This window comes from Pseudomonas sp. LA5 (genome assembly GCF_028640825.1).
In the GTDB taxonomy this organism is placed as follows: domain Bacteria; phylum Pseudomonadota; class Gammaproteobacteria; order Pseudomonadales; family Pseudomonadaceae; genus Chryseomonas; species Chryseomonas aestiva.
In genome coordinates, this window is record NZ_JAQYZY010000030.1 from 16,565 (window position 1) to 71,699 (window position 55,135).

52 protein-coding genes (1 of these 52 only partly in view) are annotated in these 55,135 nt (G+C 67.3%); 37 read left to right on the top strand and 15 right to left on the bottom strand.

Annotation, left to right across the window (positions count from 1 at the left end; all coding sequences use genetic code 11):
• Positions 1 to 17: 17 nt before the first annotated feature.
• Both fnr and hemN read right to left on the bottom strand, forming a co-directional pair.
• Positions 18 to 749, bottom strand: a complete 732-nt coding sequence (gene fnr, locus PVZ72_RS08520) for a fumarate/nitrate reduction transcriptional regulator Fnr (RefSeq protein ID WP_007162251.1) — start codon at positions 747 to 749, stop codon at positions 18 to 20.
• Positions 750 to 812: 63 nt separating this feature from the next.
• A complete protein-coding gene (hemN, locus tag PVZ72_RS08525; protein ID WP_273861680.1) occupies positions 813 to 2,195 on the bottom strand; it encodes an oxygen-independent coproporphyrinogen III oxidase in 1,383 nt (460 codons plus the stop codon).
• A 112-nt stretch (positions 2,196 to 2,307) separates the two neighbouring features.
• On the opposite strand from hemN, the gene PVZ72_RS08530 reads away from it, so the two are divergent.
• The gene (locus tag PVZ72_RS08530; RefSeq protein ID WP_187979092.1) at positions 2,308 to 2,955 is read left to right on the top strand and encodes an alpha/beta family hydrolase; all 648 of its coding nucleotides are present in this window, start codon (positions 2,308 to 2,310) and stop codon (positions 2,953 to 2,955) included.
• Here the strand turns inward: PVZ72_RS08530 and PVZ72_RS08535 are convergent.
• Together PVZ72_RS08535 and PVZ72_RS08540 are read right to left on the bottom strand one after the other, a co-directional pair.
• Complete coding sequence (locus tag PVZ72_RS08535) at positions 2,952 to 4,520, bottom strand: rhodanese-related sulfurtransferase (RefSeq protein ID WP_273861681.1); 1,569 nt, start codon at positions 4,518 to 4,520, stop codon at positions 2,952 to 2,954. The genes PVZ72_RS08530 and PVZ72_RS08535 overlap by 4 nt on opposite strands.
• On the bottom strand, positions 4,517 to 5,119 hold the full coding sequence (locus tag PVZ72_RS08540) for a cysteine dioxygenase (protein ID WP_273861682.1): 603 nt from the start codon (positions 5,117 to 5,119) through the stop codon (positions 4,517 to 4,519). The genes PVZ72_RS08535 and PVZ72_RS08540 overlap by 4 nt, the downstream gene beginning before the upstream one ends.
• Before the next feature lie 251 nt (positions 5,120 to 5,370).
• Here PVZ72_RS08540 and PVZ72_RS08545 point away from each other — a divergent pair, with 251 nt between their 5' ends.
• From PVZ72_RS08545 to PVZ72_RS08575, 7 genes are all read left to right on the top strand, one after another.
• Positions 5,371 to 6,150: a class II aldolase/adducin family protein gene (locus PVZ72_RS08545; protein WP_273861683.1), complete on the top strand. Its 780-nt coding sequence runs from the start codon at positions 5,371 to 5,373 to the stop codon at positions 6,148 to 6,150.
• Positions 6,147 to 7,100: an ABC transporter substrate-binding protein gene (locus PVZ72_RS08550; RefSeq protein WP_187979096.1), complete on the top strand. Its 954-nt coding sequence runs from the start codon at positions 6,147 to 6,149 to the stop codon at positions 7,098 to 7,100. The genes PVZ72_RS08545 and PVZ72_RS08550 overlap by 4 nt, the downstream gene beginning before the upstream one ends.
• A 5-nt stretch (positions 7,101 to 7,105) precedes the next feature.
• Positions 7,106 to 8,071, top strand: a complete 966-nt coding sequence (locus PVZ72_RS08555; protein WP_273861753.1) for an ABC transporter substrate-binding protein — start codon at positions 7,106 to 7,108, stop codon at positions 8,069 to 8,071.
• A 203-nt stretch (positions 8,072 to 8,274) separates the two neighbouring features.
• Positions 8,275 to 9,303: an ABC transporter substrate-binding protein gene (locus PVZ72_RS08560; RefSeq protein WP_273861684.1), complete on the top strand. Its 1,029-nt coding sequence runs from the start codon at positions 8,275 to 8,277 to the stop codon at positions 9,301 to 9,303.
• Positions 9,304 to 9,366: 63 nt separating this feature from the next.
• Complete coding sequence (locus tag PVZ72_RS08565) at positions 9,367 to 10,209, top strand: MetQ/NlpA family ABC transporter substrate-binding protein (protein WP_273861685.1); 843 nt, start codon at positions 9,367 to 9,369, stop codon at positions 10,207 to 10,209.
• Positions 10,206 to 11,300, top strand: coding sequence for a methionine ABC transporter ATP-binding protein (locus PVZ72_RS08570; RefSeq protein WP_273861686.1), 1,095 nt, complete (start codon positions 10,206 to 10,208; stop codon positions 11,298 to 11,300). The genes PVZ72_RS08565 and PVZ72_RS08570 overlap by 4 nt, the downstream gene beginning before the upstream one ends.
• Positions 11,293 to 11,946, top strand: a complete 654-nt coding sequence (locus PVZ72_RS08575) for a methionine ABC transporter permease (RefSeq protein ID WP_273861687.1) — start codon at positions 11,293 to 11,295, stop codon at positions 11,944 to 11,946. The genes PVZ72_RS08570 and PVZ72_RS08575 overlap by 8 nt, the downstream gene beginning before the upstream one ends.
• Positions 11,947 to 12,105: 159 nt before the next feature.
• Here the strand turns inward: PVZ72_RS08575 and PVZ72_RS08580 are convergent, their stop codons facing one another.
• Positions 12,106 to 13,119: a GntR family transcriptional regulator gene (locus PVZ72_RS08580; protein ID WP_273861688.1), complete on the bottom strand. Its 1,014-nt coding sequence runs from the start codon at positions 13,117 to 13,119 to the stop codon at positions 12,106 to 12,108.
• 286 nt (positions 13,120 to 13,405) lie between these two features.
• Here PVZ72_RS08580 and PVZ72_RS08585 point away from each other — a divergent pair, with 286 nt between their 5' ends.
• The 10 genes from PVZ72_RS08585 (at position 13,406) to PVZ72_RS08630 (ending at position 23,198) form a co-directional block, all read left to right on the top strand.
• The gene (locus tag PVZ72_RS08585; RefSeq protein WP_273861689.1) at positions 13,406 to 14,761 is read left to right on the top strand and encodes an amidase; all 1,356 of its coding nucleotides are present in this window, start codon (positions 13,406 to 13,408) and stop codon (positions 14,759 to 14,761) included.
• Between the two features lie 73 nt (positions 14,762 to 14,834).
• The gene (locus tag PVZ72_RS08590; protein WP_133859270.1) at positions 14,835 to 15,716 is read left to right on the top strand and encodes a polysaccharide deacetylase family protein; all 882 of its coding nucleotides are present in this window, start codon (positions 14,835 to 14,837) and stop codon (positions 15,714 to 15,716) included.
• Between the two features lie 25 nt (positions 15,717 to 15,741).
• Positions 15,742 to 17,100: an MFS transporter gene (locus PVZ72_RS08595; RefSeq protein WP_133859269.1), complete on the top strand. Its 1,359-nt coding sequence runs from the start codon at positions 15,742 to 15,744 to the stop codon at positions 17,098 to 17,100.
• An 11-nt stretch (positions 17,101 to 17,111) separates the two neighbouring features.
• Positions 17,112 to 17,882 carry an SDR family NAD(P)-dependent oxidoreductase gene (locus PVZ72_RS08600; protein ID WP_133859268.1) on the top strand — a complete coding sequence of 257 codons (771 nt, stop codon included), beginning with the start codon at positions 17,112 to 17,114 and terminating at the stop codon, positions 17,880 to 17,882.
• A gap of 10 nt (positions 17,883 to 17,892) precedes the next feature.
• On the top strand, positions 17,893 to 18,642 hold the full coding sequence (locus PVZ72_RS08605; protein ID WP_273861690.1) for an SDR family NAD(P)-dependent oxidoreductase: 750 nt from the start codon (positions 17,893 to 17,895) through the stop codon (positions 18,640 to 18,642).
• A 9-nt stretch (positions 18,643 to 18,651) separates the two neighbouring features.
• Positions 18,652 to 18,951 carry a hypothetical protein gene (locus PVZ72_RS08610; protein ID WP_158897133.1) on the top strand — a complete coding sequence of 100 codons (300 nt, stop codon included), beginning with the start codon at positions 18,652 to 18,654 and terminating at the stop codon, positions 18,949 to 18,951.
• Positions 18,948 to 19,937 (top strand): CobW family GTP-binding protein, encoded by a 990-nt coding sequence (locus tag PVZ72_RS08615; protein ID WP_273861691.1) that lies wholly within the window; start codon positions 18,948 to 18,950, stop codon positions 19,935 to 19,937. The genes PVZ72_RS08610 and PVZ72_RS08615 overlap by 4 nt, the downstream gene beginning before the upstream one ends.
• Complete coding sequence (locus tag PVZ72_RS08620; RefSeq protein WP_273861692.1) at positions 19,934 to 21,118, top strand: ABC transporter substrate-binding protein; 1,185 nt, start codon at positions 19,934 to 19,936, stop codon at positions 21,116 to 21,118. The genes PVZ72_RS08615 and PVZ72_RS08620 overlap by 4 nt, the downstream gene beginning before the upstream one ends.
• A gap of 226 nt (positions 21,119 to 21,344) precedes the next feature.
• Complete coding sequence (gene sfnG, locus PVZ72_RS08625; protein ID WP_273861693.1) at positions 21,345 to 22,436, top strand: dimethylsulfone monooxygenase SfnG; 1,092 nt, start codon at positions 21,345 to 21,347, stop codon at positions 22,434 to 22,436.
• Positions 22,437 to 22,595: 159 nt separating this feature from the next.
• On the top strand, positions 22,596 to 23,198 hold the full coding sequence (locus tag PVZ72_RS08630) for a class I SAM-dependent methyltransferase (RefSeq protein WP_187979108.1): 603 nt from the start codon (positions 22,596 to 22,598) through the stop codon (positions 23,196 to 23,198).
• Positions 23,199 to 23,240: 42 nt separating this feature from the next.
• Here PVZ72_RS08630 and PVZ72_RS08635 read toward each other — a convergent pair whose 3' ends face one another.
• Positions 23,241 to 24,026 (bottom strand): MetQ/NlpA family ABC transporter substrate-binding protein, encoded by a 786-nt coding sequence (locus PVZ72_RS08635; RefSeq protein WP_273861694.1) that lies wholly within the window; start codon positions 24,024 to 24,026, stop codon positions 23,241 to 23,243.
• A 17-nt stretch (positions 24,027 to 24,043) separates the two neighbouring features.
• A complete protein-coding gene (locus PVZ72_RS08640) occupies positions 24,044 to 25,411 on the bottom strand; it encodes an LLM class flavin-dependent oxidoreductase (protein WP_273861695.1) in 1,368 nt (455 codons plus the stop codon).
• Positions 25,412 to 25,671: 260 nt separating this feature from the next.
• Between PVZ72_RS08640 and PVZ72_RS08645 the strand changes: the two genes are divergently transcribed.
• The 7 genes from PVZ72_RS08645 (at position 25,672) to PVZ72_RS08675 (ending at position 32,351) form a co-directional block, all read left to right on the top strand.
• The gene (locus PVZ72_RS08645; RefSeq protein ID WP_273861696.1) at positions 25,672 to 26,646 is read left to right on the top strand and encodes an aliphatic sulfonate ABC transporter substrate-binding protein; all 975 of its coding nucleotides are present in this window, start codon (positions 25,672 to 25,674) and stop codon (positions 26,644 to 26,646) included.
• Positions 26,647 to 27,018: 372 nt separating this feature from the next.
• The gene (locus PVZ72_RS08650; protein WP_273861697.1) at positions 27,019 to 28,389 is read left to right on the top strand and encodes an NAD-dependent succinate-semialdehyde dehydrogenase; all 1,371 of its coding nucleotides are present in this window, start codon (positions 27,019 to 27,021) and stop codon (positions 28,387 to 28,389) included.
• Positions 28,390 to 28,404: 15 nt separating this feature from the next.
• Positions 28,405 to 28,824, top strand: coding sequence for a cupin domain-containing protein (locus PVZ72_RS08655; protein WP_273861698.1), 420 nt, complete (start codon positions 28,405 to 28,407; stop codon positions 28,822 to 28,824).
• A gap of 9 nt (positions 28,825 to 28,833) precedes the next feature.
• The gene (locus PVZ72_RS08660; RefSeq protein WP_273861699.1) at positions 28,834 to 29,019 is read left to right on the top strand and encodes a tautomerase family protein; all 186 of its coding nucleotides are present in this window, start codon (positions 28,834 to 28,836) and stop codon (positions 29,017 to 29,019) included.
• A gap of 155 nt (positions 29,020 to 29,174) precedes the next feature.
• Positions 29,175 to 30,218, top strand: coding sequence for a lactonase family protein (locus tag PVZ72_RS08665; RefSeq protein ID WP_273861700.1), 1,044 nt, complete (start codon positions 29,175 to 29,177; stop codon positions 30,216 to 30,218).
• A 63-nt stretch (positions 30,219 to 30,281) separates the two neighbouring features.
• A complete protein-coding gene (locus tag PVZ72_RS08670) occupies positions 30,282 to 31,598 on the top strand; it encodes an MFS transporter (protein WP_273861701.1) in 1,317 nt (438 codons plus the stop codon).
• An 18-nt stretch (positions 31,599 to 31,616) separates the two neighbouring features.
• Positions 31,617 to 32,351 (top strand): ABC transporter substrate-binding protein, encoded by a 735-nt coding sequence (locus tag PVZ72_RS08675; protein WP_187979112.1) that lies wholly within the window; start codon positions 31,617 to 31,619, stop codon positions 32,349 to 32,351.
• Positions 32,352 to 32,441: 90 nt separating this feature from the next.
• Here the strand turns inward: PVZ72_RS08675 and PVZ72_RS08680 are convergent, their stop codons facing one another.
• The 8 genes from PVZ72_RS08680 to acnA form a co-directional block, all read right to left on the bottom strand.
• Complete coding sequence (locus tag PVZ72_RS08680; RefSeq protein WP_273861702.1) at positions 32,442 to 33,503, bottom strand: AbrB family transcriptional regulator; 1,062 nt, start codon at positions 33,501 to 33,503, stop codon at positions 32,442 to 32,444.
• Positions 33,504 to 33,532: 29 nt separating this feature from the next.
• Positions 33,533 to 34,429 carry a LysR family transcriptional regulator gene (locus PVZ72_RS08685; protein WP_187979114.1) on the bottom strand — a complete coding sequence of 299 codons (897 nt, stop codon included), beginning with the start codon at positions 34,427 to 34,429 and terminating at the stop codon, positions 33,533 to 33,535.
• An 18-nt stretch (positions 34,430 to 34,447) separates the two neighbouring features.
• A complete protein-coding gene (otnK, locus tag PVZ72_RS08690) occupies positions 34,448 to 35,728 on the bottom strand; it encodes a 3-oxo-tetronate kinase (RefSeq protein ID WP_273861703.1) in 1,281 nt (426 codons plus the stop codon).
• Between the two features lie 67 nt (positions 35,729 to 35,795).
• Entirely contained in the window at positions 35,796 to 36,866 is a 1,071-nt protein-coding gene (locus PVZ72_RS08695; RefSeq protein ID WP_059232449.1) for an isocitrate/isopropylmalate dehydrogenase family protein, read from the bottom strand.
• A gap of 225 nt (positions 36,867 to 37,091) precedes the next feature.
• Positions 37,092 to 38,012: a GntR family transcriptional regulator gene (locus PVZ72_RS08700; RefSeq protein ID WP_183630291.1), complete on the bottom strand. Its 921-nt coding sequence runs from the start codon at positions 38,010 to 38,012 to the stop codon at positions 37,092 to 37,094.
• 141 nt (positions 38,013 to 38,153) lie between these two features.
• Positions 38,154 to 39,491 carry a CitMHS family transporter gene (locus tag PVZ72_RS08705; RefSeq protein ID WP_273861704.1) on the bottom strand — a complete coding sequence of 446 codons (1,338 nt, stop codon included), beginning with the start codon at positions 39,489 to 39,491 and terminating at the stop codon, positions 38,154 to 38,156.
• A 68-nt stretch (positions 39,492 to 39,559) separates the two neighbouring features.
• Positions 39,560 to 40,303, bottom strand: coding sequence for an acetoacetyl-CoA reductase (phbB, locus tag PVZ72_RS08710; protein ID WP_187979117.1), 744 nt, complete (start codon positions 40,301 to 40,303; stop codon positions 39,560 to 39,562).
• Between the two features lie 159 nt (positions 40,304 to 40,462).
• The gene (acnA, locus tag PVZ72_RS08715) at positions 40,463 to 43,150 is read right to left on the bottom strand and encodes an aconitate hydratase AcnA (protein ID WP_273861705.1); all 2,688 of its coding nucleotides are present in this window, start codon (positions 43,148 to 43,150) and stop codon (positions 40,463 to 40,465) included.
• 232 nt (positions 43,151 to 43,382) lie between these two features.
• Here acnA and PVZ72_RS08720 point away from each other — a divergent pair, with 232 nt between their 5' ends.
• The 12 genes from PVZ72_RS08720 to PVZ72_RS08775 all read left to right on the top strand — a co-directional run.
• On the top strand, positions 43,383 to 44,066 hold the full coding sequence (locus tag PVZ72_RS08720) for a TerC family protein (RefSeq protein ID WP_187979119.1): 684 nt from the start codon (positions 43,383 to 43,385) through the stop codon (positions 44,064 to 44,066).
• A gap of 30 nt (positions 44,067 to 44,096) precedes the next feature.
• Positions 44,097 to 44,570 (top strand): ribonuclease E activity regulator RraA, encoded by a 474-nt coding sequence (gene rraA / locus PVZ72_RS08725; protein WP_187979120.1) that lies wholly within the window; start codon positions 44,097 to 44,099, stop codon positions 44,568 to 44,570.
• Positions 44,571 to 44,627: 57 nt separating this feature from the next.
• Complete coding sequence (locus PVZ72_RS08730) at positions 44,628 to 45,293, top strand: aspartate/glutamate racemase family protein (protein WP_273861707.1); 666 nt, start codon at positions 44,628 to 44,630, stop codon at positions 45,291 to 45,293.
• 136 nt (positions 45,294 to 45,429) lie between these two features.
• Positions 45,430 to 46,437 carry an ABC transporter substrate-binding protein gene (locus tag PVZ72_RS08735; RefSeq protein WP_273861708.1) on the top strand — a complete coding sequence of 336 codons (1,008 nt, stop codon included), beginning with the start codon at positions 45,430 to 45,432 and terminating at the stop codon, positions 46,435 to 46,437.
• Positions 46,438 to 46,463: 26 nt separating this feature from the next.
• Positions 46,464 to 47,345: a TauD/TfdA dioxygenase family protein gene (locus PVZ72_RS08740; protein ID WP_273861709.1), complete on the top strand. Its 882-nt coding sequence runs from the start codon at positions 46,464 to 46,466 to the stop codon at positions 47,343 to 47,345.
• A 158-nt stretch (positions 47,346 to 47,503) separates the two neighbouring features.
• Positions 47,504 to 48,385, top strand: coding sequence for an ABC transporter ATP-binding protein (locus tag PVZ72_RS08745; protein ID WP_183630282.1), 882 nt, complete (start codon positions 47,504 to 47,506; stop codon positions 48,383 to 48,385).
• 15 nt (positions 48,386 to 48,400) lie between these two features.
• A complete protein-coding gene (locus PVZ72_RS08750; RefSeq protein ID WP_158896882.1) occupies positions 48,401 to 49,267 on the top strand; it encodes an ABC transporter permease in 867 nt (288 codons plus the stop codon).
• Positions 49,268 to 49,799: 532 nt separating this feature from the next.
• Positions 49,800 to 50,888 (top strand): LLM class flavin-dependent oxidoreductase, encoded by a 1,089-nt coding sequence (locus tag PVZ72_RS08755; protein ID WP_273861710.1) that lies wholly within the window; start codon positions 49,800 to 49,802, stop codon positions 50,886 to 50,888.
• Between the two features lie 70 nt (positions 50,889 to 50,958).
• Positions 50,959 to 51,906, top strand: a complete 948-nt coding sequence (locus PVZ72_RS08760) for an ABC transporter substrate-binding protein (RefSeq protein ID WP_273861711.1) — start codon at positions 50,959 to 50,961, stop codon at positions 51,904 to 51,906.
• Complete coding sequence (locus PVZ72_RS08765; protein WP_273861712.1) at positions 51,903 to 53,228, top strand: LLM class flavin-dependent oxidoreductase; 1,326 nt, start codon at positions 51,903 to 51,905, stop codon at positions 53,226 to 53,228. The genes PVZ72_RS08760 and PVZ72_RS08765 overlap by 4 nt, the downstream gene beginning before the upstream one ends.
• Positions 53,229 to 54,410: an acyl-CoA dehydrogenase family protein gene (locus tag PVZ72_RS08770; protein ID WP_273861713.1), complete on the top strand. Its 1,182-nt coding sequence runs from the start codon at positions 53,229 to 53,231 to the stop codon at positions 54,408 to 54,410.
• A 121-nt stretch (positions 54,411 to 54,531) separates the two neighbouring features.
• A protein-coding gene (locus PVZ72_RS08775) for a LysR family transcriptional regulator (protein ID WP_273861714.1) crosses the window boundary here: on the top strand, positions 54,532 to 55,135 show its 5' portion. It continues 290 nt past the right edge of the window; only the first 604 of its 894 coding nucleotides appear in the window; the start codon lies at positions 54,532 to 54,534; the stop codon falls past the right edge of the window.

A 55,135-nucleotide genomic window follows, 5' to 3' on the forward strand; every position in this document is an offset into this window, starting at 1 on the left:
GCGGCAGGCGCCAGCCGTCAGCCTTCCAGCTGACCGCCCGCAAGGGCGCAGAGGCGGGCGGAGTCGAGGATGCGTACTTCCTTGCCCTCGGCCGCCAGCACACCGCTCTGCTGGAAGCGGGTGAACACCCGCGACACGGTTTCCACCGCCAGGCCGAGGAAGTTGCCGATCTCGTTGCGCGACATGCTCAGGCGGAATTGCTGGGCGGAAAAGCCGCGGGCATGGAAGCGCGCGGAGAGATTGACCAGGAAGGTGGCGATGCGCTCGTCGGCACTCTTCTTCGACAGCAGCACCATCATCTGCTGGTCGTCGCGGATCTCCCGGCTCATCACCCGCAGCAGCTGGCGGCGCAGTTGCGGCAGCTGTTCGGAGAGTTCATCCAGGCGCTCGAAGGGGATCTCGCAGACGGTGGTGGTCTCCAGCGCCCGGGCCGAGACCGGATAGCGCTCGGTGTCCATGCCCGACAGGCCGACCAGTTCGCTGGGCAGGTGGAAGCCGGTGATCTGCTCCTCCCCGGCATCGCTCAGGCTGCTGGTGCGCAGGGCGCCGGAGCGCACCGCATAGACCGAGCCGAAGGTATCGCCCTGGCGGAACAGGTGGTCACCCTTGGCCAGCGGCCGGCCGCGCTTGACGATCTGGTCAAGGGCATCCAGGTCTTTCAGATCGAGCGACAGCGGCAGGCACAGCGAGGCGAGGCTGCAATCCTTGCAATGGGCCTGGGCGTTGCGCAGCTTGAGGGGCTCGGTCATGGGGGAAGATCGCTTCTCGTCTGGTTCCAAAAGTCTAACTTTAGCAGTGGTGGCAGGCATGGGTCATATCACCTGGGAAAAGCGCTGCTTGTCATGGTCCGCCAGGTAGCGGTCGAACAGCATGCACAGGGCACGGATCAGCAGGCGGCCCGGCGCCAGCACCTGCACGCCGCGGGCATCGAGACGGATCAGGCCGTCGGCGGCCATGGCTTCCAGGTGCGGCCAGGCATCGGCGAAGTACTGGCGGAAATCCAGTTCGCAGCTGCGCTCGATGGCGGCGAAATCCAGCTGGAAATGGCAGATCAGCTGGGCGATCACCGCGCCGCGGATGCGATCGTCCCGCGAGCGACGCAGGCCGCGGGCCACCGCCAGTTCGCCCTGGCCCAGGCGTGCCTGGTAGCGGGCGAGGTCCGGGGTGTTCTGGCAGAGCACCTCGCCCACCTGGCTGATGGCGGAGACGCCCAGGCCGAGCAGGTCGCAATGGCCGTGGGTGGTGTAGCCCTGGAAGTTGCGCTGCAGGGTGCCGTCTTCCTGGGCGATGGCCAGGTCGTCGTCGGGCAGGGCGAAGTGATCCATGCCGATGTAGCGATAACCCGCGGCCAGCAGCTGTTCCACGGTGCGCTGCAGCATCTCCAGCTTGGCCGCGGAGTCCGGCAGTTCGCTGGCTTCGATGCGCCGCTGCGGCGGAAAGCGCTGCGGCAGATGGGCGTAGTTGAACACCGACAGCCGATGCGGCTGCAATTCCAGTACCCGCTCCACGGTGTGGGCGAAGCTGGCCGGGGTCTGCCGCGGCAGCCCGTAGATGAGGTCCAGGTTGATGGATCGATAGTCGAGGGCACGGGCGGCTTCCACCAGGGTGCGGGTGTCGTCGAAGGGCTGCAGGCGATTGATCGCCAGCTGCACCTGCAGGTCGAGGTCCTGGACACCGAAGCTGACGCGGTTGAAGCCCAGCTCGCGCAACAGGCCCATGGTGCTCCAGTCGGCCTCGCGCGGATCGATCTCGATGGAGTAGTCGCCGCGGTCGTCGTCGGCCAGGGTGAAGTGGCGGCGCAGGTCGGCCATCAGCTCGCGCAGCTGCATGGGATTGAGAAAGGTCGGGGTGCCGCCGCCGAGGTGCAGTTGTTCCACCCGCTGCCCGCCATCCAGGTGCCGGCTGGTGAGGATCATCTCCTGGCGCAGGGCGTCGAGGTAGGCGGCGCTGCGGCTGCGGTCCTTGGTGATGACCTTGTTGCAGGCGCAGTAGTAGCAGATGTTGGCGCAGAAGGGCACGTGCAGGTAAAGCGACAGCGGGCGTCCGGCCTGGCGGCTCAGGCGCAGGGCGCCGAGCAGGTCGAAGGGGCCGATGCCGTCGTGGAATTGCACGGCGGTGGGGTAGGAGGTGTAGCGGGGGCCGGCGCGATCGTAGCGGGCGATGAGGTCGGCGTCCCAGGCGAGGGCGGCTGTCATGCCGGGCTCCAGTGGTTTCGAGGCGCCCAGTGTGAGGGGCGGGCTCCGGGCTTTATTGATCCAGATCAATAAAGCCCGGGTTAAGCTCTGGCGTTTGGACGAGGAGTGGCCCATGGCAGACGAGTTGTACCTCGACAGCTTTCGCGAATGCCGACCCGCGGGTGAGCCCTTGGCGACCCTGTTGCTGGCCCATGGGGCAGGGGCGGGGATGGACAGCCCCTTCCTGCAGCAACTGGCCGAGGCGCTGGCCCGGCGCGAGATCCGGACCCTGAGATTCGACTTTCCCTACATGGCGCGAGCATGCGCCGAGGGCAAACGGCGCCCGCCGAATCCGGCCCCGGTCCTGCTGGAGCACTGGCGGGCCATAATCGCCACCTGGCGCGCGGCGGAAAGCGGACCGCTGTGGCTGGCGGGCAAGTCCATGGGCGGGCGGATGGCCAGTCTGCTGGCTGATGAACTGGGCGCGGCGGGCCTCATCTGCCTGGGCTATCCCTTCCACCCGGCGGGCAAGCCCGAACGGCTGCGCACCGACCACCTGGCGACCCTGGCAACACCGACGCTGATCGTCCAGGGCGAGCGGGATGCCTTGGGCTCGCGGGAGGAGGTGGCGGGCTATGCCCTGGCGCCAAGCATCGAGGTGCAGTGGCTCGCCACCGCGGACCATGATCTCAAGCCGCTCAAGCGCAGCGGCCTGAGCCATTCCCAGGCGCTGGTGGAGACGGCGGCCTGGGTGGCGGCCTTTGTGGGGACCAGCGGCTAGATGACCCGGAAGCCGCTGGTGCCATCCCGCCGCAACTGCTCGACCAGGCCGAATTCCCAGTCCAGGTAGGCCTGCATGGCCGCGCGCGGGGCGTCGGTGTCCTCGTAGGGGCGTCGGTAGCGATCGCGCCGGGTCGACAGCAGCCGCGTCTCGCCGGCTTCCACCGGCAGGCCGGCGGCCAGCCAGGCCGCGGTGCCGCCCTCCAGCAGCAGGACCGGCCGGTCGGTGGTGGCCTGGACATCGACAGCGGCGAAGGCGGCCAGTTGGCCACTGCCACAGGTGAAGACATAGCGCTCGGCCGGCGGCAGCGCTGCGGGCAGATCGGCGCGCAGCACCCAGGCGGCGCCGGGGATATGCCTCTGCACATAGTTGGCGCTGGCGGTGACATCCACTACCAGGGTGCCCGGCTCGGCCAGCCATTCCTGCAGCCGCGTCACCGAGATGCGCTCCACCGGCCCCGGCGTGGGCGCCGGTGCCTGCCAGGGGCCAGTGGCGCTCAGCGCGCCGGGCGGGATGGCGTCGACCACCGCCACCGTCCAGCCCATCTGTGCCAGCCAGGAGGCGCTCATGTTGGCGCGCACGCCGTCGTCGTCCACCAGCGCCAGGCGGGCGCCACGCACCGGGGCGCTGTGATCGGTCTCCTGGACCAGCTGGCCACCCGGTGTCGAGCGGGCGCCGGGCAGGTGGCCGGCGGCGAATTCCTCGGGGGTGCGCACATCGATCAGGTAGTTCGTGCGCTGGGCGTCGTTGCGCCAGGCTGCCAGTTCGCTGAAGGGCAGGCGGGCGACGCCGGCGCGATCGGCGACCTGGCGGGCGCGGGTCGCGGCGGTCGCCCGGGTCGCCGGACTCACCGCACCGAAGCGGCGTTGCTGGCCATGTTCCAGGGTCTGGCCGGCCAGGGTCCAGCCGATGGTGCCATTGCGCAGGGCGGCCACCGGATTCGGAATGCCGGCGTTGATCAGCGACTGGGCGCCGATCAGGCTGCGGGTACGGCCGGCGCAATTGACGATGACCCGGGTGCGCGGATCAGGTGCCAGTTCGGCCACCCGTAGCACCAGTTCGGCACCCGGCACGCTGATACCGCCAGGAATGCTCATGGTCTGGTATTCCTCGAAACGGCGGGCGTCGAGGATCACCAGATCGGCGTCCTGATCCAGCAGCGCCCTGACCTCCTCGGCGGGCAGCGAAGGGGTATGGCGCCGGGCTTCCACCAGTTCGCCAAAGGCCTTGCTCGGCACGTTGACGTCGATGAAGAGTTCGCCGCCGCTGGCGCGCCAGCCCGCCAGGCCACCTTCGAGCAGGGCCACGTCGGTGTAGCCCAGGGCGCGTAGGCGTTCGGCCGCGCGTTCCGCCAGGCCCTCGCCATTGTCGTAAAGGGTAATGGCCACGTCGCGCCGCGGCAGCCGCGACCAGGCCTCCAGCTCCAGGCGCGACAACGGCAGATTGGCGGCCCACAGCGGATGGCCGGCGGCAAAGGGGTCTTCCTCGCGGACGTCGAGCAGGGCGACTTCGGTGCCGGCGAGCAGGGCCTGGCGGATGTCCTCGGCGGTGCGGATGGCGGTCATGGTGTGGCGGTCTCCTGGGACAGATCCCACAGGTTGGGCAGCTGGCGATTGGTGTAGCCGGAGATGAAGGGCTTTTCCTGGCCATCCGCGGCATAGACGGCGCGGCGCACGGCGCCGATGTTGCCGCCATAGACGTGGATGCTTATGGAGGTGCGGTCGGCATAGGCGTTGCTGACCTGGTGGATGTCACCCACCCGCGGCGAGACCGCTTCCACCTGGCCCGGCTCCAGGCGCACGGGCGCGCCTTCCGGCAGCAGGCGGCCGGCGGGGTCGCGGGCGAAGCCCTGGGCGATCTCGGCGCCGCGCAGCATGCCGATCAGGCCCCAGGTGCGGTGGTCATGCACCGGCGTGGCCTGGCCCGGACCCCAGACGAAACTCACCACCGAGAAGCGCTGGCGGGCATCGGCATGCAGCAGGTACTGGCTGTAGCGCTCGGGGCGGGGCAGGGCGCAGTCCTCGGGCAGCCAGTCGTCATGGCGCACCAGCTCGCCGAGCAGGGCGGCGCCGCGCTGCAGCAGCTGCGCTTCGGCAGGGTGTTCGTCGACCAGGGTGGCGAGGTCATGCAGGAACAGGCGCAGGCGGTCGAGCCTAGGGATCATGGCGAGCTCCACGGAGACGGCGGGTGGACAATGATCGCCATTAAAGCAAGGTCAGGGCCCAGCGCCTTAGATCGATTGGTTCTGTACTGAAAACAAGTTTTCGCATATTTATCTATTTTTGTTATCCAAAATGAGCATATTAGGTTATGCGCAATCGATATTTCCGTCTCGGCGACTCACAACGTTAGGTTCTAAGCAGACCAGGGCAACGCCCGTCGCCCTGGCGCCTCTTCTGCTTTCGGAGCCGCTGCATGACCGCCTTCCAGAACGCCCTCGCCAGCGTCCGCGCCCAGGTATCCGCCGCCGAATGGGAGGCGCGGGTCAAGCTCGCCGCCGCCTATCGCCTGGCTGCCCGCGAACGCTGGACCGACCATATCTACACCCACTTCTCACTACGGGTGCCGGGCCCGGAAGCGCACTTCCTGATCAATCCCTTCGGCCAGACCTTCGACGAGATCACCGCCTCTTCGCTGGTAAAGGTGGACATCGATGGCGAAATCGTCCTCGACCCCACCGGGCTCGGCATCAACCCGGCCGGCTACGTGATCCACAGCGCCATCCACCGTGCCCAGCCGGACCTCCATGCGGTGCTGCACACCCACACGGCCGCGGGCATCGGCGTCTCCGCTCAGCGCGGTGGGCTACTCATGCTTTCCCAGCACGCCATGAGGTTCTTCGGCCGCCTGGCCTATCACGGCTACGAGGGCGTGGCCCTGGATCTGGACGAGCAGAGTCGGCTGGTGGCCGACCTCGGGGCGCACCCGGCGATGATCCTCTGCAACCATGGGTTGCTGACCGTGGGCGCCAGTCTGGAAGAGGCCTTCTGGCACCTCTATTACCTGGAGCGTTCCTGCGCGGCGCAGCTGGAGGCCCAGAGCGGCGGTGCCGAGCTGGTGATCGCCGCGGACGCCGTGGCGCAGAAGGTCAGCGACCTCATCCCCGGCAACCTGGTGCGCGGCGCCCATGTCCGCCACTGGGAGGCGGCGGTACGCCAACTGGAGCGCCACGAGGGCCGGGAGTACGCGCAATGAGGCGCTTGCTTGCCACGCTGGGCCTGGCGCTGCTGCTGGGGCAGGCCCAGGCGGAGCCGGATCTCTCCGGGGTGACCCTGGTGCTGGGCGACCAGGCCCGCGGTCTGCGCGCCATGATGGAAGCCGCCGGTACCCTCGAAGGCGCGCCCTACCGCTACCGCTGGGCCAACTTCCAGGGCGCCGCGCCGCTGTTCGAGGCCCAGCGCGTCGGCGCGGTGGATACCTCCTACGCCGGGGACCTGCCGGTGCTGATGGCCGCGTCCGGCGGCGTGCCGCTCAAGCTGATCGCCACCAATGTCGGCTATCCCCAGGCCAATGGTCTGCTGGTACAGAAGGATTCGCCGATCCGTTCGGTCAAGGACCTCAAGGGGCGTACCGTGGTGGTGTCCTCGGCAAAGGGCAGCATCTCCCAGCATCTGCTGTATGCCGCCCTCGAAGAGGCTGGCGTCAGGCGCGACGAGGTAACGGTCAAGTTCGTGCTGCCCACCGATGCCAGCGCTGCCTTCAATGCCGGGCAGATCGACGCCTGGGCCACCTTCGATCCCTATCTCGGCATCGCCGAACAGCACGGCGCCCGGCTGCTGCGCGATGGCCAGGGGCTGACCACCGCCCTGGGCTTTCTCACCGCCACCCCAGCGTCGCTGGAGGACCCGGCCAAGCGCGCCGCCATCGCCGATTTCGCCGGGCGCCTGGCCCAGGCGCGGGCCTGGGCGGTCGCTCATCCGCAGGACTATGCCCGGGTCTACGCCGAGCTGACGCGCCTGCCGGAAGGTGCCGCGGTGGCCATTTCCACCCGCACCTCCCGTGGCCTGCGTCCGGTGCAGCCGGCGGACGTCGCCGCGGTGCAGCAGGTGGCCGATCTCTTCAGCGAACTCCAGGTGCTGCCCAAACCGGTCGACGTCGCCGCCCTGGCCGATGCCAGTGTCTTTACCCAGGAAGCCAAACCATGACCCTCATCCGCCGTACCCTGCTGGCGCTACCGCTGCTGCTCGCCGCCAGCGCGGCCCTGGCCGCCGAGACCCTGACCCTGCGCATCGCCGACCAGAAGGGCAACATGCGTGCCCAGCTGGAGGCGGCCGACGGCCTGCGCGACCTGCCGGGCTATCGCATCCAGTGGGCGGAATTTCCCGCCGCCGCGCCCCTCGCCGAGGCGCTCAATGCGGGCGCGGTGGATGTCGGCATCATCGGTGATGGCCCGCTGCTGTTCGCCCTGGCCGCCGGCGCGCCGGTCAAGGCCATCGCCGTGGACAAGTCCGATCCCTATGGCACGGCGGTGATCGTGCCGCGCGACTCGCCACTGCGGAGCGCGGCCGATCTCAAGGGCAAGCGCATCGCCACCGGGCGCGGCTCCATCGGCCATTACATCGCGCTCAAGGCGCTGGATTCCGTGGGCCTGACCGCCCGGGACGTGAGCTTTCGCTTCCTTGGTCCGGTGGACGCCAAGATGGCCCTGGCCAATGGCTCGGTGGATGCCTGGGCGACCTGGGAGCCCTATACCGCCCAGGCCGAGCAGGTCGACGGCGCCCAGGTGCTGGTCAGTGGTCGCGGACTCTGGGCGGGCAACAGCTTCCTGGCCGCCACCGATACGGCCCTGGCCGATCCGGCGCGGCGCGCGGCGCTGCAGGACTACCTCGATCGTCTGGCCGCTGCCCAGCGCTGGGGCTACGCCCACCTCGACAGCTATGCCAGAACCCTGGCGCAGATCATCGGCTTTCCCGAGGCGGTGGCCCGGCTGCAATTCGAGCGCCGCCAGCTGCACTGGGAACCCATCGACCAGCAGGTGGTAGCCGATCAGCAGGCGGCGGCGGATTTCTATCATCGTAGCGGCCTGATACCGCAGCGTCTGGATGCGCAGGGGACCTTCGCCGAGGGGTTCCGGGTGGCCAAGCCGGACGCGCCGCGACAGGCGGCGCGGGAGTAGGGCGGGATGCAGGGTGGTGTTGGGCTTCGCTTCGCTCAGCGCCAACCTACGTACGGCGGGGCGCCCCCTCTCCCTCTGGGAGAGGACTCGGGTGAGGGAAAGCCCACACGTCACTCGACCTATCCATATAACCCATCCTTATTTCAAAAACGCTGAACAGCTTGAGTAGGCTATAAGCCAATTCCATGGATGAGCGCACCCCGATGCCCCTACGTCTCCGCTTCACCCGTCGTCCCCTGGCCCTGGGGCTCGCGGCCAGTCTGCTCACCGGACTGGTCACCGCACCGCAGGTGGCCCAGGCCGAGGGCACCCTGCGCATCTCCGAACAATTCGGTGTGTCCTATGTGATCCTGCACGTGCTGCGTGACCAGCAACTGATCGAAAAGCACGGCAAGCAAGAGGGCGTCGACATCAAGGTCGACTGGATCAAGCTGTCCGGTGGCGCGGCCGTCAACGAGGCGGTGCTGTCGGGCGCGGTGGACGTCGGCTCCGCCGGGCTCGGGCCGCTGTTCACGCTCTGGGACCGCACCCATGGTCGGCAGAACGTCAAGGCCGTGGCCAGCCTGGGGGCCTTTCCCAATTACTTGGTCACCAACAATCCGCAGGTAAAGACCCTGGCCGACTTCACCGCCAAGGACCGCATCGCCGTGCCGGCGGTCAACGTCTCGGTGCAGTCGCGCTTCCTGCAGTACGCCGCCGCCCAGGCCTTCGGCGAGAAGAACTGGAATCGCCTGGATCCCCTGACCGTGGCGGTGCCGCATCCGGATGCCACCGCGGCGGTGATCTCCGGCGGTACCGAGATCAACAGCCACTTCGCCAATCCGCCGTTCCAGGAACAGGAACTGGCCAGCGGCAAGGTGCACAGGGTGCTCAGTTCCTATGACGTGCTCGGTGGGGCCGTCTCGCCCAATCTGGTGTTCGTCACCGAGAAATTCCGCCGGGACAATCCCAAGACCTACAAGGCCTTCCGTGAGGCCCTGGTCGAAGCCGGGCAGATCATCGAGAAGGACAAGGCCGCCGCCGCCCGTACCTACGTGAAAGTCGAGCATTCCCGCCTCGATCCGGCCCTGATCCAGCGGATCATCGAAAGCCCCGAGGTCAACTTCGACACGGCGCCGCAGAACACCCTGAAGCTGGCGGAATTCATGTACCGCATCGGCGCCATCCGCAACCAGCCCAGCGGCTGGCAGGACTATTTCTTCGTCGACGCGCCCGATCAGAAGGGCAGCTGATCCCTTTTCCCTTACGGGTTCCACCGGACCACCGGACGAGCCCTCGACATCTCGAGGTCTCCCATGGCTATTCCTCCGTTTTTCCTGCGCCTCGGGCTGCTCCTGGCGAGCACGACCCTGGTGCTGTCCGCCCAGGCCGCCGAGCCGCAGAAGATTCGCCTCGGCATCAACGACAGTCCGCAGAATGCCGCCCTGGAGCGCGCCGCCGAGGTGGCGCGGGAAAGGGGCGTAGCGGTGGAAATCGTCGCCTTCAGCGACTGGAACACGCCGAATCTGGCACTCGCCCACGGTGACATCGACGTCAACTACTTCCAGCATCAACCCTTCCTGGAAAACGCCAACGCCCAGAACGGCTACGGCCTGGTGCCCATCGCCTATGGCGTGGAAAACAAGGTCGGCCTCTATTCCAAACGCGTGAAAAGCTTTGCCGAGGTGCCGGACGGCGCCACCGTGGCGGTGGCCGACGATCCGGTCAACCAGGGCCGCGGGCTGCACCTCTATGCCCGCGCCGGCCTGATCCAGCTCAAGCCGGACACCGGGCCCAAGGCCAGCCTGCAGGACATCGTCGCCAATCCCCGCCAGCTGAAATTCATCGAACTGCCCGGTCCGCAACTGGCGCGGGTACTGGACGACGTGACCCTGGCGCAGAGCTATCCCTCGCATATCCTCGCGGCCGGCACCACGGACCCCAACAGTGCACTGCTGTTCAGCGACGACGAGGCCAGCGGCCACCTCTATGCCCTGAGGTTCGTGACCAGGCCGGACAGGGCCGATGACCCGGCGATTCGCACCTTCATCCAGGTGTTCCAGAACGATCCGCGGGTGCGCGAGGCCATCGCCCAGGCCTATGGCAATCCGCAGCTCTACAGCCTGGCCTGGCTGAACCGGCAGGAGGCCGCCCGATGAGCAACGCGCTGCTCAGCACCGCACCGGCGCAGCCGCCCGTCGAACCCCAGACCGCCCCCGTGCGCGAGCATCTGCGCCTGAGCGGAGTACAAAAGATCTACACCGGCGGTGCGCTGCCAGTGACCGCGCTGGCCGACATCGACCTCAGCATCGCCCGTGGCGAGATCTTCGGCATCATCGGTCGCAGTGGCGCCGGCAAGTCCAGCCTGATTCGCACCCTCAATCGACTGGAAGACGTCAGTGCCGGCCAGGTACTGGTCGATGGCGTCGACCTCGGTACCCTGGAGGGCGACCGGCTGGTGGCGCTGCGACGGCGCATCGGCATGATCTTCCAGCACTTCAATCTGCTGGCCTCGCAGACGGTGCTGGAGAATCTGGCCTTGCCGCTCAAGGCCGCCGGATTTCGTCGCGACGAGATCGAAGCCCGGGCCCGGGAATTGCTCGAGCTGGTCGGGCTGCAGGGCAAGGAGCAGGTCTATCCCTCACGGCTGTCCGGTGGGCAGAAGCAGCGGGTGGGCATCGCTCGCGCGCTGATGCTCAAGCCCGAATTGCTGCTCTGCGACGAGGCCACCTCGGCGCTGGATCCGGAGACCACCCAGTCGATCCTGGCCTTGTTGCAGGACATCAATCGCCGCCTGGGGCTGACTATCGTGCTCATCACTCATGAGATGGCGGTGATTCGCCAGATCTGCGATCGGGTGGTGGTCCTGGAGCATGGCCGCATCGTCGAACAGGGCCCGGTGTGGCAGCTGTTCGGCGCGCCCCAGGCAGAAGCCACCCGGGCGCTGCTGGCCCCCCTGGCGGCCCAGCTGCCGGCGGATCTGGCCAGGCGGCTCGCTGCCACCCGGCAACCGGGTGCCCGGGCCGTGCTGGAGCTCAGCTACGACGGCCAGGGTGCGAAGCCTGACTTCCAGGCGCTGGGCCAGGCCCTCGGCGCACCGGTCGAGCTGCTGCATGGCGGTATCGACCGCATCCAGGGCCATGCGCTGGGTCGCCTGCTGGTGGCGACCGCGGCGCCGGAGCGACGGCTGGCCAGCTTCCTGACCCAGACCGGGCTGTTCGCCCGGGCGGAGGTGCTGGGCTATGTCTGACTTCATGCTCAAGGCGCTGTGGAAGGCCTTTCTCGATACCCTGACCATGGTCAGCGTGTCGGCGGCCATCGTTTGGTTCGCCGGCATCGCCTTGGCGGTGGTGCTGGTCACCACCGGGCGCGGCGCCATCTTCGCCGCCCCCACCCTCAACCGGGTGCTGGGTACCCTGATCAACGCCTTTCGCGCCACGCCCTTCATCATCCTGCTGGTGGCCCTGATCCCGCTGACGCGGCTGATCACCGGGACCACCATCGGCGTCTGGGCGGCGGTGGTGCCCATCACCCTCAGCGCCACGCCGTTCTTCGCCCGCATCGCCGAGGTCAGCCTGCGCGAGGTCGGCGGTGGGGTGATAGAAGCGGCACAGGCGCTGGGCTGCGAACGGCGGCACATCGTCTTCAATGTGCTCCTGCCGGAGGCGCTGCCCGGCATCATCGGCGGCTTCACCGTGACCCTGGTGGCCATGATCGGCGCCTCGGCCATGGCCGGCGCCATAGGCGCAGGGGGGCTCGGCGACCTGGCGATCCGCTATGGCTATCAGCGCTACGACACCCAGGTGATGGCCGTGGTGATCGCCATCCTGGTGGTGCTGGTGTGCGGCATCCAGTTCCTCGGCGACCGCTACGTGCGGCACCTGCGGGCGCGCTAGTGTGGTGTTTCAGACGTTCGCGCAAGAGTTGGCGAGTGATTTTTTGGTCCTGGCTAGGCGCCGCGACGAGTCATAGCAGGGCTATGGCGAGAAGTGGCAACGCCGCCGGGGCCTAAAAAGCGCCGCCAAAATTGTGCAGATAACGTCTGAAACACCACACTAGCTCAGGCGCTCCAGATAGGCCGGCAATTCCGGGTCGGGCAGCACCGAGAGCACCTTGAGGCGCTGCAGGGTGCGGTCGCGACCGCGCAGGAGGTGATTGCGCAACTGGCTGGCGGCCGAGTCGGGACTGCCCACCAGCAGGGATTCCAGCACCAGGCGATGCTCCACCAGCACCGCCTCGTCCAGCGGCGTGCCGAGCGACTGGTGGAAGATGCGCGAGACGTTCAGCGGACTCTGGCTGTGGGCGATCAGCTGGGCCAGCTTGCGATTGCGCAGGCCGGCCAGGCAGCGCCCATGCAGATCCGCCTCGATGCGCTCCACCGCGGTCCAGGAGGTGGGGGCAAGGTGGGCGGCCAGCTGCTCCAGTCGTTCGAGCATCGCCAGCAACTCGCCGCGCGCCAGCCCCGGCGCCGTCTGCAACAGCGCCTCGGGTTCCAGCAGGGCGCGGATCTCGTAGTCGTCGCGGATGGCCTGGGCGGTGAGCGGACCGGCCAGCCACTGGCCATAGGGTTCCTTTTCCACCAGGCCGCGATCGCGCAGGCGCATCAGGGCTTCACGCACCACGGCGCGACTGACGCCCAGGTGGTCGGCCGCCCGCTGCTCGTCCAGGCGGAAATGGCCGAAGAGCAGGGCGTGGCTGACACAGGCGGCGATCTCGTCGCCTACGCGCTCGCCCAGGGAGCGCGTATCGATCAGTTCGTCACCGCTGTCCAGCCCGAGCAACTGGCGGGTCAGCGGCTGGCGCTGCGGCTCGCCCGCAGTGCCGGCCGGATCGATCAGATAACCACGCCCTTCGAAGCGGCGGATCAGGCCTTCCTCCTGCAACAGCGTCAGCGCCTGGCGCACCGGTACCCGACTGGTGCCGAACAGCTGTGCCAGCGGCGCCTCGACCAGGACCAGCCCCGGCACCGCGCGACCGCCCAGGATGGCTTCGCGCAGCGCATTGCGGATCATCGCGTAGCGCGCGGCGGTACGACTGTCATCGAGGGGGGCGGGGACTGCTGCCGACATCGGGGGCCTTCCGGAAACGAGATGAGAATTGTGGCACAGGCCTGCGGCCTTTCGCGCGTTACCGCCGGGGGTCAGGTGTACGCACGGTAACGGGGCAGGCGTTACGGTTCTGCACAAAGATGGATCTATTTAATTTAAGTACATTTTATTGGCCCCTGGTGAAGAAAGGATCGAGCGACCTCTAAGCGCTGGCTTTGCGATTAAGTAGCAGCCTTTTTCTCAAGCTGGCACAAAGCCTGCTCTATCAAACGTACCAAATTATAAAATGTACGTTTAAGGAGCAGCCATGGATTCTGCCCAAGCCCTGTCCCTGGATGCGGTCGGTCTCGGCGAGGCCTATGCCGCCGGTACCCTCGATCCGGTCGCGGTCTTCGAGGCGGCGCTGGCTCGCGCCCAGGCATCCTCGGCCGTATTCATCAGCCTTACCGCCGCGCGTGGACGCGCCGAAGCCCTGGCCGCGCGCGAGCGCTGGAAGACCGGGCAGCCGCGCTCGCCGCTGGATGGCGTGCCGCTGGCCTGGAAGGATCTGTTCGACCTGCAGGGCGAGGTCACCACCTGCGGCGCCGAGCTGCGCCGTCTGGCGCCACCGGCCGCCACCGACGCCGAGCTGGTGCAGCGCCTGAGCCAGGCCGGACTGGTCAGCCTGGGCAAGGTCAATCTCAGCGAATTTGCCTATTCCGGGGTGGGATCGAATCCCCATTTCGGCACGCCTGCCAATCCCCGGATGCAGGGTGAGGTACGCATACCCGGCGGCTCCTCTTCGGGGTCGGCGGTGGCTGTCGCCGCCGGCATCGTGCCCCTGGCCCTCGGTACCGATACCGCCGGTTCGGTGCGCCTGCCGGCCGCGCTCAATGGGCTGGTGGGTTATCGCCCCAGCCTGGGGCGCTATCCGGCGACCGGCATCTTTCCGTTGGCCGCATCCTATGACGTGCCGGGTCCGCTGGCGCGCAGCCTGCGCGATGTGCAGTGCCTGGATCGCCTGCTGACAGGCGCTGCCGCCCGACCGCTGCCGGCGCTGCCGGCGCTGCGCGTGGTGCTGGACCTGAGCGTGCTGGACGACTCCCGGGTGGAGCCGGCGGTGCGGGCCAATCTGCTGGCCGCCGCCGAGCGGCTGACCCGCGCCGGGGTGCGCGTGGAGCGCCGCGCCCGCACGGTCTTTGCCGATGCCCTGGAATTTCTCGCCGCAGAAGGTTGGCCAGGGGCCCTGGAAGCCTTCGCCCTGCACCGCGAGGTGCTCGACGGTCCCGCGGCCGCACGCCTGGACCCACGGGTGCGGCAGCGCCTGGAGCGGGCACGGGCCTTGCCCGATGGCCACCTGGCCGTTCTGCATGAACGCCGCGATCAGCTGCGGCAGCGCTTTGCCGCCGAATTCGCCGAGGCGCTGCTGCTGGTGCCGACGGTGAGCCGCGTGGCACCGCTGCTGGCTCCCCTGGAAGCCGACACAGACCTCTTCGCGGCCACCAATCTGGAGCTGCTGCGCCTGACCATGGCCGGCAGCCTGCTCGGCGCGCCGGGTGTCTCGCTACCCAGCGGCAGCGATGCCCAGGGCCTGCCCACCGGCCTGTTGCTGGTGGCCCCCGCCGCCGCGGACGAGCGCCTGCTCGATGCCGCCACGGCCGTGGAAGCCCTGGTCAGCGCCTGATTTCAAATGGCGGTGGCGGGGGCCCGGCTCCGTCATCGACCTGGGTTTCTTCCGGGTACTGGAGAGTGCAACGATGGCCAAAGAAATCTTCGTTTCCATCGGCGTCGACGTCGACGCGGTGGCGGGCTGGCTCGGTTCCTACGGCGGCGAGGATTCGCCCGATGACATCTCCCGCGGCCTGTTCGCCGGCGAGGTGGGGTCGCCCCGGCTGCTCAAGCTGTTCGAGCGCTACGGCCTCAAGACCACCTGGTTCATTCCGGGCCATTCGGTGGAGACCTTTCCCGAGCAGATGCAGGCGGTGGCCGCGGCAGGCCACGAGATCGGCATCCATGGTTACAGCCACGAGAATCCCATCGCCATGACCCCCGAGCAGGAGGAGGCGGTGCTGGACCGGTCCATCGAGCTGATTACCGCCCTGGCCGGCAAGCGCCCCACCGGTTATGTCGCGCCCTGGTGGGAATTCAGCCGGGTGACCAACGAGCTGCTGCTGAAGAAGGGCATCAAGTACGACCACAGCCTGATGCACAACGACTTCAGTCCCTACTACGTGAGGGTCGGCGACAACTGGACCAAGATTGACTACAGCCAGCAGCCCGAGAGCTGGATGAAGCCGCTGGTGCGCGGCCAGGAAACCGATCTGGTGGAGATCCCGGCCAACTGGTACCTCGACGACCTGCCGCCGATGATGTTCATCAAGAAGGCGCCCAACAGCCATGGCTTCGTCAATCCGCGCCACCTGGAAGAGATGTGGCGCGACCAGTTCGACTGGGTCTATCGCGAGATGGACTACGCCGTCTTCCCCATCACCATCCACCCCGATGTCTCGGGACGGCCGCAGGTGCTGCTGATGCTCGAACGCCTGATCGAGCATATCCAGGGTCACGCCGGGGTGCGCTTCGCCACCATGGACGAGATCGCCGACGACTTCCTGCGGCGCCAGCCGCGCCAGCGCTAAGCGCCCAGCCCACAGGTACAGGATCATGACCCTCCCTGCCGCCCCTTCGCTCCACCCGGAAACCGCCACGGCTGCTTGGAAACCGCAGCCGCTGTCTTCCGGTGATGTCCGCTACGCCACCTGGATCGCCTTCTTCGCCTGGGTGTTCGCCGTCTACGACTTCATCCTCTTCGGCACCCTGCTGCCGGTAATGGGTGGGCACTTCAACTGGAGCGAAGCCGAGCAGGCCGAACTCGCCACCTGGGTGGCGCTGGGCGGAGCCATCATCGCCTTCGCCATCGGCCCGCTGGTGGACCGGATCGGTCGCCGCGGCGGCATCATCGTCACCATCGGCGGCACGGCCGTGTGCTCGGCGCTGACCGCGCTGTGCGCCGGCATGGGCAAGGTGCCGCTGGTGCTGGTGCGTTCGGTGGCCGGCCTGGGCTATGCGGAGGAGGGGGTCAACGCCACCTACCTGACCGAGGTCTATGCAGCCTCCGACGATCCGCGGCTGATCCGCCGCCGGGGCTTCATCTACAGCCTGGTGCAGAGTGGCTGGCCGATCGGCGCGCTAATCGCCGCGGGGCTCACCGCCTTGCTGCTGCCGCACATCGGCTGGCAGGGCTGCTTCGTGTTCGCCGCCGTGCCGGCCTTCGTCATCGCGGTGCTGGCGCGCAAGCTCAAGGAAAGTCCGCAATTCCAGGTGCACGCCCGCATCCAGCGCCTGCGCCGCGAAGGCCAGGAGCAGGACGCCCGCAGCCTGGCCCGTGAATACGGCGTGGACTACGAAGAGCACGCCAAGGCCGGCGTGGCCATGGCCTTCAAGGGCCAGGCCCTGCGCCCGACCCTGGTATTGAGCCTGGCCATCCTGCTCAACTGGTCGGCGATCCAGGTGTTCAGCGTGCTGGGGACCTCGGTGATCGTCAGCGTGCACAAGCTCAGCTTCGAGAATTCGCTGTGGATCCTGGTGCTGTCCAACGCCGTCGGCTTCATCGGCTACCTGTTCCATGGCTGGCTGGGCGATCGCATCGGTAGGCGCAACACCGTGGCCCTCGGCTGGATGTGCGGCGGCGTAGCCTTCTTCGCCATGCTGCAGGCGCCCAGCCAGCTGGTACCGGTGGTGGCGCTCTACAGCCTGGGGCTGTTCTTTCTTACCGGCCCCTATTCGGCCATGTTGTTCTTCATGGGCGAAAGCTTTCCCACCAGCATCCGTGCCACCGGTGGCGCCATCGTCCACGCCATGGGACCGATCGGCGCCATCCTCGCCGGCCTCGGCATCACCAGCGTGCTCGGCAGCGGTGGCCAGTGGCACAGCGCCGCGCTGTGGTTCGGTGCCCTGCCGTGCTTTCTCTCCGGGTTGGTGATGTGGACCGCGCGCCACGTCGAACCCACCAGCCTCAAATGACAGGAGCCCCCATGACAGCTCATACCTCTCCCGTCGCCCTGATCACCGGTGCCGCCAGCGGCATCGGCCAGGCCCTGGCCGTGGCCTATGCCCAGCGGGGCGTGCGGGTGGTCGGCGGCTACTACCCGGGTGATCCCCATGACCCCGAAGACACTCGGCGGCTGGTAGCCGCCGCGGGTGGCGAGTGCCTGCTCGAACCCCTGGACGTCAGCGACAGCGCGTCGGTGGATGCTCTGGCCGATGCCGCCCTGGCGCACTTTGGCCGCCTCGACTATGCCGTGGCCAACGCCGGACTTCTCCGCGCCGCACCGCTGCTGGAGATGAGCGACGCGCGCTGGCACGAGATGCTCGACGTCGACCTCACCGGCGTCATGCGCACCTTTCGCGCCGCCGCGCGGCACCTGGGGGAGGGCGGCGCCCTGGTGGCCATCTCCTCCATCGCCGGTGGCGTCTATGGCTGGCAGGACCATGCCCATTACGCCGCCGCCAAGGCCGGGGTGCCGGGACTGTGTCGCTCGCTGGCCGTCGAACTGGCGCCGCGTGGCATCCGCTGCAACGCCGTGATTCCCGGTCTGATCGAGACGCCGCAATCGCTGGACGCCAAGAACTCCCTGGGTCCGGAGGGCCTGGCCAAGGCCGCCCGCAGCATTCCCCTGGGGCGGGTCGGCCGGCCCGACGAGGTGGCGGCGCTGGTGCGGTTCCTGACCAGTACCGAAGCCAGCTACATCACCGGCCAGAGTCTGATCGTCGATGGCGGTCTCACCGTCCGCTGGCCCGATTGAGGAGAAGAGCATGTTTGAGCTGACAGACCGCCGCGCCCTGGTGACCGGCGCGGCCAGCGGGATCGGCGCTGCCATCGCCCGCAGCTATGCCGCTGCGGGGGCGCACCTGGTACTGGCCGACCGCGACGCCGAGCGACTGGCGCAGGTGGCCACGGAATGCCGGGCCCTGGGCGCGTCGGTGACGGAGACCGTCGCCGACGTTGGCCAGCCGGATGGCGCCCGAGCCGGAGTGGAGGCCTGCGTGGCGGCTTACGGCGGCATCGACATCCTGGTCAACAATGCCGGGATGCTGACCCAGGCACCCTGCGTCGACCTGTCCCTGGAACAGTGGAACGACATGCTGCGCGTCGACCTCACCAGCGTCTTTCTCGCCAGCCAGCGCGCCCTGCCGCACATGCAGGCGCAGCGCTGGGGCCGCATCATCAACGTCGCTTCCCAGCTCGGCATCAAGGGCGGCGCCGAGCTCTGCCACTATGCGGCGGCCAAGGCCGGGGTGATCGGCTTCACCAAGTCGCTGGCGCTGGAGGTGGGCCGCGACAACGTGCTGGTCAACGCCATCGCCCCCGGGCCCATCGAGACCCCGCTGGTGGACGGCATCAGCGCCGACTGGAAGGCGGCCAAGGCCCGCGAATTGCCGCTGGGCCGCTTCGGTCGCGCGGAGGAGGTGGCGCCGGTGGCGCTGCTGCTGGCCAGCGATCCGGGTGGCAATCTCTTCGTCGGCCAGACCCTGGGTCCCAATTCCGGCGACGTCATGCCCTAGGAGGTAGCCATGTGCGGACTGTGCGGCCTGCTGGGCCCGGATCTCCACTGGAGCGATCCGCTGGGCGATGACCTGCCCCGGCGGCGCGAGCGCCTGCGTCGGGTCGCCGCCATCAACCGGGTGGTGGCGCCGTTCCGGCTGACCGTGAGCGACGTCCAGGGCGCCTCCTACCTGATCCAGGGCCCGACCGGGCGCCAGGCCCTGGCCGAGGGCCTGGACGACCTCTGGCGCCAGGCCGAGGCGGTGCTGGGGCGACCGCTCGATCCCCTGGATCCGCGGGTGCTGGCGCCGCTGGAGTTGGCGCCATGAGCCTTGCCGTCAATGTCATCACCGGCTTTCTCGGCAGCGGCAAGACCACCCTGCTGCGGCGCCTGTTGGCCCAGGAAGCCCTGGGCGAGACGGCGCTGCTGATCAACGAATTCGGCGAGGTCGGCATCGACCACCTGCTGGTGGAAGAGGTGGCCCCAGACACCGTGCTGCTGCCCAGCGGTTGCGTCTGCTGCTCGGTGCGCGGCGATCTCAAGGCAGCGCTGCTGACCCTGCACGGTCGGCGCAGCCGCGGCGAGATTCCGGCCTTTCGCCGGGTCCTGCTGGAGACCACCGGCCTGGCCGATCCGGGGCCGATCCTCGCCACCCTCAATCTCGATCCCCAGTTGCGCGGCCGCTTCCACCTGGGCTTGCTGGTGACCGTGGTGGACGCCGAGCACGCCGCGCTACAGGAAGGGCTGCACCCGGAGTGGCTCAACCAGGTCACCGCGGCCGACCGGCTGCTGCTGAGCAAGGCCGACCGGGCCGCGCCTGCCGTGCTGGAGCGGCTGGATTGGCAGCTGGCCCAGCTCAATCCCACCGCCACCCGGGCCCTTGCAGCTTCCGTGGTTAGCGGCGATGACCTGCTGCTGGGCGAGGGCCTGCGCGCCGCCGATCCGGCGGCCGAGGTCGGTCGCTGGCGGCTGTTCGCCGAGGTCGCCGAAGGCCGCCACGGCAGCGCCGAGGTCTGCTGCCTGGAGTTCGACCGGCCGCTGGACTGGATGGCCTTCGGGGTGTGGCTGTCGATGCTGCTAAGATGCCACGGGCAACGCATCCTGCGAGTCAAGGGCATCCTCGACGTGATCGACGCCAGCCAACCCATCGTCATCCATGGCGTGCAGCACAGCCTGCATCCGCCGGTGCACCTGCCGGCCTGGCCGGCGGGCGAACGCCGCTCGCGCCTGGTGTTCATCGTCCGTGACCTGGATACCGCGCTGCTCAGGCGCTCCTTCGCCGCCTTCATGGGTGGCCTGGGCCGGGCCGCATGAGCACGCCGCTGACCCTGAGGGTGCTGGGCACCTCGGTGACCCTGCTCGAACCCATCCGCCAGCGGGCGGAGGCGGAGCTGGGCATCCGCCTGGTCTACCAGATCCATGACGTCCAGACCGCCCAGCGCATCGCGGTGCTGGAGCCGGGCAGCTACGACCTCTATGACCAGTGGTTCCACAACGTCGACTTCGTCTGGCCGGCGCGGGCGATCCAGCCCATCGACATCCGCCGCATCGCGCTCTGGGAGGAGATCAACGACCTGCCCAAGCGCGGCCGGCTGCATGCCACGGATCGCCTGGCGCCCGGCTGCCGGCCGTGCGACCGCCTCTATGTGCAGCACGATGGCAGCCTGGGCGGCCAGCCCAGCGAGCGGATCAGCATGCTGCCGCTGACCCACAACGCCGACAGCTTCGCCTATCGTCCGGAGAGCCTGCCTGCCGCCCTGGCGGGGCAGCAGGAGAGCTGGGCCTGGCTGATCGACGAAGGCTGGTGTGGCCACAGCGCCCTGCAGAGCGACGCCGCCATCGGCGCCCTGGACGCCGCCCTGGCGATCCAGGCGGCCGGTCTCGCCCGTTTCGACGACATCGGCAATCTGCGCCTGGAGGAGATCGACCGCCTGGCCGAGTTGCTGGTGGAGCGCCAGCGCCATCGGCATTTCGCGGCGTTCTGGTCCGACGACCGCAGCGCCGGCGAGCTGACCCTGGCCGCCGGGGTGGATATCCAGAGTCTCTGGTCACCCATGCTCATGGCCCTGCACCGGGCGGGGATGGATTATCGGGTGGCGGTCCCGCGCGAAGGCTACCGCGCCTGGTTCGGTGGCCTGTCGCTGTCGCGCTGCGCGGAGGGGCGGGTGCGTGACGCCGCCTATGCCTACCTCAACTGGTGGCTGGCCGGCTGGCCCGGGGCGGTGATGGCGCGCCAGGGGTTCTATATCGCCAATCCGGTGCGGGCGCGGGATCACCTGAGCGCCGCCGAGTGGGACTTCTGGTACGGCGGCCTGCCGGCCCGTGAAGAACTCGCCGGCAGCGACGGCCTGCCGCTGATCGAGGTGGGCCAACGGCGCGAAGGCGGTTCCTATGCCGAACGCATGAGCCATATCGGGGTGTGGAATTCGGTGATGGACGAGCACAACTATCTGGTGCGGCGCTGGAGCGAATTCTTGCGCACCACTGCCGCCTGAGCCGACCGCTTCCTTGCGAGAAGGGCTTGCCAGACGCCTTGCTGCGCTGTTGCCCAGGCGACAGCAGCTGGACAGCTGCCCTTGGCGCTACACCTGAAATTGTCTTACATTTGTTCGCAAATTATTGATGTAGAACGAATTTTTGACTTGGTTCGGTTCTTGATAGAAGGCTCAGGGTCACTGTTTCGCTCGTCCTCGCGGCGAGCCCAACCCGGAGAGCCTTTGCATGTCGCAGAACCTCGTCAAATTCGCCTATTGGGTCCCCAACGTCAGCGGCGGCCTGGTCGTCAGCACCATCGAGCAGCGCACCCACTGGGGCATCGACTACAACCGCACGCTGGCCCAGCTCGCCGAGCGGGCCGGCTTCGACTACGCCCTGACGCAGATCCGTTTCACCGCCGGCTACGGCGCCGAATACCAGCATGAATCGGTGGCCTTCAGCCATGCGCTGCTGGCCGCCACCGAGCGTCTCAAGGTGATCGCCGCCATCCTGCCCGGCCCCTGGAATCCGGCGCTGGCGGCCAAGCAGCTGGCGACCATCGACCAGCTCACCAACGGCCGGGTCGCCATCAACCTGGTGTCCGGCTGGTTCAAGGGTGAATTCCACGGCATCGGCGAGCCCTGGCTGGAGCACGACGAACGCTATCGGCGTTCCGAGGAATTCATCCGCGCCCTCAAGGGCATCTGGACCCAGGACAACTTCAGCTTCGCCGGCGACTTCTATCGCTTCCGCGACTACACCCTGAAACCCAAGCCGCTGCAGCAGCCCCATCCAGAGATCTTCCAGGGTGGCAGCTCGCGGGCCGCGCGGGACATGGCGGCGCGGGTCTCCGACTGGTACTTCACCAACGGCGGCACCCGCGAGGAGATTCGTGCCCAGGTGCAGGACCTGCGCGCCAAGGCCGCGGCGGAGGGGCGTGAGGTCAAGGTCGGGGTGAATGCCTTCATCATCGCGCGCGACACCGAGGCCGGGGCGCGCGAGGTGTTGCGGGAGATCGTGGCCAAGGCCAACCCGGAGGCGGTCAAGGCCTTTGGTGATGCGGCGCGCCAGGCTGGTGCTGCCAGCCCGGAAGGCAAGGGCAACTGGGCCGACTCCAGCTTCGAGGATCTGGTGCAGTACAACGACGGCTTCAAGCCAAACCTGATCGGCACGCCCGAGCAGGTCGCCGAGCGCATCGTGGCCCTCAAGGCCGAGGGCGTGGACCTGGTGCTGGCCGGTTTCCTGCACTTCCAGGAAGAGGTCGAGTACTTCGGCCAGCGCGTGCTGCCCCTGGTGCGCGACCTCGAAGCCCGGGCCGCGGCCCAGGCGGCGGCCTAGGCTGAGGCTCACCGGAGTCGCGGATGGCATAAGTCAGCGCGACCCGGCTGAGCCAGCCGACTCGAGGCCAGACCAGGGAAGCTGCCAGGAGCGAGAGGCAGGGCCGGAAGCCGGCGGCTGGGTGGGCTAAGCTCCCGGGACAACCGGGGAGCCCACGCCATGAACAAGACCTCCTACAACGCCATCGCCGACACCTTTCGCCAGGCCCGCGTCAGCCTCAGGGACGACGAGCGTCGCTACCTGGACGTGCTCCTGGAAAAGCTTGAACCCGGCGCCACCCTGCTCGATCTGGGCTGTGGCACCGGCACCCCGGTGGCCGCCGCCATCCTCGCCCAGGGACATCGCGTGCTGGGGGTCGACCAGGCGGCCGCCATGCTGGCCCATGCGCGGCGGGAATTTCCCAAGCAGCGCTGGATCGAGGCGCGGCTGGAAACCTACGCCTGCGCCGAACGCTACCAGGGCGCGCTGCTGTGGGATTCGCTGTTCCATCTGGAGCGCCGCTGGCACGCGACGCTCCTGGCGCGAGTGATCGCCGGGCTCCCGCAAGGGGGACGGCTGATGCTGACGGCGGGCGGCTCGGTGGCGGATGCCTTCGTCGATACCATGTTCAACCAGCCGTTCTTCTACGACTCCCATCCGCCCGAGGAGCTGCGCGCCCTGCTGCTGTCGCAGGGCGTGCGCATCCTCATCGAAGAATTCTTGGACCTGCCCGACGGGGGGCGAAACAGGGGGCGCTGCGCCTTCGTCGTGGAAAAACTCTGACGTTGTCCAGGTGCCGTTCTCGTTGAGTAAACGGGATGGAGATCAGTCCTTCCAGCCCGGCTGGTAGAGGCTGCCGTGGGCCTGGTCCAGGGCGGCGCGGACCTTGGGCGAATGCTGGTAGAGGTCGATCAGCTTGGCCAGGCGCGGATCGTCCTTGTTGTCCGGGCGGGCGACGAACTGGATGACGTATTCGGGGTGGTCGAGGCCATCGAAGAGCAGGGCCTGGTTGGGATCTATGGTCTTGGCCAGGCGCAGGTAGTGCGGATAACCCTGAGCCACGTCGACGTCGTCCAGCGAACGGGCCAGCTGCACGGCCTCCAGTTCGACGATCTGGAGGTCGCGCGGATTGCCGGTGATGTCCGCCAGGGTGGCGTGGTAGCCGACGCCGGGCCTCAAGGTGATGAAGCCGGCCTTTTCCAGCAGCAACAGGCCACGGCCGCCATTGATGGCATCGTTGGCGATGGCCACCCGCGCGCCCTTGGGTACTTCCGCCAGGGTGCGGTACTTCTTCGAATAGAGCCCGACGTTGTTGATGATCCCCGGCGCCACCGCCACCAGGTCATAGCCGGCGGTGCGCTTGGCGTTCTCTAGGAAGGGGATGTGCTGGTAGTAGTTGGCGTCGATGTCATGGTTGGCGAGGCTGGTGTTGGGGGCGATCCAGTCGCTGAATTCGACGATCTCGACGTCCACCCCGGCGGCCCTGGCCTCCTGCACCGCCACTTCCAGCGGCGGGGCGAAGGCGGCGGTGGTGCCGATCTTGAGAGGCGCGGCCAGGGCTGCGGTGCTGCAGAGGCCGAGGGCGAAGAGCAGGGGTTTGAGGCGGGTCATGGGGCGTCCTTGAGGGGTCAGTCCTGGCGGAAACGGCTGCCGAAATGGCGGGTGTCGAGGTGGTCGCCACGGCCGAACAGCTTGTGTCTGAAGCTGCCCTCGGCGTAGGCGGTCTTGTAGCGACCCCGGCTCTGCAACTCCGGGATCACCAGGTCGATGAAGTCGCCGTAGCACTCGGGGGTCACGGTGCGCGCCAGGTTGAAGCCGTCCAGCCCGGTTTCGTCGATCCAGCCGAGCAGGGCATCGGCCACCTGCCCGGGATCGCCGACCAGGGCGGTGTAGCGGCCACCGAGGGCGTGCTGCTCCAGCAGCTTGCGGCGGGTCCAGCCGGCGTCCTTGGCGACCAGGCGCTTGAGCGCCGACTCGATGGCCTCGGTCCGTTGCGGGCGGATAGGTTCGTCCAGGCCATAGGCGGCCAGGTCGATGCCCACGGAGGCGGCATGGTGGGCGACGCCGGCCTCGGCGCTGGCATAAGTCAGGTATTCGGCGTGCTTGTCGCGGGCTTCGGCGTCGGTGGGGGCGACGATTACCGTAAGGCCCATGAACAGCTTGACGTCATCCGCGCGGCGGCCGGCGGTCACTGCCGCGCCGCGGACCCGCTCTACCTGGGCGCGGGTGGCGGTCTGGTCCTGCCCGGAGATGAACACGCACTCGGCATGACGCCCGGCAAAGGCCAGGCCGCGATCCGAGGAGCCGGCCTGGAACAGCACCGGGGTGCGTTGCCGCGAGGGCTCGCAGAGGTGATAACCCTCGACATCGAAGAATTCGCCGTGGTGCACGACCTTGCGTACCCGCTCGGGGCGGGCATAGATCCGCTGGACGCGGTCACGGACCACCGCATCGTCGGCCCAGCTGCCTTCGAGCAGCTTGTAGAGCACTTCCAGGTATTCGTCGGCCTGGTCGTAGCGGCGGTCGTGGGCGATCTGCCGGTCCAGACCCATGGCGCGGGCGGCGCTGTCCAGGTAGCCGGTAACGATGTTCCAGCCCACGCGCCCTTCGCTCAGGTGATCCAGGGTGGAAAGGCGGCGGGCGAAGGGGTAGGGCGGCTCGTAAGTGAGGTTGGCGGTGAGGCCGAAACCCAGGTGCCGGGTGCTGGCGGCCATGGCCGAGACCAGCAGGAAGGGATCGTTGACCGGCAACTGGATGGATTCGCGCAGGGTCAGGTCGACATTGCCGCCATAGACGTCGTAGACGCCCAGGATGTCGGCGATGAACAGCCCGTCGAACAGGCCGCGTTCCAGCAACTGCGCCAGCTCGGTCCAGTAGCCGAGGGTGTGGTAGCGGCTGGAGGTGTCACGCGGATGGGTCCAGAGACCGTGGTTGATGTGGCCCACGGTATTCATGTTGAAGGCGTTGAGCAGCACCTGCTTGGCGGGGGCGGTCATGGGTTGGGCGCCCCCGAGGGGAGAAGAGTCCGGAGCACGGCCATGGGATCCTCGGGTTCAAGGCGAAAGGAGAGATCCGGTGGTCCGGTGGTTATACGTTAGCTTCAAGATATACAGGGCTTTAAATAGCCTTTCGGAATAACGTTAAGGCGGTCGCGGGCGTGGGGCTCGCCTCTAACCAAATTCCAAATCGGTATTAAGATGACCTTTGCTTATTCCTTACTGTGGCCGGCATCCATTCGCCACCCGCTGAGGCATTCATGGCTGCTATCCGCTTTTCGTTTCGCGCAGGTCTTCTCCGCCGGGGCCTGCTCGCGCTGGGTCTGCTAGGCCTCGCCAGCGCCGTCCAGGCCGATACCAGCCTGCGTATCGGTTACCAGAAATCCTCCACCCTGCTGGTACTGCTCAAGGAGCAGGGCACCCTGCAACGCGACTTGGCGGCCCAGGGTGTCACCCTCAGCTGGCACGAATTCTCCAGCGGCCTGCCGCTGCTGGAAGCACTCAACGTGGGCAACGTGGATCTCTCCGCCGACGTCGCCGACACCGTGCCGGTGTTCGCCCAGGCCGCGGGTGCCAAACTCACCTATTTCGCCCGGGAAACGCCGTCGCCCCAGGCCCAGGCCATCCTGGTCCCGGAGGGCTCGCCGCTGCAGACCCTCGCCGATCTCAAGGGCAAGCGCATCGCCGTGACCAAGGCCGCCGGTAGCCACTACCTGCTGATCGCTGCCCTGCAGAAGGTCGGTCTGACCTTCGCCGACATCCAGCCGGCCTATCTCACTCCGGCCGACGGCCGCACCGCCCTGGAGAATGGCAAGGTGGACGCCTGGGTCACCTGGGAGCCCTTCGTCGCCAGCGCCCAGCGCCAGCAGCACGTCCGCATCCTCGCCTCGGGCGAAGGCCTGGCCAGCTACCAGCGCTATTACTTGGCCGCCACCCCCTATGCCCAGGCCCATCCCGAGGTGTTGGCCCTGGTCTTCGCCGAATTGCAGCGCACCGGCCAGTGGGTGAAGCAACACCCTGCCGCGGCGGCACGCATCCTTGGTCCGCAGTGGGGTCGCCTGGACGAGGCGACCGCCGAGCTGGCCAACGGCCGCCGCACCTACGATGTCCAGCCGGTCAGCCGCGCCGCCCTCGGCGAGCAGCAGCGCATCGCCGATGCCTTCCACGCGGCCAAGCTGCTACCCACTGCCGTGGACGCCAGCGCCGTGGAGGTCTGGGCCCCGACGTCGCCGTGAACCAACCGGGCTGATCAGACGTTCACGCAGGACCGGGCGAGCAACGCCGGGGCTTGTGACTTGCCCCGCTAAGTCAGGCCGCTCCGGTCGAGGATGCCTGCTTGAACCACGGCTCCTTACGCCGGGTGCCGGGTGCTGAGCGCTCGCACGTCGGACGAGGCTCCATCGACGCTGTGCCCATTACGCCAGGGCCTACAAGGTCGACTACCTCTTGCTCACCTTACTCCTTTGGTATAACGTAATTACAAAGTACCGAGTGATGATTTTGTAGCCGTCTCCTCTGGTTGGATTTCCTGAAGGCAATGGCTGCACTGTTCAAAGTCGTCACAACGATTGTCTTTCGTTATAATAAAAAACATATGGAGTTCGTTCATGATCGAAGTCATCAACCCCGCCACCGGGGCTGCCATCGCGACCTACTACACCCACACGCCGGCCCAGGTCGAAGCGCGCCTGGCCCAGGCCGCTGCTGCGCAGCGGTGCTGGGCTGAGCGTCCCCTGGCGGAGCGCTGCGCGGCCCTGGTGCGCCTGGCCGCCGTCCTGCGCGCCGGGCGCGACACCTATGCGCGACTCATCGTCAGCGAGATGGGCAAGCCGCTGGTGGAATCCGAGGCGGAGATCGAGAAATCCGCGCTCACCTGCGAGTTCTACGCCGAGCAGGCACCTGGCTTTCTCGCCGATACTCCTGTGGCCAGCGCTGCCGCCGATAGCCGGGTGGTCTACGATCCGCTGGGCGTGGTGCTCGCGGTGATGCCCTGGAACTATCCGTTCTGGCAGTTCGTCCGCTTCGCCGCACCGGCGCTGGCCGCCGGCAATGGCGCCATCCTCAAGCACGCCAGCAACGTGCCGGGCTGCGCCCTGGCGTTGGAGCAGGCGTTCGCCGAGGCCGACCTGCCCACTGGCTTGGTGGCAACGCTGCTGATCGAAGCGCGGGAAGTGGCCGGAGTGCTGGCCGATCCGCGCATCGCCGCCGTCACCTTGACCGGCTCCACCGCGGTCGGCCAGCAGGTGGCTAGCCAGGCCGGCGCACTGATGAAGAAGCAGGTGCTGGAACTGGGCGGCTCGGACCCCTTCATCGTACTGGCCGATGCCGACGTGGCCCTGGCCGCGCAGACCGCGGTCAAGGCGCGCTTTGGCAACGCCGGTCAGAGCTGCATTTCCGCCAAGCGCTTCATCGTCGCCGAGGCAGTGGCCGATGCCTTCACCGAGGCCTTCGCCACCGCTGCCGCCAGCCTGCGGCTGGGCGATCCGCTTGAGCGTGCCACCCAGATCGGTCCGCTGGCCCGCGCCGGTCTGCGCGAGGATCTGCAGCGCCAGGTGACGCTCAGTCTTGCCGAAGGTGCACGCCTGGTACTGGGCGGTACGCCCCTTCCAGGGCCGGGCTTCTTCTATCCACCCACCGTGCTCGACCAGGTGACCCCGGAGATGACCGTGGCCCGCGAGGAGACCTTCGGGCCAGTGGCCGCGATCATCCGGGTCGCCGACGAGGACGAGGCGATCCGCGTCGCCAACGCCAGCGAATTCGGCCTGGGCGCTGCCCTCTGGACCCGTGATCTGGCGAAAGCCCAGCGGCTCGCCCGGCGCCTCGAAGCGGGCGCGGTGTTCATCAATGCGCTAGTGGCTTCCGATCCACGGGTGCCCTTCGGCGGTATCAAGCAGTCCGGGTATGGCCGCGAACTGGGCGAGTGGGGCATTCGTGAATTCACCAACGTCAAGACCGTCTGGCAGGGCGCTCAGGCCTGACCCAAGGAGACTTTCATGATCAAGACCAATTCCGCTGCCTGGCTACTCAAACCCGAGGCCATCGCCAAGCACGACCGCGGCGGTGGCGCCGCCACCACGCCGCTGGTGACCGCGGGCCTGGGCGCGCGCACCTTCATCAACGGCTACACCGAATTCCAGGGTGGAGCGCAGATTCCCTTCCATTTCCACAACTGTGAAGAGAGCGTGATGCTGGTGGAGGGCCGGGCGATCTTCGATATCGATGGCCAGGAATTCACCATCGCACCCCAGGACGTCACCTATATCCCCGCTGGAGTACCCCATCGCTTTCGCAATGCCTCGGCGACCGAGCCCATGAAGATTCTCTGGATCTATGGCTCGGCCGACGCCACCCGCACCCTGGTAGAGACGGGTGAGACGCGCCCGATCGCCGCGGAACACCGTACCCAGTCCTAGGAGACATCCATGCCGGAAATCATCGTTCACGCCGTCAAGGGCCGTAGTGCCGAACAGAAGAAGTTGCTGATGAAGCGCATCACCGAGGCGGTGGTGGATAGCTTCGGGGTGGCTGCCGACCGCGTCATCGTGCAGATCGTCGAGGCCGAGCCGGAAGACAAGGCGCGCGGCGGCGTGCCCTACAGCGAACACTGAAACAGCCACCTGGCGAGCGTTCGCCAAGCGCGAACGCTGCGTTGGCCAAAGGTCAATTTTCGCTGGGCAGCGGGTTGCCTAAGGTGGCGCAAGCAGGTCGGACGTTCGCCTTGGCGCGGACGTCGGACCCTTCCAGCCGGTGCCAGGAGAGCCCTATGTACGCCTATGTCGGCAGCCGAACCACCCGTGCCCGCCAGGCCCGCGGGGAGGGGATCAGCGTTTACCGGGTCACGCCCGCAGGCGCGCTGGAACTCGTCCAGGTGGTCGGCGACCTGATCAATCCGTCCTACCTGACCCTCAATCGGGCGGGTGACCGTCTCTATACGGTGCATGGCGACGAACAGGCGGTCAGCGCCTTCGCCGTCGACCGCCAGAGCGGTTGCCTGACCCTGCTCAATCAGCAAGCCAGCGGCGGTCGCAATCCCGTGCACCTGGCGCTGGCGCCGGACGATCGCCATCTGGTGGTGAGCAATCACCTCGGTCGCAGTCTCGCTGTCCTGCCGGTGGCGGCAGATGGGCAGCTGGAGCCACTGGTCCAGCTGCTGGAGCTGCAGGGCGAACCCGGGCCGCACCGCCAGGAACAGCCCCATGCCAAGCCCCACTGCAATCCCTTCGACCCCAGTGGCCGCTTCGTGCTGGTGCCGGACAAGGGACTGGACCGGATCTTCAGCTTCGCCTTTCACGACGGACGCCTGGTGCCGATGGCCGAGGTGGCGACCCGCGAAGGCGCGGGGCCGCGGCATCTGGTCTGCCATCCGCACCTGCCGCGGGCCTATGTGGTCAACGAGCTGGATTCGACCCTCACCACCTATGCCTTCGCTGCCCGTTCCGGTGTCCTCGAACCTCTGGCCATCCACTCGACGCTGCCGGCCAGCTTCACCGGCAACAGCCGGGCGGCGGCCATCGAACTGGATCGCAGCGGGCGTCTGCTCTACACCTCCAATCGCGGTCACGACAGCCTGATGGTCTTCACGCTGGATCCCCAGAGCGGGCTGCCCACGCCGCTCGGCAGCCTGGCGAGCGGTGGCCGCACGCCACGCGCCTTCGCCCTGGCGCCGGATGGCCGCCAGCTGTTCGCCCTCAACGAAGACAGCGACAGCATCGTCACCTTCCTGGTCGACGAGACCCGGGGAATCCTCGAGCCCACCGGCACGGTGGTGCGCTGCGGCAGCCCGGTGTGCCTGATCTTCAGCCGCTGAAGATCGTCGCCGCATCCCATAACAACAAGATCGGCCGCCCCGTTGCGGCCCTGTGAGGCCATCATGAACACCACCCCCGTGAGCCGGGAGCAGGCCGTCATCCGCAAGGTGACCTGGCGCATCATCCCCTTCGTCTTCCTGCTCTACATCGTCTCCTATCTGGACCGGGCCAACATCGGCTACGCAGCGTTGCAGATGAACGCCGAGCTGGCGCTGTCCAGCGAAGTGTTCGGCTTCGTCTCGGGCATCTTCTTCATCGGCTACTTCCTGTTCGAGGTGCCGAGCAACCTCCTGCTCGAACGCTTTGGCGCGCGGGTGTGGATCGCGCGCATCCTGCTCACCTGGGGGGTGATCGCCGCGGCCACGGCCTTCGCCCAGACCGCCATGCACCTCTATATCCTGCGCTTTCTGCTGGGGGTGGCCGAGGCGGGTTTCTTTCCCGGAATCATCGTCTACCTGACCTACTGGTTCCGCTCACGCGAACTGGCCACCACGGTGGCACTCTTCACCGCGGCGATCCCGGTGTCCTACGTCATCGGCGCGCCGCTCTCGACCTGGATCATGGACAACGTCCACTGGTTGGGCTGGAGCGGTTGGCGCTGGATGCTGTTTCTCGAAGGCATCCCGGCGGTGTTCCTCGGAGTGCTGTGCTATCTCTACCTCACCGATCGGCCCGAACAGGCACGCTGGCTGGCAGATGAAGAAAAGGTCTGGCTGCTCGCCGAGCTGGAGCGAGATCGCCAGGCGCGCAAGGACGTCAGGCATTTCGGCGCGCTCAAGGCCATGAGCAATCCCAAGGTGCTCTACCTGGCCTTCATCTACTTCGTCTACCAGTGCGGCAGCCTGGGTGTGGGTTACTGGATGCCGCAGATCATCAAGGGCTTCTCCTCCGCGCTGAGCCATACCCAGATCGGTCTGATCGCCACCATTCCCTACATCGTCGCCACCCTGGTGATGATCGCCTGGTCGCGACGTTCGGATCGCCACGGCGAACGGCGTCTGCACTCGGCCTTACCGCTGGCGGTCGCGGCGGTGGCGCTGGTGGGGGCCGGACTGGTGCGCGATCCCTACCTGGCGATCGGCTTGATCAGCCTGGCGCTGGCCGGTCTGTACAGCTTCAAGTCGCCGTTCTGGGCGCTACCGACGCTGTTTCTCAGCCGCTCCACGGCCGCGGTATCCATCGCCGTGATCAATTCCATTGGCAACCTGGGCGGCTTTGTCGGACCCTTCATGATCGGCATGGTGAAGGGCAATACCCAGAGCGCCTCGGCGGGCCTGCTGTTTCTCAGTGCGCTGCTGGCGATCGCCTTCATCATGACCCTGCTGATCCGTCTCGACCGTGGCGACGACGATACCCGCGCCGCTGCGGCCACCACCTGACCTCCAAGGAGTTCTCCCATGACCCCCAGCTCAGCGGTACTCGCGGACCTCGCCCCCCAGGGCGCGCTACGGACGGCGATCAACTACGGTAATCCGGTGCTGGCGCAGCGTGGCGCCGATGGCCAGCCGGCCGGGGTCTCCGCGGCCCTGGCCCACGCCCTGGCCGAGCGTCTGGGCGTGCCCGTGCAGTTCAGCACCTACGACGCCGCCGGCAAGGTCTTCGCCGCCCTCGAAGACGACGCCTGGGACCTGGCCTTCCTGGCCATCGAACCGGTACGGGCGGCGCAGATCGACTTCAGCCATCCCTACGTCATCATCGAGGGCACCTATCTGCTGCGGGACGCCGATCCCGCTCAGGGCGTCGCCGAGCTGGACCGGGCTGGCCGCCGTATCGCCGTGGGGCAGGGCGCCGCCTACGACCTCTACCTGAGCCGTACCCTGACCCAGGCCGAGCTGGTGCGGGCGCCGACCTCGGCAGCCGCCGTGGACTGGTTCGTCGACCAGGGCCTGGACGCCGCCGCCGGCGTGCGCCAACCGCTGGAGGCCTATGCCCGGGCTCACGCCGGCTACCGGGTGCTGGCCGACAGCTTCACCGAGATCCGTCAGGCCATGGCCGTGCCCAAGGGGCGTAGCGCTGGTGCGGCCTTCGTCCGGGATTTTCTCGACGAGCAGATCCGCAACGGCTTCGTCGCCCGCGAGCTGGCCGCCAGCGGTCAGTCCGAGGCACGAGTGGGACCGGCACTGGGCAGCTGACAGCATCCGGGCCGGGCTGCGGGCAAGGCCGCAGCCCCTCTCCTTGCCGCTCGCCACGCGTCCGACCGCGCTACGACGTTGCAGCGGGCGCTAGGGCGATTCCCTGGTCACCGGCTCAACCGAGCGTGCGCACCAGCGCCGATACAGCGGCTCGGCCACTGCCATCACCACCACCAGACGCAGAATCTGCATGGCGGTAACGGTGCCCACACCCAGCCCCAGGGCCTCCGCCGTCAGGTACATCTCGGTGGTGCTGCCCGGTGTCATGCCCAGGCCCAGGGTGGTGAAGGGCAGGGCGAATACCTGGGCCAGCAGCCAGGCGATCAGGAAGGTGGCGGCCAGGCAGAGCACGGTGTAGAGGGTTGCCAGCAGCAGAAAGCGCGGCGAGCGGCGAAAGAAGGCGCGGTCGAAGTGGCACCCCAGGGTGACGCCGATGAGCATCTGGGCCAGGTGGCTCAGCGTCGGCGGCAGGCTGGTGACCAGGCCGCTGGAGGCGGTGACCAGGCAGCACAGGGCCAGGGGGCCGAACATCCAGGGATTGGGCCAGCCGCGGCGCTTCCAGGCCAGGGCCGCCACCAGCCCAGCCGCCAGCAGCGGTGCCAGCCAGCGCCAGTCCGGCGGCGGTGGGACATGGGCGGCCTGGGCGATACCCGGCACGCCCCAGAGCATGGCGGGCGGCACCACCAGCACGATGATCACCAGCCGCAGGGTATGGGCGGCGGCGACCTTGGGCCCATCGGCGCCATGGCGTTCGGCCAGATTGATCATCTCGGCGAAGTTGGCTGGCATGAAGGCGAAGAAGGCGGTCTTGCGTTCCGTGCCCAGGCGCTGCACGGCGGTGATACCCACCAGCGCCAGCAGTAGCGTGGCAACCGCTGCCAAGGCCATCAGCGGCAGGTGCCTGACGACCTCGGTCAGTACCGCCGGGGTGAAGTGCAGCCCAATGGCCGTGGCGATCAGCCATTGCCCCGCGGGGCGGCCGTGGGGAATGGCAGTGATGCGCCAGCCCAGGCAGCGGCAGAGGGTTACGGCGATCAGGGCGCCGGTGATCCACGGCAACGGCCAGTGCACCAGGCTGGCGAGCCAGCCGCCGAGCAGGCCGACGAAGGGGGTGGGCCACCAGGGGCGAGGGGCGAAGCGGGAAGTCGACATGGCGTTGTACAGGGATCCGGTTGCAGGGTTCAGGGGCGCAGATGACCGACGAAGGCCTTGGCTACCGGTGACAGCGCGCTATAGCGCCGCACCACTACGACGATGGCGCGACTGGCCCAGGCTTCGTCCAGTTCCAGGGCCACCAGTTTCATCGGCTTGAGATAGGGCCGCACGATGGACTCGGGCAGTACGCACAGGCCCAGGCGAATCGCCGCCAGCCGGCACATGGCCTCGAAGCTGCTGATGCGCACGCGTTGACGGATGCCGCGCTGGAGCAGCGCCGCCTGGCGCGAGAGCAGGGCGTTCATCGAGCTTTCCACGTGGGGGCCGATGAATTCGTGGTCCAGGGTCTCGGCGAAGCTTACCCGGTCACGCCCGGCCAGGGGGTGATCCGCAGCGGCGATCACCACCAGTCGCTCGCGGCGATAGGCGAAGGTCTCCAGGTCCAGGGCGGCGGTATCGGCCGCGACGATGCCCACGTCCGCCCGGCCTTCCGCGACCGCCTGGACGATGCTGCCACCCACCCGCTCCTCGATGTCGAAATCGACCCGCGGATAGAGGCCCATGAAGCTGGCGAGATCGGGAGTCAGGTGGTTGGTCAGCGCCGAGGTGATGGCTTGCAGGCGGATATGGCCGGTGGCGCCGCTGCCGTGCTCGTTGAGCTCCAGCTGCATGAGTCGCAGATCGCCATGCACCCGCTCCACATAGTGCAGCATGGTCTCGCCGGCCGGGGTGAGTCCCATGCCACGGGCGTGCCGGATGAACAGTGGCACCCCGACCTGGTCTTCCAGTTCGCTGATTCTCTTGCTCACGGCGGAGACGGCCAGATGGCAGAGCCGCGCGGCGCGGGTGACGTTGCGCTCCTGGGCCACCGCCCGGAAGACGTTCAGGCTGACCAGATCGTAGCGTGGCGCAGAGCCGCTCATGGGCGATCCTTGCAAGGGTCAGGGGGCGACGGCCAGGGCCCGTTCGAAGAAGTCCGGCGTGCCGAAATTGCCGGATTTGAGCGCCAGGGCGATGGCCCCCCGGGCGCCGCTGCCCAGCGTCCAGGGTACGCCCGGGGCGATGGGCGCACCGATGCGCAGACTGTCAATGGCAAGCGCCTTGACCACTGCGCCCGAGGTTTCGCCGCCAGCCACTACCAGCCGGGTCACACCGACTTCGTGCAGGCCCTGGGCGATGCGGGCCAGGGCGTCTTCCACCAGTTGGCCGGCGCGCTCCACGCCCAGCTGGGCCTGGGCCTTGCGCACCTCCGCGGGATCGGCGCTGCCATAGATGAGTACTGGCTCGGAAGGCAGTCGCGCTGCGGCCCACTCCAGGGCAGCGCCGACCTGATCCTCGCCTGCGGCCAGGGCCAGCGGATCGAGGCGAAAGCCAGGCCGGTGCTCTAGCCAGAGGGCCACCTGGCCACGGGTCGCGGTGGAACAGCTGCCCGACAGCACGGCAGCCAGACCGGGCGCAGCCGGTAGGGCTGACGCTTCGGCATGGGCGGCCAGCAGACCCCGGCGACGGAAGTTGGCCGGCAGCCCCAGAGCCACGCCGGAACCGCCGGTGACGAGAGGATGATCCGCCACGGCTGCGCCTATGGCATGCAGATCGGCGTTGTCGATGGCGTCGACGATGACATGGCGGACGCCCTGCGCCTGGAGGTCGGCCAGGGCGGTGGCAATGGCTGCGCTGCCCTGGCGCACCTGGGGCAGGCGCAGCAGGCCCACGGAATGGGACGTCTGCGCCTGCAGCACCCGCACCAGATTGCTGTCGGTCATGGGTGTCAGCGGATGGTGGCGCATGCCCGACTCGGCCAGGGGCTGGTCGCCGACGAACAGCTGGCCGAGGTAGAGGGTTCGACCGTTTTCGGGGAAGGCGGGGCAGGCGGGGCAGGCGATGCTCAGGCGCGCACCGAGGGCCTCGGCCAGGGCATCGGCGACCGGTCCGATGTTGCCGGCCGCGGTGGAATCGAAGGTGGAACAATACTTGAAGAAGAATTGCCGACATCCCAGCTCGCGCAGATAGGCCAGGGCCGCCAGGGACTGGGCGACCGCTTCGGCAGCGGGCAGGGTACGGGTCTTGAGGGCGACCACCACGGCATCGGCGTCGCTGGGCAGCGGACGGTCCGGTACGCCCAGTACCTGAACGGTGCGCATGCCCTGGGCCACCAGGGTGCTGGCGAGGTCGGTACCGCCGGTGAAGTCGTCGGCGATGCAGCCCAGGAGCGGCGTGGCCATGGTGGTTCTCCTTGTTGTTATCCGGGATGACCGGGGCGCGCACGCCCCGGGAGACGCGGGTATGGCCTTAGCCGCGCAGGACCTGGGCCACCGCCTGGCCGAAGGCGGCGCAGCCCAGGCTGCCGCCCAGGTCGGCCGTCCGCTTGGCCGGATCTTCCAGCACCTTGTCCACCGCCTGGTCGATCGCCGCGGCCGCTTCCTGCAGCTTGGCGTTGCCGCGGTGCTCGCCCATCCAGTGCAGCATCATGCCGATGGACAGGATCATCGACACCGGATTGGCCTTGTCCTGGCCGGCGATGTCCGGTGCCGAGCCGTGCTGGGCCTGGGCGCAGCAGTGGATGTTGCTGGCCATGATCGAGCCGGCCAGGCCCAGGCTGCCGGAGAGTTCGCTGGCCAGGTCGCTGATGATGTCGCCATAGAAATTGGTGGCCACCAGCACGTCGAAGCGCTCGGGGTTGCGCACCAGGTGCGCGGTGGAGGCGTCCACCAGCAGGTCGTCCAGCTGCACCTCGGGGAATTCCTTGGCCACGTTGCGCACGCATTCCAGGAAAAGGCCATCGGTCATGTGGAAGCTGTTGGCCTTGTGGATGGCGGTGACCTTGCGGCGCCGTTTCATGGCCAGTTCAAAGGCCTGGCGGGCGATGCGCTCGCTGCAGTGGCGAGTGATCTTGCGGGTCGACAGCGCCATGTCCGGCGAGGGCATCACCTCGCCCCAGCCGCGGCTCATGTTGCGATCCGGATAGAAGCCCTCGGTGGCCTCGCGCATGATCACCAGGTCCATGCTCTTGCCTTCCTTCATGTTGGAGGCGAGGAAGGGTCTGGTGCGCGCCGGGCGCACGTTGGCATAGAGATCGAGACCGATACGAAAGCCAGCGGAGACGTTGCGACCGCCTTTTTCGGGCGCCGGGTAGTCGGCATGGGACTGGGTGCCGAGGATCACGCCATCGTAGGTCTTGGCCTTTTCCAGGGTCTCGTCGCGCAGCGTGATGCCGTGCTTCTCCAGGCTGGTGAAGCCGACGTCGTCGTAATCGAAGGTCAGTCCCAGGCCGAATTTCTCGTTGGCGACATCCAGCACGGACATGGACGCCTGGATGATTTCGGGACCGATACCATCGCAGGGCAGGACCAGAATACGCATTGTTTTCTCCTTGTAGATTCTGTGGGGAAGTCGGTCTGGTGGCTAAGTCGGCAAGGGTCAACGCCTGGCCAGAACGATTTGTACTTTATGTCACCTAAAAACAATTCGTGCAATGGCGCAGGACAAAAAATGCGGTGCGATTCGTCGCGTGCGAACGCGGGCGCTCAGCGCCCGTGCGGAGGACGGGCGGGCAGGGGAAGTGAAGGGTTCAGGCAGGTGGGTAGATCAGGCGGGCTGCTTTGCCGCGTCTTCTTCGGCGGCTTCGAGCTGGCGATCCTGAGCAGCCTTGAGCCGGCTGACCACGTCGAGATGCTGGTGCAGGAACAGCGCCGCCTCTTCACGACTGCCGCCTTCGAGCAGGTCGAGGATGTGCAGGTGTTCCTGGCTCTGGCCGATCTGCCGCGAGCGTTCGACGTTGGAGCGATAGGCCATGAAGCGGCGCAACTGATTCTGCCGGCGGATGGCTTCGAGCAGGAAGACGTTGCCCGAGCAGCGCACCAGCAATTCGTGGAAGCTGGAGCCGATCTCGAACAGCTGCGCGCGGGACAGGGTGAAGAGCTCGCCGTCCAGCAATCGTTGCTGCCACTGGCGCGCCTGGGCGAAGGCGCGCTTGTCGATGCGGTAGCCCGGCTCGCGCAGGGCGAAGGGCTCGATGGCCATGCGGAAGCGATAGCTCTGGATATGGGCTTCGCTGTCATGCAGGAAGGTATTGATCTCCCACCCCTGGCCAGGGCGGCGCTCGATCATGGCCTCGCTGGCCAGGCGATTGAGCACCTTGAGCAACTGGCCGCGGGGAATCTGGTAGCGGCGCAGCAACTCGGCCTCGAAGAAGCTGCTGCGGATATCGCCCCGCAGCATGTCGTCCACCACCCGCAGATAGAGCTCCTCGTAGGGATCGTCCTCGCTGGGCAGGGCCGCCTGCTCGATGGTGCTGGCATTACGGGTCAGGAAGAAGCCGCGATTGGGCTCCTTGCGCGCCAGGCCCAGTTCTTCGAGAAGGGCAAAACCGCGGCGCACCGGTGAGCGGGAAACGCCCAGTTCCTTGGCGAAGGCCTCTTCGCGCAACGGATCACCGGCTTTCATCGAGCGGGCACGGGCAAGATCGATGATGCGCGGGGCGAGTTGTTCGGCGAGGTCTTTTTTCATCGGGAGTCTTCTGGACGACGGGTACCGGAGCGCAGGTACGGAAGAGGCTGGCCAGCCGGGTCTGGCGGATCGCCCTGACGTTACCATAACCACGGCCATCCGGAGCGGACGACGGCGCCGGACACACCGTCGCCGGGGCCGTCAGCGGGCCGAGTAGAGCGGGAACAGGCCGAGGGCCATGGAGACCGCCATGAGCAGAAAGCTCAGGGCGAACGCCCATTTCATGGTGTATTTCTGGTGGTCGCTGAACTCCACCCCGGCCAGGCCCACCAGCAGATAGGTAGAGGCCACCAGCGGACTGAGCAGGTGCACGGGCTGCCCGATCAGCGAAGCCCTGCCGATCTCTGCCGCACCGATGCCATAGGCCTCGGCCGCGTGGGCCAGCACCGGCAGTACGCCATAGTAGAAGGCGTCGTTGGACATGAAGAAGGTACCGGGGATGCTCAGCAGCGCGGTGATGGGCGCCAGGTAGTTGCCCCAGCTTTCCGGCAGGGCCCAGAGCAGCGAGCCGGACATCGCCTTGACCATGCCGGTCCCGGAGAGGATGCCGGCGAAGATGCCGGCGGCGATGAAGATCGAGATCTGCGTCAGGGCTGCGGGTGCGTGGGCCGAAATTCGCCGCCGCTGTTCGTCCATGTGCCGGTAGTTGATGGTCAGGGCGATGCAGAACGCGACCATGAACAGGATCGGCAGCGGCAGCAGTTCGATCACCAGGCAGGTCATCAGCGCCAGGGTCAGGAGGGCGTTGAACCAGAACAGCTTGGGCCGCCGCAGCTCGGCGTTTTCATCGCTCAGGGTGAGCAGATCACCCATGTCTTCATCCATACCCGTGGCGCGCAGGGGATTACCGCCCGGCGCCGCCAGCAGGCCCAGGCGGCGGCGCTCCTGCAGCCCCAGCCAGAACGCCAACGCCAGTACCCCGATGAAGCTCACGATCATCGGCGGGATCAGCGGGATGAACAGCTGGCTGGTTTCCACCTGCAGTGCGGCGGCGACCCGCGCCATGGGGCCGCTCCAGGGCAGCAGGTTGGTGACGCTGGCAGCGAGGATGACCACGCAGGGCAGGATCAGCGGATTCAGCCGCAAGCGGCGGAACAGCGGCAGCATGGCGGTCAGGGTGATCATGTAGGTGGTGGAACCGTCGCCATCCAGGGACACCATGCCGGCCAGCAGGGTGGCGAAGAGCACCGCGTTGGCCGGATCGCCCTTGATCAGCTTGATGAAGGTGCGAATGATGGGATCGAACAGCCCGGTATCGAACATCAGGCCGAAATAGAGGATGGCGAACATCACCATGATGGCAGTGGGCGCAACCTTGCGCAGGCCATCGATCATCATCGGCCCCATTTCCGGCGCGAAGCCGCCGATGATGGCGAAGATGATGGGGATGATGGTCAAGGCCACCAAGGGCGGCAGCCGCTTGGTCATGATCAGCGCCATGAAGGTCACGATCATTCCATAGCCGAGCAGAGAGAGCATCTGTATCTCCTGATTCCAAAATACAACTTTTGTTGTGGTTGTCGTTGTGTTCGGTGGCGGAGTAGCGATCAGCTCATGTGAAGGCCGCCATTGAGGGAGAAGTCCGCGCCGGTGGCGAAGGCCGATTCGTCCGACGCCAGCCAGGAGCACATGGAGGCGATCTCTTCCGGCGTACCCAGGCGGCGCATCGGAATTTCATGAACGATGCGATCCATCTGCTCGGTCCGGGTGAGCGCCTTGAGCCGTGGCGTGGCGATGTAACCCGGCGAGACGGTATTGACCGTGACGCCGCGGGCTGCCAGCTCACGGGCCAGGGCCCGGGTGAAGCCGCGGATCGCCGACTTGGCGGTGGAATAGTTGACCTGGCCGACCTGACCGAGCTGGGCGTTGACCGACGAGATGTTGATGATCCGGCCCCAGCCGCGGGAGGTCATGCCGTCGATCACCTGCCGGGTGACGTTGAACAGCGAGTTGAGATTGGTATCGATGACGGTCTGCCAGTCACCCGGTTGCATGTCGCGGAACACCACGTTGCAGGCGGTACCGGCGTTGTTGACCAGCACATCGACGGAGCCGACCTCGTCGCGAATCTTGGCGAAGGCCGCCCGGGTGGATTCCCAGTCGGCCACGTTGCCTTCGGCGGCGATGAAGTCGAAGCCCAGCTTGCGTTGCTGTGCGAGCCAGTCGGTCTTGAGCGACGAGTCCGGGCCACAGCCGGCGATGACGGTGAAGCCATCCCGAGCCAGGCGTTGGCAGACGGCGGTTCCCAATCCGCCCATGCCGGCGGTAACGAAGGCGATGCGCTTGCTCATGTATTGCTCTCCTGTTGTCGTTCTTGTCGGGCGTGAGCCATGTAAGGCACGGTAAGACGAATCCAATTGTCTTGTAAATACACAAAATACAATTTAGGGATAAATGACCGGTCCAAGGTGGCTGTAGGGTTAGGGCCTCGGTGTACCGAGACCCCTGGTTCAACTCCCTTGTTCGCCGAGGCTCTTGCGGATCACATAGGGCAGGATGCCGCCCTGACACAGGTAGAGCAGCTCCTGGCTGGAATCCAGCGGCAGTTCGAGGGCCACGCTGTCACTCCGGCCGTCCGGACGGATGATCTGCAGCGTGATGGAATTGATCCCTACCCGCAGTTCATCCAGGCCAGCGAAGTCCAGGCGCTCGTCGCCGGTCAGACACAGGCTCTCGGCGGTTTGCCCGGCCGGGAAGCGCACTGGAAAGATGCCCATGCCGATCAGGTTGCTGCGGTGGATCCGCTCGAAGCTCTGCGCCACCACCAGCCTGACGCCCAGGGTGGCCTGGGCCTTGGCCGCCCAGTCGCGACTGGAGCCGGCGCCATAGTTGATGCCGGCGAACACCACCAGCGGCGTGCCTTGGCGGACCCAGCTGAGGGCGGCGTCGTACACCGGCAATACCTCGCCGTCGGCTGCTCGCGCCCAGCCGCCCTGGCCCGGATGCGCCGGCAGCAGGCGATTCTTCACCGCGCGGTTGACGAAGGCACCGCGCATCATCACCTCGTGATTGCTGCGCCGGGTCGAGTATTGATTGAGGTCTTCCGGCGCCTCGCCATGGTCCACCAGCCAGCGACCGGCCGGGCTCTCCAGGGGAATGGCACTGGCGGGCGAGATGTGGTCGGTGGTGATGTTGTCGCCCAGCACCATCAGCGCCCGGGCGTCGCGCACGGCCAGCGACGCCGGCGGCTCCGGGGTTATGCCCTGCAGATAGATCGGACGGCGCAGATAGGTGGAGCTTGGCGACCAGGGAAAGCGCACGCTGCCCTCGGCCGACAACGCCTGCCAATGGTGGGTGCCGTCCCAGAGGGTGGCGTTGCGCTGGCGGAACAGTTCGGGCCGCACCGTTGCGCGAACCAAGGCCTGGACTTCGTCATCGTCCGGCATCAGGTCGCGCAGGTAGACCGGCTGCCCGGTTTGGTCCAGGCCCAGCGCGGCCTGTTCGAGATCGACGTCGATGCTGCCGGCGAGGGCATAGGCGACCACCAGAGCCGGCGAGGCCAGGTAGCCGAACTGCGCCTTGGGATTGACCCGGCCTTCGAAATTGCGATTGCCCGAAAGTACCACCACCGTCTTCAGGCCCTGGTCGGCGAAGGCCTCTACATGGGCTTCGAAGGTGCCCGAGTTGCCGATGCAGGTCATGCAGCCGAAGCCGGCCAGCTCGAAGCCGAGCGCGGCGAAGTCGCTCAGCAGATCGGCTTCACCCAGATAATCGGCCACCACCCGGGAGCCGGGTGAGAGCGAGGTCTTCACCCAGGGCTTGCGGGTCAGGCCGCGCATCCGTGCTCGTCGCGCCAGCAGCCCGGCCTGGATCATCTGGCTCGGATTGGCAGTGTTGGTGCAACTGGTGATGGCGGCGATGGAGATGGCGCCGTGGGTCAATGGCTGGCCAAAACTCGGCTCGAAGTAATCCGCTGCGGCTTGGCTGGAGCGGGCGATCAGTGCCGCAGCCGGTTCGGCGCGGAGCTCGGCGCGAAAGGAGTTGGCGGCTTCAGCCAGTGGCTGCCACTGGTGCGGCTGGTGCGGGCCAGCCACGCTGGGCTCTATGCTGGCGAGGTCCAGATGAATGACCTCGGTGAAAACCGGTTCGGGATCTCCGTCGTGGCGCCATAACGTTTGGGCCTCCAGGTAGGCGGCTACCCGCTCGCGCAGCTCGGGGCTGCGGCCGGTGAGCGCCAGATATTCCATGGTGACGGCATCGAACGGAAAGAACACCACGGTCGCGCCGTATTCCGGCGCCATGTTGGACAGGGTGCCGCGGGCGGCCCAGCTCAGGCCCGACAGCCCCGGCCCGCAGAATTCGACGAACTTGCCCACCACGCCGCGCTGACGCAGCAACTGGGTGACTTTCAAGGAAAGGTCGGTGGCAGTCACTCCCGGACGCAGCGCGTTGGTCACGCGGATACCGATGACCTCGGGAAAGCTGATCGGTACCGGTTCGCCCAGCATGGCCGCCTGGCCTTCCAGACCGCCGACGCCCCAACCCAGGATGCCGATGGCATTGATCATCGGTGTATGGCTGTCGGTGGCGACCATGCCATCCGGGTGCAGCAGCGGCTGGCCGTCACTGGTCTCGCTCTCCCAGACCACGGTGCCCAAGGACTCCATGTTGACCTGGTGGATGATGCCGGTGCCTGGTGGCACCACCTTGAAGTTGTCCAGGCTCTTCTGTGCCCACTTGATGAACTGGTAGCGCTCGGTGTTGCGGCGATAGTCGATGTCCAGATTGGCTTCCACCGCACCTGGCTCGGCGAAGCGCTCGACGATCACCGAGTGATCGATGGTCAGCACCGCCGGGATGCGCGGATTCATCCGGCTCGGATCGCCGCCCAGTTCGGCCACCATGTCGCGCATGCCGGCGAAGTCGGCCAGGGCGGGCAGGCAGGTGGTGTCATGGAACATCAGGCGGTTGGGCAGGAAGGGCGCCTCGCATGGCGGGCCTTCACCGCGGGCCCGGGCCAGCACCGGCGGTAGCGCCTCGGGAAAGCAGCGGGCGACGTTTTCCACCAGCAGGCGCAGGGAATAGGGCAGGCGGGCCAGGGGGTCGGCGTCGAACAGGCGCTTGAGATCGGCATAGGCGTACTGCCGGTCACCGAGGGTGAGCTGGCCGGTATAGGCGGAATCCAGGGCAAACTTCATGGGCTATCCGGTCCGATTGCGAGAAGGTAGAGAGGTAGGGGAATGCTAGGAGAGCCGGCATCACCCGGAAATTGGTATCTGGCCAACGCAGCGTTCTCGGTCCGCGAACGCTGGATTTCAGGCTTGGCAAATATTGTTCTGTATTGATATAAACGACAATATTAATGACCTGAAATCATTGCGGGCCGCTGCTGCCCAAGGGACGTCAGCCCCCAAATAGACGAGGTCCACCTTGCTTACCGCCCTGTCCGATCCGGTCTTCCTGACCAGTCTGCTCCAGATCGTCATCATCGATATCCTGCTTGGCGGCGATAACGCCGTGGTCATCGCCCTGGCCTGTCGGCGCCTGCCGGACGCGCAACGTCGCAAGGCCATCCTGGGTGGCGTGGCCGGGGCCGTCATCCTGCGCATCCTGCTGCTGTTCGTCGCCAGCTACGTGCTGGGCTGGCCGCTGCTCAAGGTGGTGGGCGGCGTGCTGCTGCTGTGGATCGGCATCAAGCTGCTGGTGCCCGAAGACGACGAGGCCGACGTCAAGGCCGGTACCACCCTGGGCCAGGCGATCTGGATCATCATGGTGGCCGATGTGGTGATGAGTCTGGATAACGTCATCGCCGTGGCCGGCGCGGCTCAAGGCCATCTGGGCCTGGCCGTCACCGGGGTGCTCATCAGCATCCCCATCATCATCTTCGGCAGCCAGCTCATCCTGAAGCTCATGGAAAGGTTTCGCTGGCTGGTGGTGGCCGGCGCGGCACTGCTCGGCTGGATCGCCGGCAAGCTGATTGCCAGCGATGAACTCCTGCAGGGGTGGCTCGGTACCGGTGACATGCACTGGGTCCCCTATGCCGCCGGCGTCCTCGGCGTCTTCATCGTGGTCGTGACCGGCCAGTTGCTGGCACGGCGAACGGTAACGGCCTGACCGATCTTTCGACCATCAAGGAGCACCACCATGACCTTCAAGACCACCGACCTCTGCGACGCGCATGGTGACCAGGCGCGGGTCCTGCAGCCGATCTTCCAGGACCTGGGCGGCCGCACCGATTTCGCCGGACCGGCGCTGACGGTCAGGTGCTTCGAGGACAACTCGCGTATCAAGGAACTCAGCCAGCAGCCGGGCGAGGGGCGCGTGCTGGTGGTCGATGGCGGTGGCAGCGACCGCTGCGCGCTGCTCGGCGACATCATTGCCGAGGACCTGGTGAAGAACGGCTGGGCCGGTGCGCTCATCTATGGTCAGGTTCGCGACAAGGCGGTGCTGACCGGGTTGCCGTTGGCCATCAAGGCGCTGGGCGTCTCGCCGCGCAAGTCGGTCAAGCGTAACGAAGGCCAGGTCGGCGAGCCGGTGACCTTCGCCGGGCAGACGATCCGCAGCGGCGATCAGCTCTACGCCGACGCCGACGGCGTGATCATCCTCGACGTCCGCTAGGCGCTTCCGCCAGCTACCCGTCGCCGTTCAGGCGGCCCTTCCTGGAGCGCTATCACCATGACCGCCGCCAAACGCATCTTTCTGATTCACGCCACCCGCATCGCCATCGCGCCCATCAACGCGGCCTTCGCCCAGGATTGGCCCCAGGCGCTGCGCTTCGATCTCTGGGACGATTCGCTGTCGAAAGACGCCAGCGCCGCTGTCGGCAGTACGCCAGCGCTGGACCAGCGCATTCAGGACCTGGCCGAGCATGCCTTTCGCGCCCAGGCCGACGCCGTGCTCTTTACCTGCTCGGCCTTTTCCAGCGCCATCGAAGCCTGCCAGCGCCGCTATCAGCGACCGATCCTCAAGCCCAACGAGGCCATGGTGCAGGAGGCCCTGGCCAGGGGCGGTCGCATCGCCGCCCTGACCACCTTCGGCCCGGCGGGCGCGGCCATCGTCAGCGACTTCGAGGTCGAAGCAAGCCGCCGCGGCCAGACGGTAGATATCTCACCAATCCTTTGCGAAGGCGCGCTGGAAGCCCTGCATGCGGGAGACCAGGCCCGCCACGACGCCCTTATCGCCGCGGCTGCAGAGCGGCTACGCGGCGACTATGACGTGCTCTGTTTCGCACAGTTTTCCATGACCGCCGCGCAATCGGCCAGCGAAGCCGCCTGGGGCGGCTCGGTGCTTACTACGCCGGCCAGCGCCGTGCGGCGCCTGCGACAGCTGCTTGAAGGCTAGGACCTTTCCAGCGGTCGAATTCACCCGGTCCCGCATCTCCGTGCATATGGTTAGTCAAATTCCGTCTTTACTAAAAGTTATAACAGCTCATTAGCCTATAACGCTTTCGGGTAGCCAGTCGGCACGGAGCGGGATGATGAGCAGGGTAGGGAAGGGATTGGCGGTTATCGCCGCGGTGGTGGGTGCCCTGGGTTTCGCGGGCAATGCCGCCGCCGAGGGCAGGATCAGCATCGCCCAGCAATTCGGCATCGGCTATCTGATCCTCGACGTGGTACGCGATCAGCAGCTGATCGAAAAGCACGGCAAGGCCGCCGGGCTGGACATCCAGGTGGACTGGAACAGCATCTCCGGCGCCACCGCCATGAACGAGGCGCTGCTGGCCGGCGCGCTGGACGTGGTCTCCGCCGGGGTACCGCCGATGCTGACCGTCTGGGATCGCACCCGCGGCCGGCAGAACGTCAAGGCCATCGCCGCCCTGGGCGCCATGCCCAACTACCTGCTGAGCAATCGCGCCGAGGTCAGGTCGATCAGCGACCTGACCGACCAGGATCGCATCGCCGTGCCGGCGGCGGGCGTGGGCTTCCAGTCGCGCACCCTGCAGATCGAGACGGCCAAGGTCTTCGGCGACGCCCACTTCAAGAAATTCGACGCCATCAGCGTGAGTCTGCCGCACCCCGATGCCAGCGCCGCCCTGATGGCGGGCGGCGCGGAGATCACCACCCATTTCTCCAGCCCGCCGTTCCAGTACCAGGCGCTGGAGAATCCCCGAGTCCATCGCATCCTCAGCAGCTACGACGTCCTCGGCGGACCGGGCACCTTCAACGTGCTCTACACCACCGAGAAATTCCACGACGAGAATCCCAAGACTTATCGTGCCTTCTATGACGCCCTAGTGGAGGCCGCCGCCTTCATCCGCGCCAACAAGGCCGCGGCCGCCGAGGCCTATATCCGCGTCGAGCATTCCAAGCTGCCGCTGGCCCTGGTGCAGCGCATCGTCGAGGACCCGGAGATCGATTTCACCGTCGAGCCCCAGCGCACCTTCGTCTACGCCCAGAAGCTGCATGAGCTGGGCGTGCTGAAACACCAGGCTGCCGCCTGGCAGGACTACTTCTTCCCCGAAGCCCACGAGCGTCCCGGCAGCTGAGCTGGACCACCAAGGAGAACACTCCCATGACCCTCGCATCCCCCCGTCCGGCCGCCGGCGAGACTTTCGAGATCCGTCCCTTCGGCAACCTGGGGGCCGAGATCCTCGGCATCGATCTGGCCCAGCCGCTCAATGCCGAAGACTTCGCCCGTGTCCATCGCGCCCACCTGGACCACCATGTGGTGGTGTTCCGCGACCAGCGCATCACCCCCGCGGAGCAGATTGCCTTCAGCCGCCGCTTCGGCGAATTGCAGATCCATGTCCTCAAGCAATTCCACCTGGCCGGCCACCCGGAGATCCTCATCGTCTCCAACATCGTCGAGGACGGCCAGCCGATCGGCCTGGGCGATGCCGGCAAGTTCTGGCACTCGGACCTCTCCTACAAGGAGCTGCCGAGCCTGGGGTCCATGCTGCATGCCCAGGAGTTGCCGGAGGAGGGCGGCGATACCCTCTTCGCCAACATGCACCTGGCCTACGACACCCTGCCGGCGGCGCTCAAGCGCCAGGTCGAGGGTCTGCAGGCCGAGCATTCCTATACCGCCACCTACGCCAAACCCAAGTTCGAGGGTAACTGGCGGCCGACCCTGACTGCCGCGCAACTGGCCGAGGTCAAGGCGGTGGTGCATCCGGTGGTGCGCACCCATCCGGAAAACGGCCGCAAGGCGCTGTTCGTCAGCGAGGGCTTCACCACCCATATCGTCGGCCTGCCGGAAGACGAGAGTCGCGAGTTGCTGGCCGAGCTGCATGCCCACAGCGTCAAGCCCGAGCACCTCTATCGCCACCAGTGGCAGCCCCACGACCTGGTGTTCTGGGACAACCGCTCGCTGCTGCACCTGGCGGCCGGCTGCCCCAATCATCTGCGGCGCAAGCTGTATCGCACGACCATCCAGGGCGATGCACCTTTTTGAAAGCTTGCTCAAAGTCTGCTGCGCGTCGGCCAAACCGCGTTGAAAAGCCCGTCGGAATGCTCATTTACCACCCGTAAATTCCGCTTCCTCCGGTCTTTTCGCCTCGTTTGGCTTTAGCTCGCAAAACTTTGAGCAACCTTTAAATACCGGAGACGACCATGAATGCCCCTCTCGCTTCCCGTCCGCACCTGACCCTGGCGCAGACCCAGCCGCTGCTGCAGGTGCAAGATCTCGACCTCGAATACCGCACTCGCGAGCGCCGGGTGCGGGCTACCCACCAGGTGTCCTTCGAGGTGCATGGCGCCGACCGTTTCGTGCTGCTCGGGCCGTCCGGCTGCGGCAAGTCGAGTCTGCTCAAGTCGGTGGCGGGTTTTCTGCCGCCGCTGCACGGCGAGATCCGCCTGGATGGCCAGCCGATCAGGGGCCCTGGACCGGATCGCATCGTGGTGTTCCAGGAATTCGACCAGCTGCCGCCGTGGAAGACGGTGCTGGAGAACACCATGTTCCCGCTGCTCGCCAGTCGCCAGGCCAGTCGTGGTGAGGCGCGCGAGCGGGCGCTGCATTACCTCGACAAGGTCGGCCTGGCGCGCTTCGTCGATGCCTATCCGCATCATCTCTCCGGCGGCATGAAGCAGCGGGTGGCCATCGCCCGCGCCCTGGCCATGCAGCCCAAGATCCTGCTGATGGACGAACCCTTCGCTGCGCTGGATGCCCTGACCCGGCGCAAGATGCAGGAAGAATTGCTGGCGCTCTGGGACGAGGTGCGCTTCACCCTGCTGTTCGTCACCCACTCCATCGAAGAGGCGCTGGTGGTGGGCAATCGCATCCTGCTGCTGTCGCCCCATCCGGGCCGGGTCCGCGCGGAACTCAACTGCCACCAGTTCGGCCTCGAAGACTTCGGCGGCGCCGAATTCCAGAGTACCGCGCTGCGCATCCACAACCTGCTGTTCCCCGACGACGTTCAGACCCTGCCACCGGAGGTCGCCGACGAGCGCCTGCGCCTGCAGCAGGCCATCGTCCAGGGGCGCATTTCCTACTAGTTTCGAGGTAGACCCATGACTCGACAGCCCCCGGTGCGGGCCGAATACCAACGCGACCTCGCGCCCCTCGACGACTTGCCGCTGGCGGTCGAACTGCCCCTGGTGACGCGCCTGTGGAGCCAGGCCTGGCTACGCAAGCTGGTGATTCTGGCGATCCTGATGCTGGCCTGGGAAGTGGCCGCCCGCTGGCAGGGCAACGATTTGCTGCTACCCAGCTTCCTGCAGACCGCCGCGGCCTTCTGGGATGGCCTGGTGACCGGCGAATTACCGGCCAAGGTCGCCATTTCCCTCGGCACCCTGCTCAAGGGCTATCTGCTGGGCGTGGTCCTGGCCCTGGCGTTGAGCGCCCTGGCCGTGTCCACCCAGTTCGGTCGCGACCTGCTCGGCACCCTGACCTCTATGTTCAACCCGCTGCCGGCCATCGCCCTGCTGCCCCTGGCGTTGCTCTGGTTCGGCCTCGGCGAGAACAGCCTGGTGTTCGTGCTGGTGCATTCGGTGCTCTGGCCCATGGCGCTCAACACCTACTCGGGCTTTCTCGGCGTTTCCGACACCCTGCGCATGGCGGGGCGCAACTACGGCCTCAAGGGGCTGAGGTACGTCGGGCTGATCCTCATCCCGGCGGCGCTGCCGGCCATCGTCTCGGGCCTGAAGATCGGCTGGGCTTTCGCCTGGCGCACCCTGATCGCCGCCGAGTTGGTATTCGGTGCCTCCAGCGGCAAGGGCGGCCTGGGCTGGTACATCTTCCAGAATCGCAACGAGCTCTACACCGACCGCGTCTTCGCCGGCCTCGCCGCGGTGATCATCATCGGCCTGCTGGTGGAAGGCCTGGTGTTCGCCACCCTGGAACGGCTGACGGTGAAGAAGTGGGGCATGCAGCGGTAGGGTCTTCCCCGGCCTGTTGGGCTTCGCTGCGCTCAACCCAACCTACGGGATAGCACCGTAGGTTGGGTTGAGACGGCTCCACCGTTGAAGGGCAACAGACCACCGGATCTGCCGCGGTAGGAACGCCTCTCAACGCTCGCTCGGACCGCCCCCTCTCCCCCTGGGAGAGGGCTGGGGTGAGGGTGCCCTTCGCAGCGAAGTCCTCCAGTGGAAAAGGCTGCGCCGTTTTCCACACTACGGCGGCTGATCGCGGCCGTGGGCCGCTCCTACAGTAGCCGGATATCCCGTAGGAGCGGCCCATGGCCGCGATCAGCACAATGCTGAAGTCTCGTAGGAACGGCCACGTGCCGGACCGCCAAGACCGCGATAGAAAATCTAGTACTCCATGTCTTTAAATGCGCCTTATAAATAAATCTCGCATTAGGATATGCGCATAAGGAATTTCCTTCTTATGCCTTGCCTGCCTAAGGTGAACCCCAGCCAACGCCTTCCCGGAAGGCGTCCCCTTTACCTCGGCACGGGATTCACCACCATGAGCGTTCAGTTCCTCGGCATGATCGGCCATCGCCTCACCTCGGAGATCATCGCCCCCTCCGGTCCCATCTTCGACAAGGGCTATGTCACCCGCTTCGCCCAGGCCCACGAGCAGGCCGGCTTCGATCGCATCCTGGTGGGCTACTGGTCCGATCAACCCGATGGCTTCCTGGTCACTGCCCTGGCCGGGCAGGCGACGCAGACGCTCAAGTTCCTGCTGGCCCATCGGCCCGGGTTCGTCGCCCCGACCCTGGCGGCGCGCAAGCTGGCGACCCTCGACCATCTGCTCGACGGCCGCCTGGCGATACACATCATCAGCGGCGGCAGCGACGGCGAGCAGCGCAAGGACGGTGACTGGCTCGATCATGACCAGCGCTACGCCCGCACCGAGGAATTCCTCGACGTGGTGCGCCAGGAGTGGACCAGCACCCAGCCCTTCGACCACGAGGGCGAGCACTACCGGGTGGCGAAGGGCTTCTCCGCCATCAAGCCGCTGCAGCAGCCGAGTCTGCCGGTCTATTTCGGCGGCTCCTCGCCAGCCGCCCTGCGGGTGGCCGGCAAGCACGCCGATGTCTTTGCGCTCTGGGGCGAGTCCCTGGCCCAGACCCGCGAGACGATCGCTGCGGTCCGCGCCGAGGCGGCGCGCCATGGCCGCACCCCCAGCTTCAACGTCTCCTTCCGGGTGATCCTCGGCGACACCGAGGACGCTGCCTGGGCCAAGGCCGAGGCCATTCGCCAACAGGCCAAGGCGCGCCTGGCCGCGGAAGGCGCCGTGCATCCGGCCAAGCCGGAAGCGGTCGGGGCCCAGCGCCTGCGCGATACCGTGGCCCTGGGCGATCGCGTGGATCGCCGACTCTGGACCGGTATCGCCGCCCTGGTCGGTGGCGGGCACAACTCCACCGCCCTGGTGGGCACCGCCGAGCAGGTGGCGGATGCCTTGCTGGACTACTACGACCTGGGTGTGGACAGCTTCCTGATCCGCGGCTTCGATCCGCTCAACGACGCCGTCGAATACGGTCGCGAGCTGATCCCCCTGACGCGTGAGAAGGTCGCCGCGCGCCTGGCCGCCGCCCGTCGCACCGGCTGAAGCCTGCTGACCCAACCACCGCGCGACCGAACCCACGGAGCGCTCCCGATACCTTCGAGGAGACGCCTTCGTGATCAAGGGATTGCTATTCGCCGCCGGCCTGCTGGCCGGCACCTCCGCCAGCCTGGCCCAGGCGGTCACCCTCACCATCGGTGACCAGTTCTACTACAGCAGTACCCTGCTGGAGCAGGCCGGTGAGCTGAAGGATCTGCCGTACCAGATCCAGTGGAAGAGATTCAACGCCGGGGGGCCGGTGGTGGAAGCGCTCAATGTCGGCTCCATCGACCTGAGCATCGTCGGCGACACCCCGGTGATCGCCCTGGCCGCCCGCGGGGGACCGGTCAAGGTGGTGGCGGTGACCCGCAACCGCCCGGACGGCACCGCCATCGTCGTCGGCAAGGATTCGCCGATCAAGACGGTGGCGGACCTGCCCGGCAAGCGCGTGGCCATCTGGAAGGGCTCCTGGAGCCAGCAGCTGGTCTATTCGGCGCTGGAACAGGCCGGACTGCCCAGCGACGCCCCGCGCTACAGCTACCTGATGCCGACCGAGGCCGTGGCCGCCCTGAGCCAGGGCACCCTGGACGCCACCGCCACCTGGGAGCCCTATGTCAGCATGGTGGAACGCCAGGGCGGACGGGTGCTGGTCACCGCCAAGGACCTGATGCCGGCCCCGGTCTATGTGGTGGCCAATACCGGGCACCTGGAGGAGAACCGCGCCGCCATCGGCGATTTTGTCGCCCGCCTGCAACGCGCCCGCAGATGGGCGCGGGACCACGTCGACGTCTATGCCCAGGCCTGGGCCAGGCGCAACAACTCCGATCAGGCCATCGCCGAACGCTGGTTCCGGCGCGACGCCACCTGGGTCGAACCAATCAGCGCCCAGACCCTGAGCGATGGCCAGGAGACCGCCGACTTCCTGGTCAAGGCCGGGGTGTTGCCACAGCCCTATGACGTCGAGTCGCTCTATGACCAGAGTTTCAATCGCTACCTGCAAGCGCCCCGGGAGGCTAGCCGATGAGTCGCCACCTGCACCTCGCCGGCTTCCTGCTGGCCGGCCCGGTGGTCCATAGCCATGCCGTCTGGCGCCACCCCGAGACCCAGGGCGACTTCCTCGACCCGGACTACTACGTCCGCGCGGCCAAGGCGCTGGAGGAGGGGCTGTTCGACTTCCTGTTCTTCGCCGACCGCCTGGCCGTGGGCGACCAGCTCGGCGGCTCGCGGGAAACCGCTCTGCGCCTCGGCGCCCAGGACGCCACCCGACTCGACCCCTTGCCGCTGCTCTCCTACCTGGTGGCCCACACCCGCCATCTCGGGCTGGGTTGCACCCGCTCCACCACCTACTATGAACCGGCCCATGTCGCCCGGGCCTTCGCCACCCTGGATCACCTGTCCCGCGGGCGCGCCGCCTGGAACATCGTCACCTCGATGAACGACAGCGAGGGCCGGCTGTTCGGCAAGGCGCACCACCTGGAACACGACCTGCGCTACGACCGCGCCGACGAATTCGTCGAGGTGGCCGTCAAGCTGTGGCGCAGTTGGGGACCCGCGGCGCTGCGCCTGGATCGGGACGCCGGCGTGCTGGCTGATCCCGCGCAGGTGCGCGCCCTCGATCACCAGGGCGACTGGTTCCGCGTGGAAGGCCCGCTCAATATCCCGCGCAGTCCCCAGGGGCGCCCGGTACTGATCCAGGCCGGTTCCAGCGGCCGCGGCCGGCGCTTCGGCGCGCGCTGGGCCGAGGCCATCTTCACCATCCAGCCGAATCTCACCGCCATGCGCGCCTTTCGCGACGACGTTCGCCGCCAGGTGCGGGATCAGGGGCGGTCGCCCGACGGCTGCAAGATCCTTACCTCGGTCATGCCCTTCATCGGTGGCAGCGAAGCCGAGGCGCGCGCCAAGCAGGAAAGACACAACGCCCTGGCGCAACCGGAGGTGGGGCTGATCACCCTCTGCTCCCAGCTCAATATCGACCTGTCGCGCTTCACCCTGGACACCGCCCTGGGCGAGGTGGTCGAGGTCGGCGACCTGCCGCCGGCCGCCGCCGAGAAGCTGCTGGAGCTGGGACCGCGCACCACCCTGGCCGAACTGGGTCGCAGCTACGCCGCCAGCGTCCGGGTGCCGCAGCTGGTGGGTACCGCTGCCCAGATCGCCGACCAGCTGGCCGAGTGGTTCGAGGCCGGCGGCTGCGACGGCTTCGTGATTTCCCCCGGTTACCTGCCGGGTTCCTTCGTCGAATTCAGCGAGAGCGTGGTGCCGCATTTGCAGCGTCGCGGGCTGTTCCGGCGCCAGTACCAGGGTTCGACCCTGAGAGATCACCTGGGCCTCGGCCCCCTGGAGGACTAGATGAGCACGATCGAGGATGCCGCTGGCTGGCTGACGCTGGCCCGCGAGATCGGCGCGGAATTCGCCGCGAGGGTGGTGGCCGACGAACGCGACCGCCTTCGTCCCGACGCCCAGCTGCAACGACTCAAGGACAGCGGCCTGACCAACCTGGTCATACCCGTGCGGCTCGGGGGTGCCGGCCAGCCCTGGTCGCTGGCCATGCGGGTGCTGCGCGAGATCGCCGCCGGCGACGGCTCGGTCGGCCTGCTCTTTGGCTATCACCTGCTCAATACCGTGAACCTGCGCCGCGAACCCCAGCCGCGGCGCGATCGGCTGCTGGCGGAGATCGCCGAGGGACGGCTGTGGCTGGCCGGGGTGGTCAATCCACGCGACGACGACATCCTCGCCACGCCGAGTCCTGGCGGCGGTTATCGCCTGACCGGGCGCAAGGGCTTCTGCAGCGGCGCCGCCTTTGCCGATCGACTCACCATCAGCGCCCTTGACCGGGAGAGCGGTGCACGCCTGATGGTCACCCTGCCGGCGGACCGGCCCGGACTGGCCTACGCCGGTGACTGGGACCACTTCGGCGTGGCCCGCAGCGACAGCGGCAGCTTCACCCTTGACGACGTCTGGGCCAGCGCGGCGGAGGTCCAGGTCTGCGACCTGGAAGACGCGGGCGATTTCGCCGCGGTCATCCGCACCCCGGTCAACCAGTCGGCCTTCACCCAGTACTACCTGGGCGCCGCCCAGGGCGCGCTGCGCGAGGCGCGGCGCTATCTGCATGCAGAAGCGCGGCCTTGGGTGCATTCCCTCGCCGCCAGCGCCAGCGAGGATCAACTGGTGTTGAGCCAGGTGGGCGAACTCTGGATCGCCCTGCAGGGCGCCGTGGCCCTCGCCGAGGTGGCGGCACGGCGGGTGGATGACCTGCTCGACGCCGATGCCGCCTTTACCACCGACCTGCGCGGCGAGACGGCCATCGCCGTGGCCAGCGCCAAGGTGCTGGCCGCCCGCACCGCCCTGGACGTCACCACCCGGGTATTCGACGCCCTGGGTGCCCGCGCCACCCACAACCGCCTGGGCCTGGATCGCTTCTGGCGCGACGTGCGCACCCACAGCCTGCACGACCCCCTGGCCTACAAGGTGCTGGAGGTCGGGCGCTATGCGGTCAATGGTCAGTACCCTGCGATCCTTGCCTACACCTGACTAAAGCTGGTCTGCTCTGGATTCACCCATTAGCTGGCGCAACGCTAAACCCAAAACAGGCGAGGGGGGCTGCGTTATGCTTGAGGCGCATGTCCAGCCACGGGAAGTCAGACGCCTCCTCATGAAGACCGACGATATCGCAGCCTTTGTCGCGGTGCTCCGCAGCGGCTCCCTCAATGCCGCTGCCCTGTCCCTTGGGCTCACTCAGCCGGCCATCACCCGCCGGCTGCAGAGCCTGGAACAGGATCTGGGTGTCGAGTTGCTCGACCGCCACACCAAGCCGCTCAAGCCAACCCGTCTGGGTCAGGAGGTCTACGGCCACTGCCGCGCCATCCTGCGCGAGATGGACGCCCTGCGCGAACGGGTGGCGGGCGATGCCCCGCCGTCCGGGCTGTTGCGCCTGGGCGTGCCCCAGACCCTGGGCGATGCGCTGTTGCTGCAGGCGGTACGGGAGATCCGCGCCCGCTATCCGGAGTTGCGCCCCCAGGTGGCGACGGGCTGGGGCAGTGTGCTGGTCAGCCGTATCGAGCATGGCGAGCTGGACGGCGCCCTGGTGCTGTTTCCGGCCAACAAGGTGTTCCCTGACAACATCGAGGCCCAGGCCCTGGGCGCCATGCCGCTGCAGGTGGTCTGTGCCCGCGACCAGGCGCCGGCCAAGGCGCAGCGGCTGGCCGATATCCAGGGCCAGGGCTGGGTACTCAACCCCGACGGCTGTGGCTTTCGCG

What these genes read in the sequence shown, in the direction of transcription:
- PVZ72_RS08650 (WP_273861697.1), top strand. Translation starts at nt 27,019, where the DNA reads ATGATCGAAGTCATCAACCCCGCCACCGGGGCTGCCATCGCGACCTAC.
- otnK (WP_273861703.1), bottom strand. Translation starts at nt 35,728, where the DNA reads ATGGCCACGCCGCTCCTGGGCTGCATCGCCGACGACTTCACCGGCGGT.
- PVZ72_RS08645 (WP_273861696.1), top strand. Translation starts at nt 25,672, where the DNA reads ATGGCTGCTATCCGCTTTTCGTTTCGCGCAGGTCTTCTCCGCCGGGGC.
- PVZ72_RS08530 (WP_187979092.1), top strand. Translation starts at nt 2,308, where the DNA reads ATGGCAGACGAGTTGTACCTCGACAGCTTTCGCGAATGCCGACCCGCG.
- PVZ72_RS08590 (WP_133859270.1), top strand. Translation starts at nt 14,835, where the DNA reads ATGGCCAAAGAAATCTTCGTTTCCATCGGCGTCGACGTCGACGCGGTG.
- PVZ72_RS08680 (WP_273861702.1), bottom strand. Translation starts at nt 33,503, where the DNA reads ATGTCGACTTCCCGCTTCGCCCCTCGCCCCTGGTGGCCCACCCCCTTC.
- hemN (WP_273861680.1), bottom strand. Translation starts at nt 2,195, where the DNA reads ATGACAGCCGCCCTCGCCTGGGACGCCGACCTCATCGCCCGCTACGAT.
- PVZ72_RS08540 (WP_273861682.1), bottom strand. Translation starts at nt 5,119, where the DNA reads ATGATCCCTAGGCTCGACCGCCTGCGCCTGTTCCTGCATGACCTCGCC.
- sfnG (WP_273861693.1), top strand. Translation starts at nt 21,345, where the DNA reads ATGTCGCAGAACCTCGTCAAATTCGCCTATTGGGTCCCCAACGTCAGC.
- PVZ72_RS08695 (WP_059232449.1), bottom strand. Translation starts at nt 36,866, where the DNA reads ATGCGTATTCTGGTCCTGCCCTGCGATGGTATCGGTCCCGAAATCATC.
- PVZ72_RS08655 (WP_273861698.1), top strand. Translation starts at nt 28,405, where the DNA reads ATGATCAAGACCAATTCCGCTGCCTGGCTACTCAAACCCGAGGCCATC.
- PVZ72_RS08570 (WP_273861686.1), top strand. Translation starts at nt 10,206, where the DNA reads ATGAGCAACGCGCTGCTCAGCACCGCACCGGCGCAGCCGCCCGTCGAA.
- PVZ72_RS08755 (WP_273861710.1), top strand. Translation starts at nt 49,800, where the DNA reads ATGAGCGTTCAGTTCCTCGGCATGATCGGCCATCGCCTCACCTCGGAG.
- PVZ72_RS08705 (WP_273861704.1), bottom strand. Translation starts at nt 39,491, where the DNA reads ATGCTCTCTCTGCTCGGCTATGGAATGATCGTGACCTTCATGGCGCTG.
- PVZ72_RS08640 (WP_273861695.1), bottom strand. Translation starts at nt 25,411, where the DNA reads ATGACCGCCCCCGCCAAGCAGGTGCTGCTCAACGCCTTCAACATGAAT.
- PVZ72_RS08620 (WP_273861692.1), top strand. Translation starts at nt 19,934, where the DNA reads ATGAGCACGCCGCTGACCCTGAGGGTGCTGGGCACCTCGGTGACCCTG.
- PVZ72_RS08685 (WP_187979114.1), bottom strand. Translation starts at nt 34,429, where the DNA reads ATGAGCGGCTCTGCGCCACGCTACGATCTGGTCAGCCTGAACGTCTTC.
- PVZ72_RS08580 (WP_273861688.1), bottom strand. Translation starts at nt 13,119, where the DNA reads ATGTCGGCAGCAGTCCCCGCCCCCCTCGATGACAGTCGTACCGCCGCG.
- PVZ72_RS08670 (WP_273861701.1), top strand. Translation starts at nt 30,282, where the DNA reads ATGAACACCACCCCCGTGAGCCGGGAGCAGGCCGTCATCCGCAAGGTG.
- PVZ72_RS08745 (WP_183630282.1), top strand. Translation starts at nt 47,504, where the DNA reads ATGAATGCCCCTCTCGCTTCCCGTCCGCACCTGACCCTGGCGCAGACC.
- PVZ72_RS08735 (WP_273861708.1), top strand. Translation starts at nt 45,430, where the DNA reads ATGAGCAGGGTAGGGAAGGGATTGGCGGTTATCGCCGCGGTGGTGGGT.
- PVZ72_RS08635 (WP_273861694.1), bottom strand. Translation starts at nt 24,026, where the DNA reads ATGACCCGCCTCAAACCCCTGCTCTTCGCCCTCGGCCTCTGCAGCACC.
- PVZ72_RS08595 (WP_133859269.1), top strand. Translation starts at nt 15,742, where the DNA reads ATGACCCTCCCTGCCGCCCCTTCGCTCCACCCGGAAACCGCCACGGCT.
- acnA (WP_273861705.1), bottom strand. Translation starts at nt 43,150, where the DNA reads ATGAAGTTTGCCCTGGATTCCGCCTATACCGGCCAGCTCACCCTCGGT.
- PVZ72_RS08765 (WP_273861712.1), top strand. Translation starts at nt 51,903, where the DNA reads ATGAGTCGCCACCTGCACCTCGCCGGCTTCCTGCTGGCCGGCCCGGTG.
- PVZ72_RS08550 (WP_187979096.1), top strand. Translation starts at nt 6,147, where the DNA reads ATGAGGCGCTTGCTTGCCACGCTGGGCCTGGCGCTGCTGCTGGGGCAG.
- PVZ72_RS08630 (WP_187979108.1), top strand. Translation starts at nt 22,596, where the DNA reads ATGAACAAGACCTCCTACAACGCCATCGCCGACACCTTTCGCCAGGCC.
- fnr (WP_007162251.1), bottom strand. Translation starts at nt 749, where the DNA reads ATGACCGAGCCCCTCAAGCTGCGCAACGCCCAGGCCCATTGCAAGGAT.
- PVZ72_RS08770 (WP_273861713.1), top strand. Translation starts at nt 53,229, where the DNA reads ATGAGCACGATCGAGGATGCCGCTGGCTGGCTGACGCTGGCCCGCGAG.
- PVZ72_RS08660 (WP_273861699.1), top strand. Translation starts at nt 28,834, where the DNA reads ATGCCGGAAATCATCGTTCACGCCGTCAAGGGCCGTAGTGCCGAACAG.
- PVZ72_RS08615 (WP_273861691.1), top strand. Translation starts at nt 18,948, where the DNA reads ATGAGCCTTGCCGTCAATGTCATCACCGGCTTTCTCGGCAGCGGCAAG.
- PVZ72_RS08750 (WP_158896882.1), top strand. Translation starts at nt 48,401, where the DNA reads ATGACTCGACAGCCCCCGGTGCGGGCCGAATACCAACGCGACCTCGCG.
- PVZ72_RS08610 (WP_158897133.1), top strand. Translation starts at nt 18,652, where the DNA reads ATGTGCGGACTGTGCGGCCTGCTGGGCCCGGATCTCCACTGGAGCGAT.
- PVZ72_RS08600 (WP_133859268.1), top strand. Translation starts at nt 17,112, where the DNA reads ATGACAGCTCATACCTCTCCCGTCGCCCTGATCACCGGTGCCGCCAGC.
- PVZ72_RS08575 (WP_273861687.1), top strand. Translation starts at nt 11,293, where the DNA reads ATGTCTGACTTCATGCTCAAGGCGCTGTGGAAGGCCTTTCTCGATACC.
- PVZ72_RS08605 (WP_273861690.1), top strand. Translation starts at nt 17,893, where the DNA reads ATGTTTGAGCTGACAGACCGCCGCGCCCTGGTGACCGGCGCGGCCAGC.
- PVZ72_RS08565 (WP_273861685.1), top strand. Translation starts at nt 9,367, where the DNA reads ATGGCTATTCCTCCGTTTTTCCTGCGCCTCGGGCTGCTCCTGGCGAGC.
- rraA (WP_187979120.1), top strand. Translation starts at nt 44,097, where the DNA reads ATGACCTTCAAGACCACCGACCTCTGCGACGCGCATGGTGACCAGGCG.
- PVZ72_RS08545 (WP_273861683.1), top strand. Translation starts at nt 5,371, where the DNA reads ATGACCGCCTTCCAGAACGCCCTCGCCAGCGTCCGCGCCCAGGTATCC.
- phbB (WP_187979117.1), bottom strand. Translation starts at nt 40,303, where the DNA reads ATGAGCAAGCGCATCGCCTTCGTTACCGCCGGCATGGGCGGATTGGGA.
- PVZ72_RS08585 (WP_273861689.1), top strand. Translation starts at nt 13,406, where the DNA reads ATGGATTCTGCCCAAGCCCTGTCCCTGGATGCGGTCGGTCTCGGCGAG.
- PVZ72_RS08730 (WP_273861707.1), top strand. Translation starts at nt 44,628, where the DNA reads ATGACCGCCGCCAAACGCATCTTTCTGATTCACGCCACCCGCATCGCC.
- PVZ72_RS08535 (WP_273861681.1), bottom strand. Translation starts at nt 4,520, where the DNA reads ATGACCGCCATCCGCACCGCCGAGGACATCCGCCAGGCCCTGCTCGCC.
- PVZ72_RS08740 (WP_273861709.1), top strand. Translation starts at nt 46,464, where the DNA reads ATGACCCTCGCATCCCCCCGTCCGGCCGCCGGCGAGACTTTCGAGATC.
- PVZ72_RS08675 (WP_187979112.1), top strand. Translation starts at nt 31,617, where the DNA reads ATGACCCCCAGCTCAGCGGTACTCGCGGACCTCGCCCCCCAGGGCGCG.
- PVZ72_RS08665 (WP_273861700.1), top strand. Translation starts at nt 29,175, where the DNA reads ATGTACGCCTATGTCGGCAGCCGAACCACCCGTGCCCGCCAGGCCCGC.
- PVZ72_RS08560 (WP_273861684.1), top strand. Translation starts at nt 8,275, where the DNA reads ATGCCCCTACGTCTCCGCTTCACCCGTCGTCCCCTGGCCCTGGGGCTC.
- PVZ72_RS08700 (WP_183630291.1), bottom strand. Translation starts at nt 38,012, where the DNA reads ATGAAAAAAGACCTCGCCGAACAACTCGCCCCGCGCATCATCGATCTT.